Annotated in this window: 43 protein-coding genes, 1 tRNA gene and 1 pseudogene; 23 read left to right on the top strand and 22 right to left on the bottom strand. The window is 66.6% G+C overall.

The annotated features are described in order from the left end of the window. Positions 1-35 precede the first annotated feature (35 nt). A complete protein-coding gene (locus ACMZ91_RS10040) occupies positions 36-1,814 on the bottom strand; it encodes a monovalent cation:proton antiporter-2 (CPA2) family protein (protein ID WP_134951290.1) in 1,779 nt (592 codons plus the stop codon). 341 nt (positions 1,815-2,155) lie between these two features. Between ACMZ91_RS10040 and mgtE the strand changes: the two genes are divergently transcribed. The 8 genes from mgtE (at position 2,156) to ACMZ91_RS10080 (ending at position 10,501) form a co-directional block, all read left to right on the top strand. After that, positions 2,156-3,526 (top strand): magnesium transporter, encoded by a 1,371-nt coding sequence (gene mgtE, locus ACMZ91_RS10045; protein WP_059035874.1) that lies wholly within the window; start codon positions 2,156-2,158, stop codon positions 3,524-3,526. Positions 3,527-3,693: 167 nt separating this feature from the next. Next, positions 3,694-6,414 (top strand): bifunctional acetate--CoA ligase family protein/GNAT family N-acetyltransferase, encoded by a 2,721-nt coding sequence (locus ACMZ91_RS10050; protein WP_414577638.1) that lies wholly within the window; start codon positions 3,694-3,696, stop codon positions 6,412-6,414. A 706-nt stretch (positions 6,415-7,120) separates the two neighbouring features. Beyond that, positions 7,121-7,498, top strand: a complete 378-nt coding sequence (locus ACMZ91_RS10055; RefSeq protein WP_414577640.1) for a hypothetical protein — start codon at positions 7,121-7,123, stop codon at positions 7,496-7,498. Positions 7,499-7,877: 379 nt separating this feature from the next. Continuing rightward, positions 7,878-8,057: a transposase gene (locus tag ACMZ91_RS10060; protein ID WP_229301259.1), complete on the top strand. Its 180-nt coding sequence runs from the start codon at positions 7,878-7,880 to the stop codon at positions 8,055-8,057. A gap of 109 nt (positions 8,058-8,166) precedes the next feature. Further along, positions 8,167-8,343: a hypothetical protein gene (locus ACMZ91_RS10065; RefSeq protein ID WP_414577642.1), complete on the top strand. Its 177-nt coding sequence runs from the start codon at positions 8,167-8,169 to the stop codon at positions 8,341-8,343. A gap of 51 nt (positions 8,344-8,394) precedes the next feature. After that, positions 8,395-8,583 carry a Blp family class II bacteriocin gene (locus tag ACMZ91_RS10070; RefSeq protein WP_495497661.1) on the top strand — a complete coding sequence of 63 codons (189 nt, stop codon included), beginning with the start codon at positions 8,395-8,397 and terminating at the stop codon, positions 8,581-8,583. 399 nt (positions 8,584-8,982) lie between these two features. Further along, positions 8,983-9,666, top strand: coding sequence for a cysteine peptidase family C39 domain-containing protein (locus ACMZ91_RS10075; protein WP_414577646.1), 684 nt, complete (start codon positions 8,983-8,985; stop codon positions 9,664-9,666). 127 nt (positions 9,667-9,793) lie between these two features. Continuing rightward, positions 9,794-10,501: an alpha/beta fold hydrolase gene (locus ACMZ91_RS10080; RefSeq protein ID WP_414577648.1), complete on the top strand. Its 708-nt coding sequence runs from the start codon at positions 9,794-9,796 to the stop codon at positions 10,499-10,501. A 113-nt stretch (positions 10,502-10,614) separates the two neighbouring features. On the opposite strand, the gene dkgB is transcribed toward ACMZ91_RS10080, so the two are convergent. Continuing rightward, positions 10,615-11,424 (bottom strand): 2,5-didehydrogluconate reductase DkgB, encoded by an 810-nt coding sequence (dkgB, locus tag ACMZ91_RS10085; protein ID WP_032129158.1) that lies wholly within the window; start codon positions 11,422-11,424, stop codon positions 10,615-10,617. A gap of 88 nt (positions 11,425-11,512) precedes the next feature. Further along, complete coding sequence (locus ACMZ91_RS10090; protein ID WP_049424175.1) at positions 11,513-12,727, bottom strand: MFS transporter; 1,215 nt, start codon at positions 12,725-12,727, stop codon at positions 11,513-11,515. Between the two features lie 107 nt (positions 12,728-12,834). On the opposite strand from ACMZ91_RS10090, the gene ACMZ91_RS10095 reads away from it, so the two are divergent. Further along, positions 12,835-13,737 (top strand): LysR family transcriptional regulator, encoded by a 903-nt coding sequence (locus ACMZ91_RS10095; RefSeq protein WP_049462124.1) that lies wholly within the window; start codon positions 12,835-12,837, stop codon positions 13,735-13,737. A gap of 197 nt (positions 13,738-13,934) precedes the next feature. Here the strand turns inward: ACMZ91_RS10095 and ACMZ91_RS10100 are convergent, their stop codons facing one another. After that, a complete protein-coding gene (locus ACMZ91_RS10100; protein WP_049460615.1) occupies positions 13,935-16,055 on the bottom strand; it encodes a methyl-accepting chemotaxis protein in 2,121 nt (706 codons plus the stop codon). Positions 16,056-16,238: 183 nt separating this feature from the next. Between ACMZ91_RS10100 and ACMZ91_RS10105 the strand changes: the two genes are divergently transcribed. Both ACMZ91_RS10105 and ACMZ91_RS10110 read left to right on the top strand, forming a co-directional pair. After that, on the top strand, positions 16,239-16,694 hold the full coding sequence (locus ACMZ91_RS10105) for an Rrf2 family transcriptional regulator (RefSeq protein WP_033833804.1): 456 nt from the start codon (positions 16,239-16,241) through the stop codon (positions 16,692-16,694). Beyond that, entirely contained in the window at positions 16,684-17,589 is a 906-nt protein-coding gene (locus ACMZ91_RS10110; RefSeq protein WP_049398662.1) for an NAD(P)/FAD-dependent oxidoreductase, read from the top strand. The genes ACMZ91_RS10105 and ACMZ91_RS10110 overlap by 11 nt, the downstream gene beginning before the upstream one ends. A 164-nt stretch (positions 17,590-17,753) precedes the next feature. Here ACMZ91_RS10110 and ACMZ91_RS10115 read toward each other — a convergent pair whose 3' ends face one another. The 4 genes and pseudogenes from ACMZ91_RS10115 to ACMZ91_RS10130 all read right to left on the bottom strand — a co-directional run bounded on the left by ACMZ91_RS10115 (position 17,754) and on the right by ACMZ91_RS10130 (position 22,189). Next, positions 17,754-18,974, bottom strand: coding sequence for an RtcB family protein (locus tag ACMZ91_RS10115; protein ID WP_049460613.1), 1,221 nt, complete (start codon positions 18,972-18,974; stop codon positions 17,754-17,756). 56 nt (positions 18,975-19,030) lie between these two features. Next, positions 19,031-20,154: pseudogene (locus tag ACMZ91_RS10120) on the bottom strand (slipin family protein). 357 nt (positions 20,155-20,511) lie between these two features. Further along, positions 20,512-20,585, bottom strand: a tRNA-Thr gene (locus tag ACMZ91_RS10125). 647 nt (positions 20,586-21,232) lie between these two features. After that, complete coding sequence (locus tag ACMZ91_RS10130; protein WP_414576969.1) at positions 21,233-22,189, bottom strand: aldo/keto reductase; 957 nt, start codon at positions 22,187-22,189, stop codon at positions 21,233-21,235. A 169-nt stretch (positions 22,190-22,358) separates the two neighbouring features. Here ACMZ91_RS10130 and ACMZ91_RS10135 point away from each other — a divergent pair, with 169 nt between their 5' ends. The 4 genes from ACMZ91_RS10135 (at position 22,359) to ACMZ91_RS10150 (ending at position 24,654) form a co-directional block, all read left to right on the top strand. After that, positions 22,359-23,216, top strand: a complete 858-nt coding sequence (locus tag ACMZ91_RS10135; RefSeq protein ID WP_414576970.1) for a class I SAM-dependent methyltransferase — start codon at positions 22,359-22,361, stop codon at positions 23,214-23,216. Between the two features lie 118 nt (positions 23,217-23,334). Next, positions 23,335-23,598 (top strand): hypothetical protein, encoded by a 264-nt coding sequence (locus tag ACMZ91_RS10140; RefSeq protein ID WP_414576972.1) that lies wholly within the window; start codon positions 23,335-23,337, stop codon positions 23,596-23,598. A gap of 135 nt (positions 23,599-23,733) precedes the next feature. Then, positions 23,734-23,985 (top strand): hypothetical protein, encoded by a 252-nt coding sequence (locus ACMZ91_RS10145; RefSeq protein ID WP_223224685.1) that lies wholly within the window; start codon positions 23,734-23,736, stop codon positions 23,983-23,985. A 129-nt stretch (positions 23,986-24,114) separates the two neighbouring features. Beyond that, positions 24,115-24,654 carry a pseudouridine synthase gene (locus ACMZ91_RS10150; RefSeq protein ID WP_180847831.1) on the top strand — a complete coding sequence of 180 codons (540 nt, stop codon included), beginning with the start codon at positions 24,115-24,117 and terminating at the stop codon, positions 24,652-24,654. A gap of 94 nt (positions 24,655-24,748) precedes the next feature. Here ACMZ91_RS10150 and ACMZ91_RS10155 read toward each other — a convergent pair whose 3' ends face one another. Beyond that, positions 24,749-25,123: a hypothetical protein gene (locus ACMZ91_RS10155; RefSeq protein ID WP_019336760.1), complete on the bottom strand. Its 375-nt coding sequence runs from the start codon at positions 25,121-25,123 to the stop codon at positions 24,749-24,751. A gap of 135 nt (positions 25,124-25,258) precedes the next feature. Continuing rightward, positions 25,259-27,763, bottom strand: coding sequence for an ATP-dependent helicase HrpB (gene hrpB / locus ACMZ91_RS10160; RefSeq protein WP_414576974.1), 2,505 nt, complete (start codon positions 27,761-27,763; stop codon positions 25,259-25,261). Positions 27,764-27,830: 67 nt separating this feature from the next. On the opposite strand from hrpB, the gene ACMZ91_RS10165 reads away from it, so the two are divergent. Next, positions 27,831-28,628, top strand: coding sequence for a TatD family hydrolase (locus ACMZ91_RS10165; protein ID WP_277778846.1), 798 nt, complete (start codon positions 27,831-27,833; stop codon positions 28,626-28,628). 76 nt (positions 28,629-28,704) lie between these two features. On the opposite strand, the gene ACMZ91_RS10170 is transcribed toward ACMZ91_RS10165, so the two are convergent. The 5 genes from ACMZ91_RS10170 to ACMZ91_RS10190 form a co-directional block, all read right to left on the bottom strand. Beyond that, complete coding sequence (locus tag ACMZ91_RS10170; protein WP_277778847.1) at positions 28,705-29,535, bottom strand: Rossmann-fold NAD(P)-binding domain-containing protein; 831 nt, start codon at positions 29,533-29,535, stop codon at positions 28,705-28,707. Between the two features lie 50 nt (positions 29,536-29,585). After that, the gene (gene panE, locus ACMZ91_RS10175) at positions 29,586-30,524 is read right to left on the bottom strand and encodes a 2-dehydropantoate 2-reductase (protein WP_277778844.1); all 939 of its coding nucleotides are present in this window, start codon (positions 30,522-30,524) and stop codon (positions 29,586-29,588) included. A gap of 297 nt (positions 30,525-30,821) precedes the next feature. After that, on the bottom strand, positions 30,822-31,589 hold the full coding sequence (locus tag ACMZ91_RS10180; RefSeq protein ID WP_414576977.1) for a hypothetical protein: 768 nt from the start codon (positions 31,587-31,589) through the stop codon (positions 30,822-30,824). A gap of 335 nt (positions 31,590-31,924) precedes the next feature. Continuing rightward, entirely contained in the window at positions 31,925-32,716 is a 792-nt protein-coding gene (locus ACMZ91_RS10185) for an ABC transporter permease (protein WP_010482250.1), read from the bottom strand. Next, positions 32,713-33,681 (bottom strand): ABC transporter ATP-binding protein, encoded by a 969-nt coding sequence (locus ACMZ91_RS10190; RefSeq protein WP_049400895.1) that lies wholly within the window; start codon positions 33,679-33,681, stop codon positions 32,713-32,715. The genes ACMZ91_RS10185 and ACMZ91_RS10190 overlap by 4 nt, the downstream gene beginning before the upstream one ends. A gap of 84 nt (positions 33,682-33,765) precedes the next feature. Between ACMZ91_RS10190 and ACMZ91_RS10195 the strand changes: the two genes are divergently transcribed. After that, positions 33,766-34,515 carry a ferredoxin--NADP reductase gene (locus ACMZ91_RS10195; protein ID WP_080291795.1) on the top strand — a complete coding sequence of 250 codons (750 nt, stop codon included), beginning with the start codon at positions 33,766-33,768 and terminating at the stop codon, positions 34,513-34,515. A 75-nt stretch (positions 34,516-34,590) separates the two neighbouring features. Here the strand turns inward: ACMZ91_RS10195 and ACMZ91_RS10200 are convergent, their stop codons facing one another. From ACMZ91_RS10200 to ACMZ91_RS10210, 3 genes are all read right to left on the bottom strand, one after another. Then, positions 34,591-35,766 carry a lytic polysaccharide monooxygenase gene (locus tag ACMZ91_RS10200; protein ID WP_414576980.1) on the bottom strand — a complete coding sequence of 392 codons (1,176 nt, stop codon included), beginning with the start codon at positions 35,764-35,766 and terminating at the stop codon, positions 34,591-34,593. A gap of 178 nt (positions 35,767-35,944) precedes the next feature. Continuing rightward, positions 35,945-37,117 (bottom strand): lytic polysaccharide monooxygenase, encoded by a 1,173-nt coding sequence (locus ACMZ91_RS10205; protein ID WP_414576982.1) that lies wholly within the window; start codon positions 37,115-37,117, stop codon positions 35,945-35,947. 233 nt (positions 37,118-37,350) lie between these two features. Then, positions 37,351-37,836, bottom strand: coding sequence for a DUF1203 domain-containing protein (locus ACMZ91_RS10210; protein ID WP_414576984.1), 486 nt, complete (start codon positions 37,834-37,836; stop codon positions 37,351-37,353). A gap of 154 nt (positions 37,837-37,990) precedes the next feature. On the opposite strand from ACMZ91_RS10210, the gene ACMZ91_RS10215 reads away from it, so the two are divergent. The 4 genes from ACMZ91_RS10215 to ACMZ91_RS10230 all read left to right on the top strand — a co-directional run bounded on the left by ACMZ91_RS10215 (position 37,991) and on the right by ACMZ91_RS10230 (position 42,712). Next, positions 37,991-39,193: a GGDEF domain-containing protein gene (locus tag ACMZ91_RS10215; protein ID WP_049460590.1), complete on the top strand. Its 1,203-nt coding sequence runs from the start codon at positions 37,991-37,993 to the stop codon at positions 39,191-39,193. A gap of 68 nt (positions 39,194-39,261) precedes the next feature. Beyond that, positions 39,262-40,788 carry an alpha/beta hydrolase gene (locus tag ACMZ91_RS10220; RefSeq protein ID WP_277778715.1) on the top strand — a complete coding sequence of 509 codons (1,527 nt, stop codon included), beginning with the start codon at positions 39,262-39,264 and terminating at the stop codon, positions 40,786-40,788. Then, positions 40,785-41,531: an ABC transporter ATP-binding protein gene (locus ACMZ91_RS10225; RefSeq protein ID WP_012512433.1), complete on the top strand. Its 747-nt coding sequence runs from the start codon at positions 40,785-40,787 to the stop codon at positions 41,529-41,531. Before ACMZ91_RS10220 ends, ACMZ91_RS10225 begins: the two co-directional genes overlap by 4 nt. Continuing rightward, positions 41,528-42,712, top strand: coding sequence for an ABC transporter permease (locus ACMZ91_RS10230; RefSeq protein WP_414576987.1), 1,185 nt, complete (start codon positions 41,528-41,530; stop codon positions 42,710-42,712). The genes ACMZ91_RS10225 and ACMZ91_RS10230 overlap by 4 nt, the downstream gene beginning before the upstream one ends. 34 nt (positions 42,713-42,746) lie before the next feature. Here ACMZ91_RS10230 and ACMZ91_RS10235 read toward each other — a convergent pair whose 3' ends face one another. Both ACMZ91_RS10235 and ACMZ91_RS10240 read right to left on the bottom strand, forming a co-directional pair. Further along, a complete protein-coding gene (locus ACMZ91_RS10235; protein ID WP_414576989.1) occupies positions 42,747-43,445 on the bottom strand; it encodes an REP-associated tyrosine transposase in 699 nt (232 codons plus the stop codon). A 101-nt stretch (positions 43,446-43,546) separates the two neighbouring features. After that, positions 43,547-44,344 (bottom strand): AraC family transcriptional regulator, encoded by a 798-nt coding sequence (locus ACMZ91_RS10240; protein WP_414576991.1) that lies wholly within the window; start codon positions 44,342-44,344, stop codon positions 43,547-43,549. Positions 44,345-44,421: 77 nt separating this feature from the next. Here ACMZ91_RS10240 and ACMZ91_RS10245 point away from each other — a divergent pair, with 77 nt between their 5' ends. Beyond that, positions 44,422-44,676 carry a hypothetical protein gene (locus tag ACMZ91_RS10245; RefSeq protein ID WP_049462828.1) on the top strand — a complete coding sequence of 85 codons (255 nt, stop codon included), beginning with the start codon at positions 44,422-44,424 and terminating at the stop codon, positions 44,674-44,676. Between the two features lie 83 nt (positions 44,677-44,759). Here the strand turns inward: ACMZ91_RS10245 and ACMZ91_RS10250 are convergent, their stop codons facing one another. After that, positions 44,760-45,761, bottom strand: a complete 1,002-nt coding sequence (locus tag ACMZ91_RS10250; protein WP_049400878.1) for an energy transducer TonB — start codon at positions 45,759-45,761, stop codon at positions 44,760-44,762. 201 nt (positions 45,762-45,962) lie between these two features. After that, entirely contained in the window at positions 45,963-46,592 is a 630-nt protein-coding gene (locus ACMZ91_RS10255) for a TIGR00645 family protein (protein ID WP_032129129.1), read from the bottom strand. Between the two features lie 110 nt (positions 46,593-46,702). Here ACMZ91_RS10255 and ACMZ91_RS10260 point away from each other — a divergent pair, with 110 nt between their 5' ends. Continuing rightward, the gene (locus ACMZ91_RS10260; RefSeq protein ID WP_032129128.1) at positions 46,703-47,392 is read left to right on the top strand and encodes a glutathione binding-like protein; all 690 of its coding nucleotides are present in this window, start codon (positions 46,703-46,705) and stop codon (positions 47,390-47,392) included. Positions 47,393-47,426 lie beyond the last annotated feature (34 nt).

Here is a 47,426-nt window from a genome sequence, read left to right on the forward strand (position 1 = left end):
AATCTGTGGTGGGTGCCGACCGTTGGTCGGCACGCCTACTTGCCGTCGCTTTCCGCGTCGGCCTCGAACAGGTGCATCAGGTCGTTGCGTGCATCGCGCGAGGTCTGGATCACTGCCGCCTCGTCGTCGTACACCAGGTACTGGTCGCGCAGCAGCTGCTCGTCGTGCTCACGGAAGCGCTGCACGTGGCGTTCGGCCACTTCAGGTGCAACACCCAATGCAGTCAGCACGCGCCCGCTCATTTCCAGGCTGGTGCCGAACACTTCGCGGAACGGCTCGGCCGACATGTCCATCAGGCGCCACGCATGCTGGCGGTTGCGTGCACGCGCCAGCACCTTCGCGTCCGGGTACAGCCGGCGCACCATGCGCACTGCACGCAGGTTGGTCTCCGGGTCGTCCACGGTGATCACGAACACATCGATGTGCTCGCCGCCGGCCGCGCGCAGCATCTCCGGCCGGGTCGGGTCGCCGTAGTACAGCTGGTTGCCGAAGCGGCGCAGGTCGGCCACGGTATCGGGGTTCGCTTCCAGCGCCACGAACGGCACCTTCTGCGCGGTCAGCAGGCGTGCGATGACCTGGCCGAAGCGGCCCATGCCGGCAATCAGCACCTTCGGCCGGTTGTCCGGCGCCACCTTGTCGGCCTCGGCTGCCTCGCGCGGCGTTACCTTCTCCTGGCCGAGCAGCTTGAGCAGCGCGATCATCAGCAGTGGCGTGATCGCCATCGACAGGCCGACGATCGCCACCAGGCGGTCATGGTTGGCGTTGCCCAGCAGGTGCGCGCGCTGCGCTTCGTTGAACACCACGAAGGCGAACTCGCCGCCCAGCCACAGCACGCTGCCCAGTAGCAGCGAGTGCCGTGAACTGAGCTTTGCGATGCGCCCGATCACGTACAGCAGGCTGAATTTGACCACCAGCAGGATCGCCACGCCGGCGGCGATCAGCCACGGCTCGGCAACGATGCGGTCGAGGTCGATGCCCATGCCCACCGCAATGAAGAACAGGCCCAGCAGCAGCCCCTTGAACGGCTCGATCTGCGCTTCCAGTTCGTGCCGGAACTCCGAATCGGACAGCAGCACGCCGGCCAGGAACGCGCCCAGGCTGGGGCTGAGGCCGGCCTCCTGCATGAACCAGGCGGTGCCCAGCACCACCAGCAGTGCGGTCGCGGTGAATACTTCCGGGCTGCGGGTACGCGCGATGATGCCGAACACCTTGCGCAGCACCGGTCGCCCGCACAGGATCACCACCGCCAGCGCGCCGAGGGCCACGGCGGCGTCTTCCCAGCGCAGGGTCTCGTTCTTTACCCCGCCCAGCAGCGGGATGGCCGCCAGCAGCGGAATCGCGATCAGGTCCTGGAACAGCAGGATGGCGAACCCGAGCCGGCCATGGTCGCTGTTGATCGCCTTGTGTTCTGACAGCAGCTGCAGGCCGACCGCGGTGGACGACAGCGCCAGTGCCACGCCCACCACCAGTGCGCTCTTCCATTGGAAATGGTCGAGCAGCAACAGGCCGCCCAGCACCAGCCCGGACAGCGCCACCTGTGCCGCACCGGCACCAAACACCGAGCGCCGCATCACCTTCAGGCGGGCCGGTGACAGTTCCAGACCGATCACGAACAGCAGCATCACCACGCCGATCTCGGCGGCGCCGAGGATGCGGTCGGCGTCCTGCACGAAGCCCAGCCCGTCCGGGCCCAGCACCACGCCGGCCGCCAGGTAGCCCAGCACCGCGCCGAAGCCGAACTTCTTGAACACCGGCACGGCGATGACCGCCGCCAGCAGCAGCACCAGGGCCAGTTCCAGACCACCGCTATGCATGGGAATACCTGGTCATCGGGGAAGCCCGCAGTGCGTCCGTTCGGGTGGGGGAAGGGGAGGCGAGTGCCACCGCGTCATTATGCGCGCCGGCCTGTGTATGCACGAGAACAACTCGCCGGCCGTCGGCGCGGGGTGGCCGGGTTGACCTGCATGGCCCACGGGTCCAGACTGCCCGCCGCTGGCGGCGCGTCCGTCGGCATACGCATCCCGGAGTCCCCAACCCATGTCCAGCGACAGTAGAAGTCGACCTCGTTCGACGCCAGCGATGGCCACCGCCTGACATCGGGACGGTTTGCCTGCGTTGGCGTTGCGCGAGGTCGCACCCCCACAAGGCAAAACCGATGAACCAGAAGCAATTGCTGCGCCCGGTGGCCGATGCCGCCGCACTGGCCGCACCGCTGGCGAACTACAACACCGCCGACGCGGTGGAATTCCTCAATACGCTGGAACTGACCCGCGCCGCGGAAACGCTGGCTGCGCTGCCGTTGCCGCGTGCGGTGAAGATGCTCGAAGCACCGGAGCTGCACCGCAGTGGCGAACTGGTGGCCGCGCTGCCGCCGGCGCGGGCTGCGGCGCTGCTGGGGCTGATGGCCGACGACCGTGCCACCGACATCGTCCACGAGCTGGACGAAGAAGAACGCGCGCGGCTGATCCCGCTGCTGGGCACCGACGCCCGCCAGGCCATCCAGAAGCTGCTCAGCTACCCACCGAACACTGCCGGTGCGCTGATGACCACCGAGTACGTGGCGGTGCCTGCCAGCTGGACGGTGGCGCAGACCCTGCAGCACATCCGCCAGGTCGAGCGCACCCGCGAGACGGTGTACGCGATCTACGTGCTGGAGCCGGCCAGCCAGCAGCTGCAGCAGGTAGTGACCATGCGCCGGCTGATCACCGGCCTGCCCGAGGAATCGATCCTGGACGTGGCCCAGGTCAATCCGCCGGTGACGGTGGATGCGCTGATGGACCAGGAGGAAGTGGCGCGGCTGATCCGCCGCCACGATCTGCTGGCGATTCCGGTGGTCGACGCGCAGCAGCAGATGCTTGGCATCGTCACCGTCGACGACGTGCTCGATGCGCTGATCGAAGAGTCCACCGAAGATGCGCACAAGTTCGGCGGCATGGAGGCACTGGACAAGCCGTACATGCAGATCGGCTTCTTCGAGATGCTGCGCAAGCGCGCCGGCTGGTTGAGCGTGCTGTTCCTGGGTGAGATGCTGACCGCCAGCGCGATGCAGCACTACGAGGACGAACTGGCACGCGCGGTGGTACTGACCCTGTTCATCCCGCTGATCATGAGCTCGGGCGGCAACTCCGGCTCGCAGGCCACCTCGCTGCTGATCCGCAGCCTGGCACTGCGCGAACTGCGCCTGCGTGACTGGTGGAAGGTGGCCCTGCGCGAAGTGCCCACCGGCATGGTGCTGGGCGCGATTCTCGGCTGCCTGGCCATCGTGCGCATCGTGATCTGGCAGCTGGGCGGCCTGCACGACTACGGCGAGCACTGGATCCTGCTGGCGATCACCATCGGCGCCGCGCTGGTCGGCATCGTCACCTTCGGTTCGCTGTCCGGCTCGATGCTGCCCTTCATCCTGAAACGGCTCGGCTTCGACCCGGCCAGCGCTTCGGCGCCGTTCGTGGCCACCCTGGTGGACGTGACCGGACTGGTGATCTATTTCAGCATCGCCGCGATGATCCTGCACGGCACACTGTTGTAAACCGGGGTCGGTTAAGGGGTCGGATCCCTTCGCGCAGCGAAGGGCTCTGACCCCTGAAGCACCGTGCCCCGGTAGTTGCCGACCTTGGTCGGCACGCAAGGGTCAGATCCCTTTCCTGGGGAAAGGGACCTGACCCCATCGCCATGGAATTTGGTTACCGTAGGCGCATGAGTACCTACCACCTGCAGTCTGTGTTCCGTCCGCAGTCGGTCGCGGTGATCGGCGGCAGCCAGCGCGAGCGTTCGGCCGGTCGCGCGGTGATGCGCAACCTGCGTGGCACCGGCTTCCCCGGCAAGGTGGCCTGGATCAACCCGCGGCATGCCGAGATCGATGGCATCCGCACGGTCAAGCGGTTGAAGGACCTGGACTGGGTGCCGGACCTGGTGGTGATCACTGCACCGGCGGCGATCGTGCCGCAGGTGGTGCGCACCGCCGCCGAACGTGGCGTGCAGGCCGCGATCATCCTCACCGCACACCTGGGCGAAGGCCCGGGCTCGTTGTCGGAACAGGTGGAAACGGTGGCGCGCAAGCACGGCCTGCGCATCCTTGGCCCGCACTGCCTGGGCGTGATCGCACCGCATGCGCGGCTCAATGCCAGCATCGCCGCGCACTTCCCGCAGGCCGGTGACCTCGCGCTGATCTCCGAATCCTCGGCGATTGCGGCGGCGCTGGTGGAATGGGGTGTGGCGCGCTCGGTCGGCTTCTCCGCCGTGGTCTCGCTGGGCGACACGATGGACGTCGACTTCGGCGACCTGCTCGACTACTTCGCCACCGACTACCGCACCCGCGCCATCCTGCTCTACGTCGAGCAGATCAAGGATGCGCGCAAGTTCATGTCGGCCGCGCGTGCCGCCGCGCGTGCCAAGCCGGTGGTGGTGGTGAAGTCCGGCCGTGCCGAGCGCGTGCAGCCGGGCAGCCGCGATACCCATGTGCAGGCCCTGGCCCGCGCCGATGATGTGTACGGTGCTGCCTTCAACCGCGCCGGCCTGCTGCGCGTGGGGGCGCTGGACGAGCTGTTCACCGCCGCCGAGTCGCTGGGACGGCTGGGGACGTTCCCCGGTCGACGCCTGGCCATCCTCAGCAACGGTGGCGGCGTTGGCCGCCTTGCGGTGGACCAGCTGATCGCATTGCGTGGCACGCTGGCCAACCTGTCCGACAGCACGGTGGAGAAGCTTGACGCGGTGCTGCCGCAGGGCTGGTCGCGCAGCAATCCGGTCGACATCGTGGTCGACGCCGATGGTGAGCGCTATGCCGCGGCCATCGAAGCGCTGCTGGCCGACAACGAGAATGATGCGGTGATGGTCGTCAACGTACCGACCGCATTCACGTCATCGGCGGACGCGGCGCAGGCGCTCACCCGCACACTCGGCCTGCGCCCGCGCCATCACCGCGACAAGCCGGTATTCGCGGTGTGGCTGGGCAACGACGACCAGGCCACGGCCACGCTCAACGCGGCACGCGTCCCGACCTACCCGACCGAGGCCGAAGCCGTACGTGGCTTCCAGCATCTGGTGCGCTATCGCGAAGCGCAGAACGCGTTGATGGAAACGCCGCCCAGCCTGCCGCAGGATTTCAGTGTCGACACGGCCGCCGCGCGCGCACTGGTCGATGCCGCCCTGGCCAACGGCCAGCAGTGGCTGGACCCGCTGGCCACCCATGAACTGCTCAAGGCCTATGGCATTCCGTCCGCGCCGGTGATGCATGCGCGCGATGCGCACGAAGCGATGGACCTGGCGCAGCCGCTGCTGGAACGCGGTGCCACGGTCGCACTGAAGATCCTGTCGCCGGACATTCCGCACAAGTCGGAAGTGGATGGCGTGCGCCTGAACCTGTCCACGCTGCCGGCGGTGCAGAGCGCGGCCAACGCGATCCTGTCGCGCGCACGCCAGCTGCGGCCGGATGCACGCATCGATGGCCTGCTGGTGCAGCCGACCATCGTCCGCCCGAAGGCGCGCGAACTGATCGTCGGCATCGCCGATGACGCGACGTTCGGCCCGGTGATCGTGGTCGGTCGCGGCGGCACTGCCGTCGAAGTGATCAACGACAAGGCACTGGCGCTGCCGCCGCTGGACCTGCGCCTGGCCCATGAGTTGATCGGCCAGACCCGCGCCTCGCGCATCCTCAAGGCTTACGGTGACGTGCCGGCGGCTGACGAGCGCGCACTGGCACTGGCGCTGGTGAAGCTGGCACAACTGGCTGCCGATATCCCCGAAGTGCGCACGCTGGACATCAACCCGCTGCTGGTCGACGGCAAGGGCATCCTCGCCCTCGATGCCCGCGTAGCGGTGGCGCCGTCGCGCATCCTGCACAAGGGCCGCGGCCATCCGCGTTTCTCGGTGTTCCCGTACCCGAAGGAGTGGGAGCGCACCATCGAGCTGTCCGATGGCGGCCGTGCCTTCGTGCGCCCGGTGCGGCCGGAGGACGACGCACTGTTCCGTGCGTTCTTCGCCCGCGTCAGTGACGAGGACCTGCGCCTGCGTTTCTTCCAGTCGGTGAAGCACTTCAGCCACGAGTTCATCGCGCGCCTGACCCAGCTCGATTACGCACGCTCGATCGCGCTGGTGGCGATCGAACCGCGCAGCGGCGAAATGCTCGGCGCGGTACGCCTGCACGCCGATGCCGATTACCACCGTGGCGAGTACGGCATCCTGATCCGTTCGGACTTGAAGGGCCACGGCATCGGCTGGCGGTTGATGGCGATCATGATCGAGTACGCCAAGTGGCTGGGCCTGGACGTGGTCGAAGGCCAAGTGCTGCGCGAGAACAGCACCATGCTGGCGATGTGCCAGAGCCTGGGCTTCAAGACGAAGCTGGACCCGGATGACCCGACGGTGATGATGGTGACCCTGCCGGTGCAGCAGGTAGAGGTGCCGCAAACTCCGATGTAGAACCGAGGCTACGCTCGACTGTTCCAGAGGCAGCCGAGCATGGGCTTGTATGTTCCTTGTATGTTCCTCCCAGCGCCTACGCGGTATGTAGGAGCCGGGGTGGAGGGACTGACGAGCATGGATCTGCGGATATGGGCCGACAGACGAGCCGAGCGATCTCCATCCCGCATTCGCAGGGAGTTGCTCAGAACACCCCCAACATCAGGTATTCATTACGAGTCTTGGGGTGAAGTCGAATTCTCAGTTGGATAGAACAAAGACGATGGCTACATTGGTGTCGCAAATGCCTATTTGATCGCTGTGGAAAGTCACGCTACGGTTTAGTACGCGCTAGGGTGATACGCCTGCCAACAGCGCTCGGAGACGGGATGTCGGATTCGTTGCTTAGACACCCAGTCTTGGATGCAAAGCGAAGCAGCTGGTTGGGGGGGCATTATGCTCTCCCAATCCCAGGGGCTTTTGGCGTTCCCTCTGTTTGCCGCACTCTCGGTGCTGACTGTCGCTAATTGACCATTCTTGAAGTTGAGAGCGTCGACGGTGCAGCTGTGCCGGTCGTCGTTGGGATTGGAACTGCGTTTGGTAAAGGTTTTGTCGCTGGTGTGCTATTGCTGGTGCTGGTTATGCGGGCGATCAGCTCGATCGGATGGCTTGGTAAATAATTGGCCGGATCGCGGTGATTTCGCCCTGCGATCCCTTGAGGGTTGATGTGAAGATTACTGATGGATTTGATGGGCGACATGGCAAGTTCTATTTTATTTCCCTGGTAGCGATGGCGTCTGCCTCAGCGCTGATGCTGGTGGCAGCGCTGAGGGGTGCTGAGCCTTTGCAGGTTCCTCAGGTGGTCGGGGTTTTCGTTGCCGCTTTCTCGCTGCTGTGTTCGACGGCAAGTTACCTATCAATAAAGAAAGTTAAGTGCTCGTTCCTGCTGCTTGGGGTTTCGGCTGTTGTATTTTCTGCAGCTCTATGGTCGTTTGGTGCGCCTTTGTCTTTCGTGCTGCTTTTGGGGCTTCCAGCTCTGCTTTTGTCTTTCATTTCAGTTATTTTTAGGGATAAGGTCGATGTCCAGGTCGAGAGGGATGACTAGCGTTCTGTATTGCACTCTGGTGCTGGAAATCGAGCACTCAGCAACGATTGTTCAGGGCATCCCAAGCGATCGCCCGCCACGTGAAGAGGGAGAGCGATCGTCTGCGTGAATACGTACCGCGTACCGACGAGCAGCAACTGATGCACGATTTGCTGCACCAGCGGCGGGCGCTGGTGGAGGCACGCGCGCGCTCGTAGCAATCCTTCGGGGTAAGCGGAAGTGCCCCCTAGAGAGATGTCAGATCTGTCCCGCGCCCTGGCTGGGACGCTAGCCAGCTGGAAAGCACGCTGCGGCGCTTGAGTCGCGATGAAGAGCACTGCGCGTTCTACAGGCGCCTCCTGGTATCGGCTCCGCCGTCGTGGCTCACCTGATCTACTACATGACGCGCTGGCCGTTGGCTAACGCCGATGCATGGATCGGCCTGGATCCCCGGCCCAACGAGTCTGGCGGCAGAACTGGGCGGCGTCGGCTGTCCAAACAGGGCCCGTTGATGCTGCGCCAGATGCTCTACATGGCCGAATGGGCCTCAAGCGGTGTCGCTAGGGGCAACGCTCTATGATGAACTGTCAAAACGCGGTCACCCAGCACCACCATCTTCAACCTTCTGCATAGGAAGCTGGCCAGGATCCCATGCACACTGGACGTGTGCCAATTTCAGGAGATCGATTGTGCGTGAACTGACCATGGATGAAGTTGTCGAAGTCGAGGGTGAACGTGCGATGGGCGCCTTTCTCAACGGTGCCGGTGCAGGTGGTTTTGCCGGTGCACTCGTCGGCGGCCCGGCCGGGTCCGCTGCCGGTGCGCTCATCGGCGGTGGAATTGCCGTTGCGCTTTACCTGATGTAAGTACACCTTCTCTGAAACTCAAACAATCGTATTCAAATAGGGGGAATCATCATGCGTGAACTCAACAATGCCGAAGTTGCCAATGTCGATGGCGCGGGTGAAGGCGCTTCGAACGGCTTTGCCGGTGGTGCGGTCGCCGGTGCTGCAATCGGGTTCTTGGTGGGCGGCCCGGTGGGCGCGTTCGCCGGCGCCGTCAGTGGTGGCATTCACGGTGCGATCGTGGGTCACTACCTGATGTGATGGGTGTCGCGTAGGGGTGCTCGCGCGCCCCTGCGCGATCTGTTTGGAGCCATTGGTTTCGGAAAATGCTGGCACGAGGAGAGCAGATCATGAAGTTTCCGGGTATCGACGAAAAGACATTCGCCATCTGTGTGTGCTGCCTGGCCGTGGTCGCGGCATCTTCAGACCGCTGGATTTGGCCACTTCTGTGCGTTGGTGCGGTGGTGGTTGCCATCGCCAGATTCGCGGATGCAAGGCGCAAGCGGATTCAGAGAGAACACACATCGAATTGAACCCCTGTGCGGGGATGCATTCACGCCGCCCAGTTCATGCGGCGTGCTCAGTAAAGGCTATCGGCACCGATGATCGTGCCAAGGACTTCTGTTTCAAATTGACTGGGAGCTTGGGCTTGTCATCGGAATGAAAGCGATACTTCAGTCGGAGGCAACGGAGTGTGGGCTGGCGTCGATCGCGATGATCGCCGATTTCCACGGAAAGAGGATCGGCTTGAGCGAGATCCGCCGACGCTATCCGTTGTCGCTCAAGGGTGTCAAGTTGGGCCAGCTCATCCACATTGGCCAGCAACTGGGGTTGTCTTCGCGGCCCTTGCGGCTTGAGATGGAGCATCTTTCCCAGCTCAAACTGCCTTGTATCCTGCATTGGGATCTGAACCACTACGTGGTGCTGGCAAAGGTTGATGAACAGCGCATTGAGGAAGCTGCTCGAATGGCCGCGGTGCATGATGACATCGCGGGGATGGCGATGGGTTACCACGGTCTTATCGGCGACATGGGCAACTCGCTCTCAGGCGGTCAGAAGCAGCGAGTGATTCTGGCCCGCGCCCTCTACCGCCGGCCACGGATTCTGTTTCTAGATGAGGTCACCAGCCATCTTGATGTCATGCGCGAGCGCTTGGTCAACGAAGCCGTGCAGCGTATGGAGCTGACCAAGGTGATCGTGGCCCATAGGCCGGAAACCATAAACAGCGCCGACCGCGTGCTCGTGATGGAGCAGGGGCGGATCGTCCAAGAGGTGCGGCCCCAGCGTGGGGCGTCGACGGCGCCTGCTTCCGACGCCGAGGAATGCGCCACGGCATCGGTCTGACTGGCGTCCCACAGGGTATCCAGAAGCGGGCGCGGGTCCGGCGCGCCTGTTTCATCCGGGGCATGTCGCCGCGCTTGGCGCGGTCGCTGGCATGGCGCCGCCACCGCACCGGCGCGACAATACCCCCATGACCGACCGTATCCCCCTGCTGCTGCTGCCTGGCCTGCTCAACGACGCTGAGCTGTGGCGCTCACAGTTGGCTGATCTTGCCGACATCGCCGATTGCACGGTAGGCGACCAGACCCGCGGCGAAACCCTGCAGGGCGTGGCCGAGGACGTGCTGGCGCAGGCGCCGGAGCGCTTTGCGCTGGCAGGTTTCTCGCTCGGCGGCTTCGTCGCTCAGCAGATCCTGCGCATCGCGCCCGAGCGCGTGCTGAAGCTGGCGTTGATCGATACCTCGATCCATGCCGATTCACCGGAACGTGCCGAGCAGCGTCGCAGCCAACGTGCCAGCGTGCGCTTGCCGGGAAAATTCCACGGCTTCGGTGACGCGTTGATGCGCAGCTACATCGATGCCTCGCGGCTGGACGACTACGTGCTGGTGCAGCGTGTGCGCGACATGACCGCGCGGTTGGGCGCCGAAGTGTTCCTGCGCCAGAGCGCGCTGGAGCGCCGCGACGGCCATGACGTGCTGGCCGGCTACCGCGATCCGCTGCTGATCGTCTGCGGTGTGAACGACCGCATCACGCCGCTGGCGGTGAGCGAGGAGATGCACGCCCTGGTGCCGCACTCGCAGCTGGTGGTGGTGCCCGATTGCGGGCACCTGGCACCGATCGAAAAGCCGGACGAGGTCAGTGCGGCGATGCGTGGGTGGTTGCTGCAAGGCGAGGGATAGCTCTGCCTTTGGTAGGTGCCGACCTTGGTCGGCACGATGTGTCATCGACCGACCAGAGGCCAGTGCCGACCAAGGTCGGCACCTACGATTCCGATACGTAGCCCCAGTTGGGATCAATCCCAGGCCGGGGCAATCCCTTCCGGATTCGCGAGGCGATGGCCGCGATCCAGCTTGGCGATCTGCGCCATGTCTTCGTCGGTCAGGCGTACGGCCGCTGCTTCGAGGTTGGCTGCCAGGTTTTCGCGCTTGGTCGACGACGGAATGACCGAGAAGCCCTGCTGCAGCGCCCACGCCAGCGCAACCTGCGCCGGCGTAGCCTGGTGACGGCCGGCAATGGCCTGGATCACCGGGTCCTTCAGCACTTCGCCATAGGCCAGGCTCATGTAGGCGGTGATGTGGATGCCGTTGTCCTGCAGGAACTTCACCAGCAGGCGGTTCTGCAGGTACGGGTGGATCTCGATCTGGTTGGTGGCGATGGCTTCGGCGCCGAGGATCTCGATCGCCTTGCGGGTCTGCGCGATGGTGAAGTTGGAGATGCCGATCTCGCGGGTCAGCCCCTGCGCCTTGGCTTCGGCCAGTGCCGGCAGGTATTCCTCCATCGGCACATCGACCTTGTCATTCGGTGACGGCCAGTGGATCAGCGCCAGGTCGACGCGGTCGGTGCGCAGCTTCTCGAGGCTGGTACGCAGGCTGGCCAGCAGCGCATCGCGCTTGAACTCGGTGATCCACACCTTGGTGGTCAGGTACAGATCATCACGCGGCACGCCCGACTCGGCGATGGCCTGGCCGACTTCGGCTTCATTGCCGTAGATCTGCGCGGTATCGATGGCGCGGTAGCCGACCTCCAGTGCGTTGCGCACCGAGTCGATCACGGTCTGGTCTTTGAGGCGGAAGGTGCCGAGACCGAAAGCGGGGACAGTCATGGGAAGCTCCAACGGGGGGAAGGGAGTAGCAGAGGGAAGAGGTTAGGACAGGCACCGTATGCATGCCGGCAACGGTGCATTGCATGGATCAATGCGCGGTGGCGGCAATGCCGTCGGCGCGGTGGTCGACGCCATCGCGGCGGTCGAGGCGGCCACTGAGCACGGTCAGCGCGTAGGCCAGTACGACCACCAGCGCGCCCAGCCAGGGCGTATGCATCAGGCCGATGTGCTCCACCACCAGACCGCCCAGCGAGGCGCCCATGGCGATGCCGACGTTGAACGCGGCAATGTTCAGGCCCGATGCCACGTCGGTGGCCTGCGGTGCATAGCGCTGCGCCTGCTTGACCACGTAGACCTGCAGGCCGGGCACGTTGCCGAATGCCACCGCACCCAGCGCCAGCACCGTCAGCAGCATCAACCAGGTGTTGTAGGCAGTGAACGTGAGCACGAACAGCACCAATGCCAGCAGTCCGAAGATGCGCTTCAGCGCGGGCACCGGGCCCAAGCGGTCGGCCATGCGCCCGCCCCACAGGTTGCCGATCGCCACCGACACGCCGTACACCAGCAGCACCAGGCTCACGGCGTTGGCCGGAAGGCCGGTGACGTCCTGCAGGATCGGCGCCAGGTAGGTGAAGGCCAGGAAGGTGCCACCGTAGCCCAGCGCGGTCATCGCATAGACCAGCAGCAGGCGTGGCTGGCCGAGCACTGCCAGCTGCTGGCGGAGGCTGGCCGGCGCACTCTGCGGCAGGTTGCGCGGTACGAACAGCAGCGCGCCGATCAGGGCGACCACGCCGAGGCCGGCCACCGCCAGGAAGGTCGCGCGCCAGCCCAGATGCTGGCCGATGAAGGTGCCCAGCGGCACGCCGGTCACCAGCGCCACGGTCAGGCCGGTGAACATGATGGCGATCGCGCTGGCCGCCTTCTCCTTCGGCACCACGGCGGTGGCGATGATCGCGCCGATCGAGAAGAACACGCCGTGCGCCAGGCCGGTGAGGATGCGGGCGATGATCAGCGAGGTATAGCCGGGTGCCATCCAGGCGACGACATTGCCGAGCGTGAACAACACCATCAGCGCCACCAGCAGTTGCTTGCGCGGTACGCGTCCGGTCAGCGCAGTCAGCACCGGCGCACCGATGGCCACACCCAGCGCGTACAGCGAGACCAGCAGGCCGGCCGAGGGCAGGCTGACCTGCAGGTCGCCGGCGATGGTCGGGATCAGGCCGACGATGACGAATTCGGTGGTGCCGATGGCAAAGGCACCGAGGGTCAACGCCAGCAGGGCGAGGGGAATGCCACGGATCATGACAGGGTCCAGCAGGAGGAAGAGGCTGCGCAGTCTGCGCCGCCGACCTTTGCTGAAAAACCGGTCTTCACGCCAATCACTATTGCCGTGCAGTCAATAATAAGGGCATGAAGACCACTCTCGATGAAATGCAGGCGTTCCTTTCGGTGATCGACAGCGGTTCGATCAGTGCTGCCGCCGAGCAGCTGGGGCAGACGCCCTCGGGTGTGAGCCGCGCGCTGGGGCGGCTGGAGGACAAGCTGGGGATCACCCTGCTGACCCGCACCACCCGCCGCCTGCACCTGACTGCCGAGGGTGAGGCGTTCCTGCGCCATGCGCGCGCGATCATCGATGCGGTGGAATCGGCCGAGGAACAGATGGCGGCGCGCCGCGAGCGCCCGGCGGGGCGCCTGCGCGTGGATGCGGCGATGCCGTTCGTGCTGCACGTGATTGCGCCGCTGGTGGCCGGCTATCGCGCGCGTTACCCGGAAGTACAGCTGGAGTTGAACAGTTCCGACCGCTACATCGACCTGCTCGAACGGCGCACCGATCTGGCGATCCGGATCGGCCCGCTGGCCGACTCCACCCTGCATGCGCGGCTGCTGGGCCGCTGCCAGCTGCGGCTGGTGGCCAGCCCGGACTACCTGGCCAGGCACGGCGAACCGGCCAGCGTCGCCGCGCTGGGCCAGCACACGCTGGTCAGCTTCAACGAGCCGGAATCACTCAACCGTTGGCCGCTGCCCGGAGAGTCGGATGGGCTGCTGCTGGTGCGCCCGGATATTGCCGTATCCAGTGGCGAGACGCTGCGCCGGCTGGCGGTGGAAGGTGTGGGCATCACCTGCCTGTCTGACTTCGTCACCGATCGCGACCGCAGCGCCGGCACCCTGGTGCAGGTGCTGGCGGCGCAGACGCTGGATGTGTACCAGCCGATCCATGCGGTGTACTACCGCAACACCGCCGTGTCGTCGCGGATCAGCTCGTTCGTGGATTACCTGGCCGACGCGATGGCGCAGAGCGACTACGTGCGCTGAGGTTGCCGGCCAGCGGCCGGCACTACCGCATGCGCGGGTGGGCGCGGCCGCTCTGGTGGGTGCGGACCGTTGGTCCGCACTGATCCTGCCGTCGCCCGACCAATGGTCGGGCGCTACCCAAGTGGCGGTGGACGCTGCCGGCCTGCGGCCGGCACATCGCACGGGTAGTGCCGGCCGCTGGCCGGCAACCGGATCACTCAGGCCGCACGCGCCAACGCGTCCTTCGCCGCTGTTGTGGTCGACAGATCGAACACATCCACCGCGTCGATCAACCGGTTCGCCTGTTGTTCGAGGCTGCGTGCGGCGGCACTGGCTTCCTCCACCAGCGCCGCGTTCTGCTGGGTGGTGCCGTCCATCTGGATCACGGTCTGGCTGACCTGTTCGATGCCCGCGCTCTGCTCCTGCGAGGCCGCTGAAATCTCGGCCATGATGTCGGTCACGCGCTGCACCGATGCCACGATCTCGGCCATGGTGTCACCGGCCTCGCGCACGCGCTGCGCGCCGTGGCCGACCTGCTCAACCGAGGCTTCGATCAACGCCTTGATCTCCTTCGCGGCCGCCGCCGAGCGCTGCGCCAGCGTGCGTACTTCACTGGCGACCACCGCGAAGCCGCGGCCCTGCTCGCCGGCACGCGCGGCTTCCACTGCCGCGTTCAGCGCCAGGATGTTGGTCTGGAACGCGATGCCATCGATCACGCTGATGATCTCGGCGATCTGCCGTGACGAGGTCTCGATCGCACCCATCGTCGCCACCACTTGGCCGACCACGCTGCCGCCCTGCGAGGCGACCGTGTGCGCGCCGATCGCCAGCTGGTTGGCCTGGCGTGCATGCTCGGCGTTCTGGCGCACGGTGGAGGTCAGTTCTTCCATCGACGCGGCGGTTTCTTCCAGATTGGCCGCCTGCTGCTCGGTACGGCGCGACAGATCATTGTTGCCGGCGGCGATCTCTGCAGCCGCAGTGTGGATGTTGCCGGAGGCGTGCTTGATGTCGGTGACGATGGTCGCCAGCTGCGCGGCGGTGGTGTTGGCATCGCCGGCGATGCGCGCGAACACGCCCTGGAAATCGCCATGCATGCGCGCGCCGAGGCGGCCATCGGCAATCGCGCGCAGCATGCTGGAGACCTCGCCGAGGTTCAGTTCGGTCGTCTGCATCAATCGGTTCAAGCCGTCGACCATCGCGCGGAAGTCATGCTCGAAGCGCGCGCTGTCGCCACGCTGGCCGAAGTCACCCATGGCAGCGGCTTCGGCCAGGCGGCGGATCTCGCCATTGATCATGCCGAGATTGACCTTGGCGGTATCCAGTGCGTCGGTGATCACTGCCTTCTCGCCGGGCAGGCGTTCCATGTCCTGGCTGAGGTCACCGATGGCGTAACGGCCCATGATCGCAATCGCGCGCAGCTTCACCTGGATGTGCGCATCGACCAGCGCGTTGCTATCGGCCACCATCGTGCCGAATGCGCCGGGGAAGGCACTGGCATCCATGCGGTGGCTGATGGTGCCGGCTTCATGCGCCTGTGCCATCGTGGCCTGCGCATCGAGCACGCCGCGCAGTGTGGACTGCACCGCCTGCATGGCCTGCGCGAGCCGACCGATCTCATCGCGGCTGCGCACCTGCACCACATGCTGCAGATCACCGGCGGCCACTGCACGCGCAGCGGCTTCCACCGCCAGCACCGGCTGCACCACCGCACGCCGCAGCCACCAGCCCAGGCCCATCAGCAGCAGCACGGCGGCCAGCACGGTCAGCGCCGCGCACAGCAGCAGCGTCTGCCGCGCCTGCTGCGAACGGGCCGCTACCGCCGCTTCGGCCACCTGCGTGGCGTGCGTACTCAACGCATCCAGCGCGGTTGCCACCGGGCGGTCCTTGCCGCGCACGAGGTTGTCGCCGGCGGCGGGATCGTAGCTGGCCTCGGCGAACGCCTGCAGCGCCGCGTGATAGTCCTGCTGCAGCTGCGCATGCAGGCCGATGAAGGCCTGCGCCAGTTCGCGCGTGCGTGCATCCGGGCTGCTGACCAGGCCCTTGGCCAGCTGCTCGACCAGACGACCCTCGCTGTCGAAGGCGTCCAGGTGGCGTTGGCGCAACGCGTCGTCGTGGCCGCGCAGCAGCACGTTCTTCCATTCCTGCACCTGGCCGCGGAACTCGCGCTGCAGGCGTTCGGCATCGCGGCTGTGCGCGACTTCGGGTGGAACCTCGGTGGACAACTTCAACCAGGCGGAGGCCAGGCCGGCCAGAGCGCACAGCAGGACCACAGCCAGACCAACAGAAACCGCGCCGAGCAGCTTGGACTGCAGGCGCGGAGCACGGACAGACGCATTCATGGGGAAGAACTCTCGGGAAGGGGCACTGCGGTATCGACCCGCTGCGCACGCCCTGAAGTGGGATGTTGATCACATTCGCGTTTCGTTTAGTGATGTGAAGGAGATGTTTCATAGGACAGATGTGTCCATATGGAACGAAAGCAGACCCTCGACAGAGGAATTAAATGTAACTAATGTTGTTACATGAAATCCGCGAACCCCCTCTCCGACGCCCTGCACGTGATGGCGCATCTGGTCGGCCATGCCGCCCCGCGCACGTCCGAACAGCTGGCGTCCTGCCTGCCGACCCATCCTGTGGTGATCCGTCGTCTGCTGGCACAGCTGCACAAGGCCGGCCTGGTGCGCAGCACCCGTGGTCACGGCGGCGGCAGCCTGCTGGCACGCGATGCCGCGGCGATCACCCTGCATGACATCTATCTGGCGGTGGGAGCACCGCCGCTGGTCCAGGTCGGCGCTCGCGATTCCGGCGGTGGCTGCCCGATCCAGCAGCTGGTCAACAGCGCCCTGCTCGAAGGCGCGCGCGAGGCGCAGCGGCTGCTTGAGCAGCGCCTGCAGGCGACCACGCTGGACCAGCTCGGCGCCGACTTCGCCCGCCATCTTGCCCATCACCGTTCCCTGGAAGGTCACCATGAATCCTGATGTGCTCATCGTCGGCGGCAGCTACGCCGGCATTGCCGCCGGCCTGATCCTGGCCCGTGCCCGTCGCCCGGTCACCGTCATCGATGCCGGTTCACCGCGCAATCGCTTCGCCAGTCATTCGCACGGGGTGCTGGGGCTGGATGGCATCAGTGGCGCCGAGCTGCTGAAGACCGCGCGTCAGCAGCTGCTGGACTACCCCACGGTGCGTTGGGTGCATGCCGAAGTGGAGCACGCCCGCACCACCGCCGAAGGTGTGGAAGTGCGTACCGCCGATGGCCAGGTGCTGGCCGCGCGCAAGCTGCTGCTGGCCAGCGGCATCGCCGACCAGCTGCCGGAACTGCCCGGACTGGCCGAGCGCTGGGGCAGCACCGTGCTGCACTGCCCCTACTGCCACGGCTATGAAGTCGGTGGTGGTGCCATCGGCCTGCTCGGCGGCCATCCGATGTCCGCCAGCAAGGCGCCGCTGTTCGCCGATTGGGGCAATGTCACGTTCTTCAGCATGGGTCTGGAGATCACCGATGAGGAACGCGCCGCCATGCAGCAGCGTGGCGTGCACATCGAGACGTCACCCGTGCTGGGTGTGCAGGGCGACCAGCCTACCTGGCTGGAAGTGGAGCTGGCCGATGGCCGCCGTATCGCACAGCGTGCGTTGTTCGTGCCGGCTACCCAGGCGATGGCCACGCCGCTGGTGCAGCAGCTGGGGTGCACATTGGTCGAGAGCCCGCTGGGGGTGCTGATCGAGGTCGACATGATGAAGCAGACCTCGGTGCCGAACGTGTATGCCGCAGGCGATGCGACCACGGTCGGCAACATCACCCTGGCCACCGCCGAGGGCGTGCGTGCGGGGATCGGCGTGCATCATGCGCTGGTGGCCGAGGACAGCGTGCCGCGCTGACCCCCGACGCGACGTGCTGCTCTGGTAGATGCCGACCTTGGTCGGCGCCGTTTCATCCACGCATGGCGTGGAAGAGCAGTCGAGCAAGCTCGACGCTACGGATCCCGGGCATCCAGTCGCCCGTGCCCGTCGAGCAGGTGCCGGCCGAGGCCGGCACCGTTCCATCATCCCTTCACGCACAGCACCTGCCGCAGCGTGTGCACCACGTCGACCAGGTCGAGCTGCGCGGCCATCACATCGTCGATCGACTTGTACGCGGCCGGCGACTCATCCAGCACGCCGCTGTCCTTGCGGCATTCCACATGCGCGGTGGCCTCGCGGTGCTGGGCCAGCGTGATCTGCTGCCGCGCAGCGCCACGGCTCATTACCCGGCCGGCACCGTGGCTACAGCTGTGGAAGCTGTCCGCGTTGCCCTTGCCACGCACGATGTAGCTGCGCGTGCCCATGCTGCCGGGAATGATGCCCAGCTCGCCCTCGCGCGCGCTGACCGCGCCCTTGCGCGTCACCAGCAGTTCCTGGCCGTGGTGCGTCTCCTTCTGCACGTAGTTGTGATGGCAGTTCACCGCCATCGTTGCCAGCTGGAACTTCGGCAGCCGGTGGCGCATCTCGGCCAGCACCCGCGACATCATTGCCTCGCGGTTCTGCCGGGCATAGTCCTGCGCCCACGACACCGCCTCGACGTAGTCATCGAACAGCGGCTCGCCCTCCATGAAGAACGCCAGGTCCTTGTCCGGCAGATGGAAGCCGAGCACGCGCCGGGCCAGTTCCTCGCGCGCCTTCTCGATGAAGTAGGTGCCGATCAGGTTGCCGGTGCCGCGCGATCCGCTGTGCAGCATCACCCACACCGTGTCCGTCTCGTCCAGGCACAGTTCGATGAAGTGGTTGCCGCCGCCCAGCGTACCCAGCTGGCGGTCCAGCTTGTCGGTGCGGATTCTGCGGTGCTTGTCCTTGATGTTCTCCAGGCCGGCGGCCAGCCCGGACTGCACCAGCCGCGTGTGGATGCTGTCGGGCATGCGGTGGTGCTCGCCGCCGCGTCCGTTGCCGACCGGGATGCTGCGCTCGATGCTGTTGCGCAGCTGCCGCAGGTCATCGGGCAGGTCGTTGGCACGCAGCGTGGTGCGCACGGCGGCCATGCCGCAGCCGATGTCGACGCCGACCGCCGCCGGGATGATCGCACCGCGGGTCGGGATCACCGAGCCCACGGTCGCGCCCTTGCCCAGGTGCACGTCCGGCATCACGGCCACCCACGGCCCGACGAACGGGATCGCGGCGATGTTGCGCAGCTGCTCATGCGCCTGCGCTTCCAGCGGCACACCGTTGACCCAGCCCTTGATCGGCGTGGTGCCCTCGGCGTGCAGCCATTGATAGTTGTGTTGAGTGTCCATGTCTTCGTGTTTGTCCTTGATGGGCCGGCGGCGCGTCCCTGCGCCGCCGCGACCCCCTACCTGATCGTCACCAGCTGCTTCAGCACGCCATCCAGGCCGCCGAACACGGTGAGCTTGTCGATCTTCTCGGTGACCTTCTCCAGTGCCTCCAGCTCCTTCAAGCGCATCAGCACCGGGTTGTCCTCGATCAGCTTTGCGGTGTTGAGCTGCGAACGCGTGGCGTTGGCCTCTTCGCGACGGCGGATCACGCTGGCCTGGGCCTGCTTCTCGGCCAGCACCACACCGTTGAGGATCTCCTTCATCTCACCCGGCAGGATCACGTCCTTGATGCCCACGCCGAGCAAGCGCACGCCGTGGCCCTCGATCGCCGCCTGCACATGCGCGGCGATCTCGCCGTCCAGTGCCGCCTTGTCGCCCAGCAGCTCGTCCAGGCTGCGCGCGGCAATCGCCTGGCGCAGGCCGAACTGCAGCTGCCGGTAGACGAACTCGTCGGCATTGCTGAGCGTACGGTGTGCACGCACCGGGTCGACCACCTGCACGGTCGCGGCCAGGTTCACCCGCAGGGTCACCTTGTCGCGGCTGAGCAGTTCCTGGCCGGACACGTCCAGCGAACGTGCACGCAGCTCCACACGCTCCACCGATACGTTGCCATTGAAGTTCCAGAACGCGTGCAGGCCGGCGTCCAGCGTCTGTCGCAGCGTGCCATCGATGAACAGCAGGCCGACCGACTCGCTCGCACGGTGCTGATCACTGCCACACGCGGCAGCACGCCCAACTGGCCCAGGCGCTGCTGCACGTCCGCCGGAATGCGCGGCTCGTCACCCAGCGCCATCACGCGCACCTGGGTGTCGACCGAACCCCGCCAGTACAGACGGCGGCTGCCCGGCGGCAGCACTTCATCGATGCGGCCGTTGCGCAGCAACAGACCGACCTCGCTGGCACCGACGTTGGCCAGCACGAAGTGCGTGTCCAGCGTTGCGCCCAGTGCTTCGATCAGGCTGTCCTGGTCGCTGCCGGTATAGGCCGCGCCCTTCGATGCGGTGTGGATGTCCACGTGCGGGCGGCCGCCGAACGGCGACAGGCGGTGCACGCCCGGCAGCAGGATCTGCTGGAAACGACGGTTGCGATACACCAGGCCGCGCTCGCCGTCGCCGATCACGACCTTGATGGTCCAGAACATGGGAGTCTCTCCTTGTATGGCTCTGGTGGTTCGACCCGTTGCGGATGAATCGCCATGACCCGGGCCGATCAGGTCGTGGCGAGGCCGCCTGCACACCACGTGCAGGCAGCGGAAGAGGGCGGCCATCGGCGGACGGTCCGCGCGCGGAGCCTTCGGTGCACCGGCACTGCTGCCGTCGTCGTTCCCGGCAGGCAGCACCGGTGCGGAACGTGGCTGGCAGTGGCGGCGGGCCGGGGCCCGGCGTGCGGTCCGTTGCCTTCCACGTTCCTGCCCGAAGGCGTTGTCTGTGGACGGCGACGATGGCCGCTGGGGCTTGCGCCCCGGGTGTTGCTTCAAGTCATGACGTGACAGGTCATGTGGTTTGGAGTGGGAATCGAACCCACGACAGACGGATTACGGATCCGTTGCTCTGACCAAGCTGAGCTATCCAGTTGGGGACCGCGCGGAATCGAACCGCGTACCGGCGAACCGATGCCTGCTTCCAGCAGGCGATCCAGGCGATGGCATGTCCGCGACCTCCGGCATACGCCACGGCAACGCCGCGCGCACCAGCCCGTGGTGGAAACGGGACCGTTGGAGAATCGAGGGTGCAGGCCATCGACATTATCGCGAGCGATAATGTTCTGATGCGATGCAGATAATGTCCAGGCGTCGCCACTCGCGCGAAGTAAATCCTTCGGCGGGGCGGAAAAAACCTGTGTCAGTGAGCGGCGGGTTGCCGCGCGGGGTGCAGTTCTGGCATCGCGGGTCCTTGTGCCGACGCAAACGAAAACGCCCCCGGGACTTGCGTTCCGAGGGCGTCGTCAAGCCTCGGAGATCGGGGTGGCCGATCTCCGCAGGGCGGGTATCAGGCCGTTGTCAGCTGGTCTTCCTTGCCGAACGCGCGCGCCAGCACGTCCATGCGCAGGCATGGCAGCAGTTTGGCGATGGCGACGGAATGCGCGTTCAAGGGAAGTTTCCAGTGGTTGTTGAAACGAGGTGCGCACGATAAACCACGATTTATTCGTGCGCAACCATTTTGTTCAATTATTTTCTTCTTTACCGCGCAATGCCGGCCAGCGGCCGGCACTACCGGGTCTCAAGCTTCCGTGCTGGCGGCATCCAGCTGCGCGACATCCTGCACGCTCAGCGACACGTTGGCTGCGGCCAGCAGATCGTGCAGCTGCTCGACGCTGGTGGCGCTGACGATCGGCGCGGTGATTGACGGCCGTGCGATCTGCCATGCCAGTGCGATCTGCGCGGCACTGGCGTTGTGCTTGCTGGCCACGTCATCCAGTGCCTGCAGGATGCGCAGGCCACGCGGATTCAGATAGCGCTTCACCACGTTCTCGCCACGCGCCGGGCTCTTGGCCGCATCGGCCGGCGTGCGGTACTTGCCGCTGAGGAAGCCACTGGCCAGCGCGTAGTAGCCGATCACGCCGATCTGTTCGCGCTGCACCAGCGGTTCCAGTTCCTTTTCGTAGCCGGCGCGGTCATACAGGTTGTACTCCGGCTGCAGGGTTTCGTAGCGTGGCAGTTTGTAGTCGGTGGATACCTTCAGCGCATCGGCCAGGCGCGTGGCGCTGTAGTTGGAGGCACCGATCGCGCGCACCTTGCCGGCTTCGATCAGCCGGCCGAATGCGGCCAGGGTCGCTTCCAGCGGCGTTGACTCGTCATCCTCGTGGGCCTGGTACAGATCGATCACGTCGGTCTGCAGGCGGCGCAGCGAATCTTCCACCGCGGCGTTGATGTTGTCCGGGGCCAGGCCGGGGCGCTCGGCCCACTTGGCCACCTTGGTCGCCAGCACCACCTTGTCGCGCTTGCCGCTGCGGGAAAACCACTTGCCGATCAGCGTTTCCGATTCGCCGCCGGCATTGCCCGGCACCCACGCCGAATACACATCGGCGGTGTCGACCAGGTTGAAGCCGGCATCGACGAAGGCATCGAGCAGGGCGAAGCTGGCCTTCTCATCGGCGCTCCAGCCGAACACGTTGCCACCGAAGGCGAGCGGACGTACATGCAGGCCGGAACGGCCCAGTTCGCGGGTTGCCGTCATGGGCACGGACTCCTTGGGGGAAGTGCTCCAGAATAAAACGCGTTGTGTGACCGTGCTGCGGCGGTGACCACAAAACAGTGTTCCGCGATGCGCACGCAGCTAACGTTTTGTGAACACCTGGGACGCCGCGGCTGCTAGTCTCGCCGCATCTTCCGCTGGAGTCGCTCCGATGATGCCTGCTTCGTCCCTGCGTGGTTGCCGCCTGCTGCTTGCTTCAGCCCTGCTTGCCGCTGTTCCCGCGTTCGCCGCACCGGCCACGGTGGCACCGGCGAAGATCCAGGTGTCACCGGCCATCGATGCGGCGGTGAAGGCGTCGACCCGTGATGCCAACAACGTCAAGCGCGATGGCTTCCGTCATCCGGCGCAGACGCTGTCGTTCTTCAAGGTGACGCCGGAAAAGACCGTCATCGAGATCACCCCCGGCAACGGCTGGTACTCGGAAATCCTGGCGCCGCTGCTGCAGGACAAGGGCCACTATGTTGCCGCCGTGGTCGACCCGATGGCGGTGCCCGAGGGCCGCGGCCGTGACTACCAGCAGCGCAGCCGCGACAGCCTGGAAAAGAAGTACGCCGGTGCGCCGGCACAGTTCGGCAAGACCGTCGTGGTCGCCTACGATCCGGCCAAGCCGGTGTTCGGCCCGGCCAGTTCAGCCGACGTGGTGCTGACCTTCCGCAACGTGCACAACTGGCGCAAGGCCGGCCAGGCGCAGGGCATGTTCCAGGGCTTCTTCAACGTGCTCAAGCCGGGCGGCGTGCTCGGCGTGGTCGAGCATCGCGCCAAGGCCGACGTGGTCGACGACGATGACACCGGCTATGTCGGCCAGCAGCAGGTGATCGCGATGGCCGAGGCCGCCGGCTTCAAGCTGGACGCGCGCAGCGAGGTCAACGCCAACCCGCGCGACACCAAGGACCACCCGAACGGCGTGTGGACGCTGCCGCCGACCAACCAGCACGACAAGGCCGATGATGCGAAGTACCAGGCGATCGGCGAAAGCGACCGCATGACCCTGCGCTTCATCAAGCCGTAAGAGGGGTGCCGGTCAGGACGGCCGACATCGTTCCTGCTCGGCTCATCGCGCGTAGCGCGGCGCATGGCTGGTCCCAACCGGCCATGCGCCGGAATTCGATCGTATGCAAGGACATGAATTGTTGAAGAAGGTCTTTTACATCGCTGTCGCGGTGCTGGTGCTGGGGCGGTTGATCGATTTTGTGTTCTACGGTGGTCATGCCCACGATCTGATGGCGACGGTAGGGTTTGCCGTGCTGTTCGCGGGTGCCCTTCTGGAGGAACGTTCGCGCAAGGCCGACCCGCCGGCCGCAGGCCTGCGGCGCCGGGCCAATGTCATCGCCGCGTGCGGCATCGCACTGGTGCTGGGCTCGTTCCTGCTGGAATGGAAGGTTTTCGGCTGAGCCGGCCGAGATTGGGGCGGCAGGAAAGCGCAGCCGCAACCACGCTCACCGCGCGCAGCGCAACGTATGGCTGGCCCCAGGTCCGGCCATACGCCGGAGTCCAATCGAATTCAAGGACATGGACCGTTGAAGAAGGTGCTGTATATCGTCATCGCGGTGCTGGTGCTGCCGCGGCTGTATGACTTTGTGTACCACGGTGGGCATGCTTACGACCTGCTGGGAGCGACGGGTTTTGCGGTGCTGTTCTTTGGCGGGGTGCTGGACGAACGCGCCCGCATGACCTGTCCGCCACCCGCGGCGCTGCGTCGCCGGGCCAATGTCGTCACGGCATGCGGTTTCGTGTTGGTGCTGGGGTCGTTCCTGCTGCAGTGGAAGGTATTCGGCTGAGCCCTTCGTGTTCGTGCTCGCAGGAAAGCGCAGCCGGGCATGGGCTATGCCGGCCGACTTGACCGGCACCTTTCGAGCCGCCGCACGCGGCATGGGACAATGCCCCACCCGCCGCCTGCCGTGCCCGCAATGCTGATTGCCTTCAACAAGCCCTTCAACGTGCTCTGCCAGTTCACCGACCGCAGCGTGCCGCCGCGGCCGACCCTGGCCGGGTTCGGCCTGCCGCCGCGCGTGTATGCCGCCGGTCGCCTGGACCATGACAGCGAAGGCCTGCTGCTGCTGACCGACAACGGCACGCTGGCGCACAAGCTGACCGACCCGAAGCACAAGGCTGACAAGACCTATTGGGTGCAGGTGGAAGGCATGCCCAGCGACGAACAGCTGCAACAGCTGCGCGACGGCGTGGTGCTCAATGACGGGCCGACACTGCCGGCGAAGATCGAGCGCCTCGATCCGGCGCCGTCGCTGTGGACACGCGATCCGCCGGTGCGCTTCCGCAAGACCGTGCCCGACGCCTGGCTGGCGATCACGATCCGGGAAGGCCGCAACCGGCAGGTGCGGCGGATGACCGCGGCGGTGAACCTGCCGACGCTGCGGCTGGTCCGCGTGTCGATGGGGCCTTACCGGCTGGACGACCTGCAGCCGGGGCAGTGGCGGCAGATCGGTTGATGCAGAAAGGGCCGGATACCTTCCGGTGTCCGGCCCTCATGTAGTGCCTTGGGGTCAGAGTCCTTCCTGTGGAAAGGATCCGACCCCGGCAGGCTCAGGCGTCGCTGCCGATATCGCTGTGCTCGTCCACCACGGTGTCGTTGCGGCGGTCACGTGCGTTGATGCGCTGCGCCTGCCCATTCACCACGTGGCCATTGGCGGCCTTCTTCTTCTGCTGCTTGCGGTACAGCGCGTAGCCGAGCAGGCCTACACCGACCGCAGCGGCGGCCACGGCCACTGCCGGATTGCGGCGCACGAACTTGGTTGCGGCCTTGCCGCCGGTCTTCACCGCGCCGATGGCGGCGCCGGTCTTGATCCAGTCCGCATTGCGCAGGCTGCCACCGGCGCTCTTCAGGCCATCGCCGGCGGTGTGGGCCAGCTCCAGGGCGCGCTCCAGAGCGCGGTCGGTGATTACGGTCAGCTTGCTCATGCGGGGGTCCTTTGCCTCGGGTCGAAGTCCAGTGTCGCGTGTTGCCCGTAAACGGTATGTCAGTCGAGGTCACACGTGGCGTGACTTTACCGCAGCCATTCAGGATCAGGCAGGGTCCGCAGCCGGCCCCACCGGTCAGGTCCCGCGCGGCTTGGCCCGATGGGTGGCCGTCGCCGTCCACGGGTCATCCGGCCACGGATGGCGCGGGTAGCGGCCCTTCATTTCCTTTTTCACTTCCGCGTAGGTGTTTTCCCAGAAATTGCGCAGGTCCTGGGTGACCTGCAGCGGGCGGCCACCGGGCGAGAGCAGGTGCAGGGTCAGTGGGACGCGGCCATCGGCGATGCGCGGCGTGTCGGCCAGGCCGAACAGTTCCTGAAGTTTCACCGCCAGCACCGGCGGCAGCGGTTCGCCGCTCTCGCTGTCCAGCGCGTAGGTGATCGGCCGCTCCAGCCCGGAGGGTACGGTGATGCGGGTCGGTGCATGACGCTCGACCAGCTGACGCTGTGACCATTCCAGGGGCGACTTCAGCGCTTCGCCGAAGCTGGACTCGTCCAGCGCATCCAGGCGGCTCTTGCCGGCGAACGCAGGCTGCAGCCATTGCGCACGCGTGGCCAGCAGGGCGTCGTCGCTGCAGTCGGGCAGGCCGAGTTCGGGCATCCAGCGCCGCAGCGACTCCACGCGTGCCTGCCATTGGCGCAGGCCTTCGGTCCACGGCAGCGCCTGCAGGCCGAGTTCGGCCACCGCGTCGGTCAGCGCCTGTGCGGCGTGCTGCGGATCGACCCGGCCTGCCGAGCGGCTGTCCAGCACGATGCGGTCGAAACGGGTCTCGCGCAGTGCCACCAGGGCGCGACGCTCGCTGTCCCAGCGCACTACGTCCTCGGTCACGAAGCGCTCCGGCCAGGCCTTGCGCAGCTGGCCTTCGTCCACCGGTGCGGCACGCAGCAGCAGCGCGTCGCGTGCCTCGAAGCGCAGTTCACTGGCTACCAGCCACGGCTCGCCACGCAGGTCGCTCAGATCGTGCAGGCGTGCGCTGCGACCGTTGGCCAGCAGGTAGCGCAGTGGGTCGCTGGGGTGCTGGACACCGATGCGGTCCGGGAACGCGTGCGCGAGCAGGTCGCCCATTTCGTGCGCCTCGATGCTGGCCGGTGGTGCGGCCTCGCAGCGCAGGCGGCGACGCCACTGCTTGGCGGCGGCATCGATCGCGGCCAGGCCGCTGCGGTTGGCGTCGCCCGGTGCGCGGCCATTGCGGAACGCCGCCAGCGCACGCCAACGCGCGGCCAGCGCATCACCGCCCTGGCGCAACGGATCGCGCGCCTCCAGCAGGGCGGCCAGATCGGCGGCCAGCGCCTGTGCGCGGGCATCGGGCGCGGCCAGCAGCATCGCCGCCATCCGCGGATGCGTGCCCAGCGCCAGCACACGGCGGCCAAGTGCGGTGATCGCACCGCTGCTGGACAGCGCGCCGAGCCGCTGCAGCAGTTCGCGGGCGGCACCCATCGGGCCGGCCGGTGGCGGATCGAGGAAGCGCAGGTCGCTGCTGCCCCAGGCGGCCAGTTCCAGCGCCAGTCCGGCCAGCTCGACCTGATCGATTTCGGCGCGGCGCTGCGGCTCCAGCCGCTGCGACTGCGGCCACAGCCGCCACGCCACGCCTTCGGCCACGCGACCGGCGCGACCGGCGCGCTGGTCGGCCGATGCCTGCGCGATGGCCACCACGTCCAGCCGGGTGAAGCCGCTGTTGGGGTCGTAGCGCGGCTCGCGTGCCTGGCCGCTGTCGATCACCACGCGCACGCCCGGCAGCGTCACCGAGGACTCGGCCACGTTGGTGGCCAGCACCACGCGGCGGCGGCCATCACTGGACGCCTGCAATACCCGCGCCTGCTGTTCCACTGGCAGCTCACCGTGCAGAGCCAGCACTTCCACGCCGGCATCCAGCGATTCCTGCAGCCCGGCCTGCACCCGCGCGATCTCGCGTTGGCCGGGCAGAAACACCAGCAGGTCACCGGGATGTTCAGCCAGGGCCTGCTGCACCGCGCGGCGCACCTGCAGTTCCAGCGCCTCATCGCGGCGCGCCGGGAAATGGCTGATCGCCACCGGGTAGCTGCGGCCTTCGCTGCTCAGCCGCGGTGCATCGAGGAAACGGGCCAGGCGCTCACCATCCAGCGTCGCCGACATCACCACCAGGCGCAGGTCATCGCGCAGCTGTGCCTGCACGTCCAACGCCAGCGCCAGGCCCAGATCGCCACTGAGGTGGCGTTCGTGGAATTCGTCGAACAGGATCGCACCGACCTCTTCCAGCATCGGGTCGTCCTGCAGCATGCGGGTCAGGATGCCTTCGGTAACCACCTCGATGCGGGTGCGCGACGAGACCTTGTTCTCGAAGCGGATGCGGTAGCCGACGGTGCCGCCCACCTCTTCGCCCAGCTGCCGCGCCATGAACAGCGCGGCGCTGCGTGCGGCGACCCGGCGCGGTTCCAGCAGGATGATCTTCCGCCCCTGCAGCCACGGTGCATCGAGCAGCGCCAGCGGCACCTGGGTGGTCTTGCCGGCGCCGGGCGGTGCCTCCAGCACCAGTCGTGGCTGCGCGGCGAGGTGCTGCTGGATCTGCGGCAGCAGCGGGGAAATCGGGAAGAGCGGGGCGTTCATGTGCAAAGGATAAAGGGCCATGGCAGCCGCAGGTACAATGCGCGGGCACTTTTCCCCCGCGATGACCATGCACCTGATCGATATCGGCGCCAACCTGACCCACGACTCCTTCGACCGCGACCGCGATGCCGTGCTGGACCGCGCGCGCCAGGCCGGCGTGGTGCAGATGGTCATTACCGGCGCCAGCCGCGAGCACTCGCCGCTGGCCGTGCAGCTGGCGCAGCAGCATCCTGGTTTCCTGTATGCGACCGCCGGCGTGCACCCGCACCATGCGGTGGAATACACCGAGGAATGCGACGCCGAGATGCGCGCGCTGCATGCCCACCCGGAAGTGGTGGCGGTGGGCGAGTGCGGGCTGGACTACTTCCGTGACTTCTCGCCGCGCCCGGCCCAGCACCGCGCGTTCGAGCGCCAGCTGCAGCTGGCCGCAGACAATGGCAAGCCGCTGTTCCTGCACCAGCGCGACGCGCATGCCGATTTCATGGCACAGATGAAGAACTTCGAGGGCCGCATCGGCCCGGCAGTGGTGCATTGCTTCACCGGTGAGCGCGACGAGCTGTTCGACTACCTGGACCAGGACTGGTACATCGGCATCACCGGCTGGCTGTGCGACGAACGCCGTGGCGCGCACCTGCGCGAGCTGGTGAAGAACATTCCGGCCAACCGCCTGATGATCGAGACCGACGCACCGTACCTGCTGCCGCGCACGCTGAAGCCGATGCCGAAGGACCGCCGCAACGAACCGATGTTCCTCTCGCATATCGTGGAAGAGCTGGCGTGCGACCGTGGCGAAGACGTGGTGGTGACCGCCGCGAATGCAACTGCCGCGACGCGTGCGTTCTTCCGCCTGCCGGACGCGGGTTGATCAGGTAGTGCCGGCCGCTGGCCGGCAGCAGCATGAACGCCGCAAACATCGCGCGGTTGCCGGCCAGCGGCCGGCACTACCGGAGCAGGTCGCGCAGGCCCTCACGGTAGCTGGGGAAGCGCGGCTCCCAGCCCAGCGCCTCGCGCGTACCGGTGCTGTCGATGCGCTTGTTGCTCTCGTAGAAGCGCCGCAGTGTTGGGCTCAGCGCGGGATCGTCCCAGGGCATGGCAGGTGGCATCGAAAACCCGCCCAGCTGCGCGGCGAAGGCCAGTACCTGCTGCGGCGGTGCCGGCTCGTCGTCGGCCGGCAGATACAGCCCATCCACACACGGCCGCTGCATCGATGCGGTAACGACCGTTGCCAGGTCATCCACGTGCAGTCGGTTGAACACCAGCCCAGGACGCACTACGTGGCGTGCGCGGCCCTGTGACAGCTGCAGCAGCGCATTGCGTCCCGGCCCGTACAGGCCGGGCAGGCGGAACACCGCCGAGGCGATAGCGCGCTGCTCCGCCAGCGCACGCCACTGGTCCTCGGCGCGTCTGCGTTGCATGCCGGTCGTTTCAGTGGCATCGGCCACGCTGGTTTCGTTGATCCAGCCGCCGGCCCGATCGGCATAGACCGACGTGGATGACAGATAGCCCACCCAGCGAAGTGCCGGACTTTCCTGCAGTTCCGGCAGCAGCAGACTCAGCGCCGGGTCACCCTCGGCGTCGGGCGGCACGCTGCACAGCACGGCCTCGGCCTGCGCGATCTCATCGAGCAGGGCGGGGGAAGGTGGCGTGTCAGCTCGCAGCTGATGGCGCGGTAGGCCATCGTGCGGTGCCGACGCCGGGTCGCGCACCGTGCCGGCCACGTGTATGCCCAACGCCCGCAGATGCGTAGCCAGCACGCACCCGCTCCAGCCCATGCCGAGGATCAACACCCGCGCCGGCACCGCGTTGGTCTGCAACGCGGCGCTCACGCGCTGCGCAGCGCCTGGTAGGCCTGCAGGCTGCTGTAGGCGACCTGCAGCAGCAGAGCTTCCTGGTCGGCCTTGCGCGCGCGCGCAAGCATGTCGCCGACGATCTGTTCTGCCTCCACCTGCTGGCCGGCTTCCAGATCGCGCAGCATCGAAGCCTTCAACGCAGAGCCGGCCTGGGTGAGGGTGCCGCGTGCGGTGTCCTGCGCAGCATCGGGAATCGGCTCACCGGCAGCTTCGGCCACGGCCAGGCATTCGTCGTACAGGCCACGCACGATCGCCTCGCCATCATCGGTGGCGACGATGCTGCCGATATCCGCGCGCAGCAGGCAGGTCGCGGCGGCCAGCGCGGTCAGGAAGGTGTACTTGATCCACTGTTCCTGGCCGATGTGCTCGCTGGCCAGGTGATCGAGGTTGGCCTGCGCGCAGGCGGCGGCGAAGGCACGCACGCGTTCGGAGATGGCACCGCCGTCGCGCTCGCCGAAGGTGAGCTTGGCCGGCTTGCCCAGGTGCAGCACGGCGCCGTCGGGGGCCTTGGTGGCGCTGATGAAGCATAGGCCACCGAGCACAGCGTCGCGGCCGAAGCGCAGGTCCAGCGCGTTGTAGTGATGCAGGCCGTTGAGGATCGGCAGCACGGTGGTGTTCGCGCCCACGGCCGGAGCGATGGCATCGATCGAGCTGTCCAGGTCGTAGGCCTTGCAGCTGAGGATGACCAGGTCGAACGGCTTCTGTGCGGCAAGCGCGGGCAGGGCGTCGGCGGTGACGTGCTGCACCGGGAAGCTGGCATCGCCGAGCGGACTGCGGATGACCAGGCCGTCGCGGTCCAGCTGGGCGGCGCGTGCGGGGCGCACCAGGAAGGTCACGTCCACGCCAGCCTGAGCCAGGCGACCACCGAAGTAACCGCCGGTACCGCCGGCGCCGAGGATCAGGATGCGCATTGCACGTTCACCGTTTTCTGGGGAATCAGGAGTGCGATTGTGCCGGAGATTGCGGCCAACGGCGGAGCCCCTCGTGGTGGTTCGCGCAGTTGGTTTCATGAGCTGGGCCGTGTGCGCTGGGTTCGCGGGGGACGCCGTGAACCCGTCCATGGGGGCTTAGCCGCGCCATCCATGGCGCGGATACCCCCGCGAATCCAGCGCACACGACCCCTGACAGTTTCCGGGCGCGGCCACCACGGAAAGCAGATCAAGAGCGGAAGCGGGTCGCTCGCTGCGCGAGCTCGTGTAGAGCGGTGCTCAGGGTAGTTGTTCGCTGAAGTCTTCGGTGTAGCCCAATAGCAGTGTGGTGCGGGTGGCCAGCGTTGCAGCCAGTTGTGCCCAGGTGTCGTGCGTTCCGGCCGCGTAGATGCGCTGCAGGTCCGCGGCCAACGCGCTCGCCTCTGCAGGCGACGGTGCGCTGTCGCGCTGGAAGCCGAGCCACGATGCGCCGAGTCCGAACAGACGGTAGTCGTAGCGCTCCTGCAGATGCCGGATCAGGGCGTGGTTCTGGAAGATGTCCCAGTCCGCGCTGAAGTAGCCGTTGGGCAGGGCGGCGATCAGCAGGTCGTCACTGGCTACGGGCACCTGCTGCACGCAGACCGCGTCATCGATGATGAGATCAGGTGTCGCATTGGCAGCGACCAGCGCCTCGATGTCCTCGTCGCTGCACATCAACGTACCCGCCAACGCGGTCCACTGCAGCCGATGCGTGGAATGCTCAAGCTGCGCGACGACGTGCGCCAGCAACCGCTCGCGTGCCGCCAACGCATCTTCCGGCGTCGCCGGGTCTTCGTCCTCGTACAGCGCGATGCGCTCGTCGTCGGACGCGTGCATGCTGGTGTAGCGGCACTGGCCGACTTCGTCGAGCGTGCACAGATAACGATGAAGGGGATCAGCCACGTGCAGCGAGGCCAGGCAATCCAGCACCTCATCCAGCATGGGCGAATCGCTCAGCAACGCTCGGCTGAACGCATCGATGGGACCGTCCGACACGGCCTTGTCCAACGCAATGGAAGTGATCTTCATCGCTACAGCCTAGCCGTAATCCGAAACGAAAAGAGCCAAGCATCGGTCTTACCGTGAACGCTCCATCCACGCATGGCGTGGATCCATCGTGTCGACCAAGGTCGACACCTACCAACAGCGACCGGAAACTGTCAGGGGTGGGGCGCTGTGGGGGTGCAGGACCGTTGGCGCCATGGATGGCGCCATCGAGCCCCCACGGACGGGTTTACGGCGTGTCCTGCACCCCCACACCGCCCCGCCCAACTCGTGATGCTTCCGCCTCGGCTGTTGCTGTTGCCGGCCAGCGGCCGGCACTACCACTGCAGGTGCAGGGCCGCAGGCCCTGCAGGCACCCCTCAGCTGCGCATGCCCACGCCACGGCGCAGCAGCCACAGCGCCAGCGCCGTCAGCACCACCACGAATCCGATCATCAACCCGTAGGCCACCGGCAGCGGCACATCGCTGCTGCCCAGCAGGCCATAGCGGAATGCATTGACCATGTAGAAGATCGGGTTCGCGTGCGTGGCGGCCTCGGCCCAGCCCGGCAGCAGCTTCACCGAATAGAACACGCCACCCAGGTAGGTCAGCGGGGTCAGGATGAAGGTCGGCACGATCGCCACGTCATCGAACTTCTTCGCATACACCGCGTTGATGAAACCGGCCAGCGAGAAGATCGTCGCACCCAGGATCACCGTGGTCAGCATCACCAGCGGGTGCGGAATGCGCACCGGGGTGAAGAACATCGCGATGATCAGCACGATCACGCCCACCATCAGGCCGCGCAGCACCGCACCGGCCACGTAGCCCCACAGGATCACCCAGTTCGGCATCGGGCTGACCAGCAGCTCTTCCACGTGGCGGCCGAACTTGGCGCCGAAGAACGAGGAGCTGATGTTGCCGTAGCTGTTCTGGATCACGCTCATCATCACCAGGCCCGGCACGATGAACTGCATGTAGGTGTAGCCGCCCATGTCCCCCACGCGCGACCCGATCAGGTTGCCGAAGATCAGGAAGTACAGGGTCATGGTGATCGCCGGCGGCACCAGGGTCTGGCCCCAGATGCGCATGATGCGGGCGACTTCGCGGCGCACGATGGTCATCAGTGCGACGCGGTTGCGCTGGCCGTCGGTCAGCTCGGTGGTGCTCATGCAGGCTTCTCCAGGTTGCCGGTGAGGCGCACGAACAGCTCCTCCAGGCGGTTGCTCTTGGTACGCATCGAACGTACGCGGATACCGGACTCGTTGAGCGTGGCGAACACGCGGTTGAGGTCCATTGCGCGCGGCATGTCGATGTCCAGCGTGTGCGGGTCCGGCGCGGTCAGCGTCGCGCCCTCGATCACCGGCAGCTGCGCCGGCAGGTCACCGTCGATGTCCAGCAGGAAGCCTTCCACGTCCAGCTTGGCCAGCAGGGTGCGCATCGGCCCCTGCTCGACGATCTGGCCATGGTTGATGATCGCCAGGTGGCGGCACAGGTACTCGGCTTCTTCCAGGTAGTGCGTGGTGAGGATGATCGTGGTGCCGGCGGCGTTGATCTCCTTCAGCACGCGCCACATGTCGCGGCGGATCTCGATGTCCACGCCGGCGGTCGGCTCGTCCAGGATCAGCAGGCGCGGGCGGGTCATCATCGCGCGGGCGATCATCAGCCGGCGCTTCATGCCACCGGACAGCGTACGGCTCATCACCTGTGCCTTTTCCCACAGGTGCGCCCGCTTCAGTTCCTCTTCGGCACGCTGCTCGGCTTCCTCGCGCGGCACGCCATAGAAACCGGCGTAGTTCACCAGGATGTCGAAGGGCTTTTCGAACAGGTTGAAGTTGATTTCCTGCGGCACCAGCCCGATCAGGCGCATGGTGGCGCTGCGGTTGCGCACCAGGTCGCTGCCGAACACTTCTACCTGGCCCTCGCTGAGGTTGACCAGGGAGCTGATGATGCCGATCAGGGTGGACTTGCCGGCACCGTTGGGGCCGAGCAGGGCGAAGAAGTCGCCCGGGGCCACTTCCAGGGAAACCCCCTTCAGGGCCTGGGTGCCGTTGTCATAGGTCTTGCGCAGGTCGCGCACGCGCAGGGCGGGCGCCGTATCGTTCTGGGATGCCAAGCTCGAAGCCTTCGCGCCCATGGGCTGGCGCTGGAGAGGGGCGGGGAGGGGCTATTATAGAAGACCCCGAGGGCTTGCCCCGGCTACACACTGTCCCGAAAAGTCGTGCCTGTTCAATTCCCCCTCAAGCTGGTCGGCTGCCGCATGCTGGCCCCGACCGTCGGCCACTACCAGTTCGTGCGTGACGATGGGCAGCCGCTGGATTTCCAGCCCGGCCAGTTCATCCAGGTCCATTTCAGCTACGCCGACGGCACCGAAACCAAGCGCAGCTACTCGCTGGCGACCATCCACGACCACGCGCTGGGCCCGGGCGAGGCGGTGGATATCGCGGTCAGTTTCGTTCCCGGTGGCGCCGCCACGGCCCTGTTCGAGGCGCTGGAGCAGGGCGGCCAGATCAGTGCGTCCGGCCCCTATGGCCGGTTCTGCCTGAATCCCGGTGACCACAACGCACGCTACCTGCTGATCGCCACCGGTACTGGCGTTACCCCGTACCGCTCGATGCTGCCGCTGCTGGAAACGGCCATGGCCGAGCGCGGCGTGCAGATCGTGCTGCTGCAGGGCGCGCGCAGCCCGGGTGAGCTGCTGTACAGCGAAGATTTCTACAGCTTCGCCGAAAAACACCCGAACTTCCGCTATGTTCCATGCCTGTCGCGCGAACTGCCGGCTGATCCGCACCCGGACGTGCAGCACGGCTACGTCCAGCAGGCGCTGGCCGGCTTCACCCCGGACCCGGCCACCGACATCGCCTACCTGTGCGGCAACCCGGACATGGTCGATGCCTGTGCCGAACTGCTGAAGGCCGCTGGCCTGGGCAACCCGCAGATCCGCCGCGAGAAGTACGTCAGCAGCAAGTAAGTCAGGGTAGTGCCGGCCGCTGGCCGGCAACCCCATGAAACGGAGGCGGCATCACGCCGCCCCCGGTGCCCTGCCTCAGTACGCGATCCAGGCATCGCGCCAGGCAAAGCCGGTACCCGGGCGGTAGGCATCGGCGTTGATGTTGCACCATGCACCTTCCGGGAACGGGCGGCAGGCATACAGCTTGCCGTCAGTGCCCTTCACCACGGTCTCGCCCGGCTTGTAGCTGCCGAGGCTGGCCGGATACACGAAGTCGAAGTCGCCGCCCGGCGGATCGACCGGATCGATCGGGCCCGGCCCCGGCACCTGGGTTTCCAGCTGGAAGCGGTTGCCCGGCTTCAGGTACACGCGGTTGTCGGTGGCCGAGGCGACCGGCGTGATCACGCCGTTCTTCATCACGCCCACGCGCGCATGCTGTGCACTGGCATTGACCTTGCGGGCCAGGGCCAGCGGCCACTGAGTCGGGCTGGTCTGGCCAGCGGCCAGCTTGGTTTCCACGCGCTCCAGATCGTTGCCGTTGGCATTGAACACACGCAGGGTCACGGTGCTGTCCACGTCCAGTGCGCCATTGGCGGTCACCGCGCCGGCATCCTGCCACTGCGGCGGCGGAACCACGCCACCGCCACCTTCGAAGCGCACGTCCATGCAGGTGTAGAAGGCTTCCTGCGAATCCGAGCGCTGCCAGGTGTTGTAGATGATGTGCTGGCCAGTGCGCTTGGGCAGCGGGCAGTCCAGCTTGTAGACACCGCCTTCGGACAGCGGCACGTTGCCCAGGGTGCAGAATTCCTGCAGGTCGGCCCAGCGCAGCGGGCTGCCCGGCTGCCAACCGTCACGGGTGACGTAGAACTTCCACTCGCGGGTGGCGTGCGGCGCCGGCGCCAGGAATTCGAAGGTGTAGCGGCCACGCGAATCGGCGCGCACCGGCGTGGTCGGCCAGTCGCTGCGATTCAGATCGAGGCCGCGGTACTTGGGGATGCTGGCGCTGCACAGCTCGCCATCGCGCACCAGGTCGCGGTGGTTGCCATTGGCGTTGCCGTGGGCGATCGCGCTCCAGTCATAGAACGGCTGCGCGCCGCCGATGGCCTTGGCCGCGGCACAGGCCGGGTTGGTCGGGTTTTCCGGATTGCCTTCGTGGCACTGCTTCACGCGGCTGAGCGGCTTGGACATGGTGCCGTGGGCGAGGGCGCTGCCGGACAGGGCCAGGCCGGCAACGATGGACAGAGCGAGGACTGCCCGGTGGGACAGATGCATGCAGGAACTCCTTTGCGAAGTGTGGGAAACCTCGCGCAGTCTTCACATGCAGGGCCGTCGGCAACATCGGACAAGTTTGAAATCGATGGCGGCTGTGTTCGATCTGCAACACGGTGCTCACTGTGCCGCCATCCGGGCGAAAGGCGGTGCACTGTGCACCGCCTCCCGCATCACTGCCTCAGTACGCGATCCACGCATCGCGCCATGCTGCACCCACGCCCGGCCGGTAGGCTTCGGCGTTGACGTTGCACCATGCACCTTCCGGGAACGGGCGGCAGGCATAAAGCTTGCCGTCGCCGCCCTTCACCACGGTCTGGCCCGGCACGTAGCTGCCGATACCGGCGGGATACACGTGGTCGAAATCACCGCCCGGTGATGGCGTGCCGGGGTCGGGCACCTGGGTATCGAGCTGGAAGCGGTTGCCATCCTTCAGGTACACGCGGTTGGCGGTGGCCGAGGCCGTCGGTGTGATCACGCCATTGCTGAGCACGCCCACGCGTGCGTGCTGGGCGCTGGTATTGACCTTGCGGGCCAGCGCCAACGGCCACTGCGCGGCCGCAGTCTGGCCACTGGCCAGGGTCGCTTCCACGCGTTCGACATCATTGCCGTTGGCGTTGAACACGCGCAACGCCAGGGTGGTGCCGACCGGCAGCTCGCCGCGCGCGGTGACCGGGCCGGCATCCTGCCACTGCGCTGCGGGCGGGGTGCTGCCACCGCCTCCTTCAAAGCGCACGTCCATGCAGGTGTAGAACGCTTCGGTCGAATCCGAGCGCTGCCAGGTGTTGTAGATCACATGCTGGCCGCTGCGCTGTGGCAGCGTGCACTGCAGCTTGTAGGTGCCATCGGCCGACAGCGGCGTGTTGCCCAGCGTGCAGAACTCCTGCAGATCGGCCCAACGCAGCGGGCTGCCCGGTTGCCAGCCGTCGCGGGTGACGAAGAAGCGCCAGTCACGCGTGGCGTGCGGCGCGGTCGCCTTGAACACGAAGGTGAACTTGCCGCTGGCGTCTGGCTGGATCGGTGTGGTCTGCCAGTCGCTGCGGTTCACATCCAGCCCGCGGAAGGTCGGGTTGTTGCCGCTGCACAGCTTGCCATCGGGCACTACGGCCTGGTGGTTGCCGTTGGCGTTGGCCTGATTGATGCCATTCCAGTCGTAGAACGCCTGCGAACCACCGACGGCCTTGGCGGCAGCGCAGGCCGGGTTGGTCGGGTTCTCCGGATTGCCCTGGAAACAGGCATAGACGCGGCTGACCGGCGTGGTCATGGTGCCGTGGGCGAATGCGTTGCCGGCCAGGCACAGGCCCGCAGCGGCGAACGAGGTGGCCAGCAACAGCGGTGTGGATCGGAATGACATGGCGCTTCCTTGTGGTCGTCGAAAGAGAACGGTGACCGCAGGAGCTGCGCTGCACGGCGGACTTTCGGCGGCACCACGGCGAGTATCGAGTCGCGATGCAGGGTGCGGAACCACCGAAGCGCCGATCCGTGACTGGGGGTGTGAAGCCCTTCCCGCAGGCTTCACGCGGGACTGAACGGATGCGTTGACCATCACGTGTTCGGCGTGGCATCGATCACGTCGTGGAGATCCTGCTACGTCGCCGGCATACCCACCCGATCTGCCTGGCACGAGAAGCAGCCGTGGGCCGCGTTGTGCAGTTGCACGAAGGCCACGGCAGGGGCGGCAAACAGCGCGTCCAGCCGGGCGGCAACATCACTGCCCGCGCTGATCTCTGCGGCCAGCATCAATGCAGCCTGGTCATAGGCGCGCAACGAGATCGTACGGCGCTGTACATAGGCGGGTACCTCACCCGGCGGCAGCACGCAGCGCGTTACGCCACGCTGCACGAAGATCGGGCCCGAGGCGTGATAGGGCGAGTGCAGCGGCAGGTGCACATGGGACAACAGCAGCAGCTCGCTGCCGCTGGGCGGATCGCTCAGGCCGATCCGGCAGGGGTGTCCTCCTGTTTCGCCGGCCCAGCGACGCTGGATGCCCAGCGCAGCCAGCGCGGTGTCACTCTTCTCGAACAGGTGCTGGAAGGGGCGGTGGTCGAGGCCACCGAGATACCACGCATGCATGGGCGTCTCCTTGGTTTTCCCCGGATTCTGCGCATGCACCGGCCGTCATGCTCGCCGTTTTCAGACCCGGCATCGCCATCGGGCCAGGCAGTGCCACGGGGATCGCACCGCAAGGCGCTAAGATGCGCGCGCCGCCCCGGCCGATGAGCGCCGCATGTCCCTGGATTTCCCCACCATCACCGTGCTTGGCTTCCTGCTCTGCATCGGCATCGCCGTGGGGTTCTCATTGCTGCTGGTGGTGCTGCGCGGGCAACCGGTGCTGCGCCTGTGGACCGCCAGCCTGTGGCTGCTGACCCTGGGCGTGACCCTGCTGGCGCTGCGCCCCTACCTGCCGTTGGCGCTGGCCATACTGGCCGGGAATGCGGCGATGGCCGGTTGCGCGGTGCTGATGCTGCGCGGCGTGGCGCTGCATCTGGAACAGCCGCTGCCGCTGTGGCGGCCGTTGTTGATGGCAGCCGCGTTCATGGCCTGCATCTTCGCCTTCCTGGTGCTCTGGCCGGACCTGGGCGTGCGCCTGCAGGTGTTCAGTGTGTTCACGCTGCTGGTCGATGGCTGGATCGCCTGGCTGCTGCTGCGGCATGCCCCCGTACAGCAGCGCACCAGCTGCCGTCTGGCGGCGGCGGTGTTCCTGGCCGAGGCGGCACTGTACGCGGTGCGCCTGTTCCTGCCGGTGGCGCCCGATGCCGGTGAGGACATCATGCGCACCGGCACGCCGATGTTCGTCACCTACATTGCCGGGGTGATGCTGGAGCTGGCGCGATGTTTCGCGATGGTACTGCTGCTGGTCGAGCGCATGCTGGTCGATCTGCGGCGTGCGGCACGCACCGATGGCCTGACCGGGCTGCTCAACCGCAGCGCGGTGCTGGCCGATGGCCAGGCGCAGTTGCAGCGGCTGCGTCGGCAGGGCCGGCCGCTGGCCCTGCTGCTGGTCGACGTCGATCACTTCAAGCAGATCAACGACCGCTGGGGCCACCTGGCCGGTGACCAGGTACTGCGTCACTTCGCTGCGCTGCTGCAGCATGGTTTGCAGGGCCACGACACGCTGCTGGGCCGCTACGGTGGCGAGGAGTTCGTGCTGGTGCTGGCCGGCAGCACACAGGGTGAAGCGATGGCGCGGGCCGCGGCGATCCGTACCGCTCTGCAGCAGAAGCCGGCGCGGCTGGGTACCGGGCCGGTGATGGTCACCGCCAGCATTGGCCTGGCCATGGACGACGGCCACGGCGACCTGTCCACGCTGTTGGCAGCGGCGGATGCGGCGCTGTACCGGGCCAAGGCCGCAGGCCGCGACCGCCTGGCCTGCGCCACGCCGGCGGAGATTTCGCGTCTGCCCATCGCCGACGACGCCGTGCCCGTGTAAGTTGAGTCACATCTTCCGCGGCAGCCCGTCGTGGTTGCCAGGAACGTCCTCCAGGGGAAACGAGCACGATGCAAAGACACCACCTCGCGTTGGCCGCAGCGTTGGCCAGCCTGATGCTTGCCGGTTGCAGCCAGTCACCGTCACCCGGCGCCGAAAGCGCCAGCGATGCACCCAGCCGCCGTTTCGGCACGATCGACTTCCAGCCCTGCACGTTGTCCACCGAAGGCGCCAGCGCCAACGTGGAAGCGCAGTGCGCCACCCTGCAGGTGCCGGAGGACCGGGCCCAGCCCGATGGCCGACGCATTGGCCTGCGCATCGCCTGGCTGGAATCGGGCAGCAGCGGCTCCAGCCAGCCCGACCCGGTGTTCTTCCTGGCCGGTGGTCCCGGCCAGGCGGCCAGCGAAGTGGCGGTCATCGTCGATACCGCGCTGCGCCAGGTGCGCAAGCAGCGCGACATCTTCCTTGTCGACCAGCGGGGTACCGGTGGCTCCAACCCGCTCAGCTGCCTCGGCGCGGACGGCAAGGACCTGCAGATGGACGAGGACGCCGCTCCCACCGAGGCGTCGCTGCGCGACTACGCGCAGCGCTGCGCGGCCTCGCTGCAGGGGCGTGCCGATGCCCGCTTCTACACGACCACCGAAGCCATCGCCGACCTGGATGCGGTACGCCAGGCCTTGGGCGTGGACCGGATCAACCTGGTCGGCGGCTCCTACGGTACCCGCGTGGCCCAGCGCTATGCCGGTGCCTATCCGCAGCACACCCGCAGCATCGTCATCGATGGCGTAGTGCCCAATGAACTGGTGGTGGGCGGCGACTTCGCCACGACGTTCGAGGATGCGATCGCCCTGCAGTCGGCGCAGTGCCGCAAGGATGCCGCCTGCAGCAAACGCTTCCCGACCGACACCCGCGCGCAGCTGCGCAGCGTGGTCGAGACCCTGCGCCGTGCGCCGGTCTCGGTGGAGTATCGCGACCCCGGCACCAACCAGACCCGGCAGGATGTGCTGAGTCCGGACAGCGTGATCGGCCTGGCGTTCGCCTTCTCCTATGTGCCGCAGTATTCCTCGCTGCTGCCGCTGGTGCTCGATGAAGCCGCGCACGGCCGCTATGCACCGCTGGCGTCGCTGGCACGCGGTGCGAACCGCAGCATGGATTTCCAGATCAACCGAGGCATGCAGTGGTCGGTGATCTGCAGCGAGGATGCGCCGCGCTACAAGGCGCCGGCCGAGGACCCGGAGCGACTGTTCGGCAACGACGTGGCCAGCGCCTTCTTCGCGGCCTGCCCGGTATGGCCGTACCAGCCGGCGCCAGCGGCCAATGCCGTGCCGCTGCGCAGCGACGTACCGGCGCTGCTGCTGTCCGGTGAACTCGACCCGGTGACGCCACCACGCTATGCCGAACAGGTCCTCAAGGGCCTGCCGAATGGCCGCGCGCTGGTCGCCCGCGGCCAGGGCCACGGCACGCTGAGTGCCGGCTGCATGCCGCGCCTGCTCGGCCAGTTCATCGACAAGACCGATGCCAAGGCGCTGGATGCCGGCTGCCTGGACACGCTGAGCTACGTGCCGGCGTTCACCTCGTTCAACGGATGGGAACCATGATCGTCGCCGACAACCTGCACAAGGCTTTCGACACCCGCACCGGCCGCATCCAGGCGGTCTCCAACGTCGGCTTCCGCGCCGAGGACGGCCGCATCACCGGCCTGCTGGGCCCCAATGGTGCCGGCAAGACCACCACCATGCGCATGCTGTACACGCTGATGACCCCGGACCAGGGCAGCATCAGCGTCGATGGTGTCGATGCCGCACGCAATCCTGTGGAAGTACGCCGCCACCTTGGCGTGCTGCCCGATGCGCGTGGCGTCTACAAGCGCCTGACCGCGCGCGAGAACATCGCCTACTTCGGCGAACTGCATGGCCTGTCGGCCGAGCGCATCCGCGAACGCATCGAAGTGCTGTCGCATGCCCTGGACATGGGTGACATCCTCGACCGCCAGACCGATGGCTTCTCGCAGGGCCAGCGCACCAAGACCGCGATCGCCCGCGCGCTGGTGCACGACCCGCGCAACGTCATTCTGGATGAGCCGACCAACGGCCTGGACGTGATGACCACGCGCGCACTGCGCCGCTTCCTGCTGGGCCTGCGCGAAGAGGGCCGCTGCGTGATCCTGTCCAGCCACATCATGCAGGAGGTGGCCGCGCTGTGCGATCACATCGTGATCATCGCCAAGGGCACGGTGATGGCGGCCGGCAGCGCCGATGAACTGCGTGCGCAAGCCGGCGAATCCAACCTGGAAGACGCGTTCGTGAAACTGATCGGCAGCGAAGAGGGCCTGCACGCATGAGCATGATGTCGACCCTGATGACGGTGATGCGCAAGGAACTGCGCGACCTTTCCCGTGATCGCCGCACGCTGCTGCTGACCCTGCTGTTCGGGCCGCTGCTGTACCCGGTGCTGCTGCTGGGCATGGGCAAGCTGGCCGAGAGCCGGGTACGCACCCAGATCGAGCAGCCGCTGCAGATTCCGACCATCGGTGCGGACAACGCCCCCAACCTGGTGCGTTTCCTCGCCGCGCAGGGGCTGAACACCGCACCTGCACCGAAGGACCTGGCCGAGGCCATCCGCAGCCAGGAGATCGACGTGGCGCTGCGCATCAGCGATGACTTCGGCAAGGACTGGGCCGATGGCAAGCCGGCGCTGGTGGAGGTGATCAAGGACAGTACCCGTCGTGCCGCCGAAGTGCCCAGCGCACGTCTGGAGGCGGCACTGGCCACCTACAACGGCCAGGTGGGGGCACTGCGATTGATGGCGCGCGGCATCGACGCACAGGTGGCGCGGCCGCTGGATGTGGCGCGCCAGGACCTGGCCAGTGCCGAGGCCAAGCGCGGCATGATCCTGTCGATGCTGCTGCCGGTGCTGCTCACGCTGACCTCGTTCATCGGCGGCGCCTACCTGGTGATGGACGCCACCGCCGGCGAGCGCGAGCGGCAGTCACTGGAACCGCTGCTGGCCACGCCCGGCTCGCGCAGCGCGATCGTCAGCGGCAAGATCGCGGCTGCCTGCGTGGTCGGGTTCGTATCGCTGCTGCTGACCCTGGTGGCGTTCAAGGTGAGCGCACAGATCGCGCCCGGCAACATCGGCCGCCAGTTCAACATGAACGTCACCTCGATGCTGCAGATGCTGCTGGTGATGTTGCCGATGCTGATGATCGGCACCTCGCTGCTGACCTTCCTGTCGGCGGCGGCCAAGAGCATGAAGGAAGCGCAGAGCCACATGACCTGGCTGATGCTGCTGCCGATGATGCCCGGCTACGCGCTGGTGGCCTATCCGCTGAAGAGCGAGCTGTGGCAGTACGCCGTGCCGTTCCTGTCGCAGAACCAGATGCTGTTGAAGGTGATCCGCCACGAGACCATCACGCCGTCGGTCTGGGCCATCTATCTCGGTGCCAGCCTCGGCCTGGCCGCACTGCTGTGGTTCGCCGCCGTGCGCCGTTACCACAACGAGCGTCTGGCGATCTCGGGCTGACTGCAAAAAGGGGACGGAGGGGATTAAGTCGTTTTTAACCCTCCGCCCCCTTCTTCTGAGGGCGCCCCCGCTTGCGCAGCACCACGGGGCGGCCCAGTGTCTGTTCCACCATCCGCAGGTAAGCTGCATTTCCCAACGGATGCTGCCCGGCACTGTGCGCGCGTATTGCCGGCAGGTCGGCGGACGCGTTCACGTCCCGCAGGAACTGCGCATAGAGCGTCGTCCGCTGTCGCTTGGTCGAGGCCAGTGCCTGAAAGGCGGGGTGTTCTGTCAGCATCGGATCATCGCGGCGCTGCAGGTTTCCATGCACGCTCGACCATGGGTGATCTTCCGGGGCGCCTGTCATGCCTGCACGAACCGGATTGAGTTCGATGTAGCGATAGACGCTGAGCAGATAGGCGTCGCTGTCCACCATCGAAGAATGGAAGCGGCCCTGCCAGAGTGGTCCGCTGCGCTCATGCCGCTGATTGAACGCCTGGACATAGTTGTTGCCCTGCATCCGCATCGCGTTGGCCAAGCCGGCCTGAGTGGAGGGTGTGGCCAATAGATGGACGTGATTGCCCATCAATACATAGGCATGCAGCGCGACCTGATGTTTCAGGAAGGCACTGTGCAAAAGGTGCAGAAACAGCTGGCGGTCGATATCGTCAACGAAGATCGCCCTCTTGTTCACACCGCGCTGGGTTACGTGATACGGCTGTTCGGCCAACATCAGGCGTGCTTGTCGAGGCATGGCAGTTCAGGGGTTTCAAGGAATCATCAGCCTGCCGCCTCCGTGACCGCGAAGGGCATCAGGCGATGCCGCGAGTTGATGTGGGGGAGGGCAGAAGCGACTTAATCCCCTCCGTCCCCTTTTCCATACCGCGCAGGCGTCACCCCCATCTCGCGCTTGAACACGGCGATGAAGGCACTGGGTGTGTCGTAGCCCATCGACAGCGCGACGCTGATCACCGGCTCTCCCGCCAGCAGGCGTGGCAGTGCCAGCAGCACCCGCAGGCGTTGCCGCCACTGGCTTGGCGACAGGCCGGTCTCGGCCAGCCAATGGCGGGCGAGGCTGCGGCTGGACAGACCGCTGCTGGCGGCCCAGTCCTCGATGCTGCGGTTGTCGTGCGGTGCGCGCGCCAGTGCGGCGGCAAGTTTCTGCAGTCGCCGGTCACGCGGTTGCGGCAGGGCCAGCGGCAATGGCGAGCTGGCGGCAATCTCATCGGCGATCACACCGGCCAGTCGTGCCTGTGTGGCATCCAGTGGAACATGCGGCCACTGCAGCGCCCGAATCACCGCGGCCTGCAGCAGCGGCCCCGGCTGGAAGATGCGAGGGGCTGCAGGCAGGTCGGTGCAGGCCTGCGCGCTGAAGTACAGGCTCCAGCCGTCGAACGCACTGGTACTGGCCAGTGTGTGGGGCAGCGAAGGTGGTATCCAGGCGACATGACCCGCCGGCAGCAGCCAGTGCAGGTCGCCCACCTCGATCCGCAGCAGGCCCTGATGTGCACCCAGCAGCTGCCCGCGGGCGTGCTGGTGGCGTGCCGTGCGGCGCGGAGCCGGCAGGCGCAGCTGCGCCCCCAGCAATGCAGGCCCGTCGGCGGCATTGGCCAGCGCCGGGTCAATCAATGCGGTGGTTGTCTGATCTGCCATATCAATTGGCAGTTATACGGCAGAAACGTCGCGTCCGGGCTCAGACACTGGAGCCCACTTCAACGGAGCGCTTCCCCATGCAGCCACAGGACATTCTTCCGGACCATCAGAACGAGGTGCAGGTAAATGGCCTCACCGTGCGCAAGGGCAGCGTCGGTGCCTTCCTGGCCAGCGTCCGTGCCTGGCAGGATCCCACCAGCGATGATGCCACCCGCGCCACTGCCGAAGCCGACCTGCGTGCGTTGCTGCCCGGCCTGCATGCGCTGGGCCTGTTCCAGGTGCTGGCTGCGCGCGATCCGGCGTTGCAGCGCCTGATTGATGGCGCTGCCTGAAACGGACAAGGCCCGGACATGCCGGGCCTTGGCGTCATCAAGGGGCAGAAACGACTTAATCCCCTCCGTCCCCTTTTTTGCGGTCAGCCGCCCGGTGCGAACACCAGGGTGCGGCGGGTGGTGACCGGCGCGTTGACCGGCTCGAAGCGCCAGCGCTTGACCGCGTTCAGGGCTTCGCGGTCGAAGGTCCGTCCCGACGTCGCGCGCAGCACGCGGGCGCTGACCACTGAGCCGTCGGTACCGACGGTGATCTCCACCAGCACTTCGCCCGACGTTCCCGAACGCAGTGCCTCGGCCGGATAGCGCGGCGCCGGCGTGCTGACCGGGCGGAGGGTGGGAGCTGCCGCGGCGGCTGCCTGGCGTGCGGCGCTGGCCTGTTGGGCGGCGGCCTGCTGCTGTTTCTGTTCGGCATCGCGACGGGCCGCGGCCTGGCGCTCCGCCTCCTGGCGCTCGTTGTCGCGGCGTGCGGCATCCTGCTGCGCGGCAATCTGCTTGGCCGCATCGGCTTCCTTGGCGCGCTGCTCGGTCAGGCGCTGCTGTTCGGCCTGCTGCTTGGTCCGGTCTTCGGCGTCCTTCCTGGCCTTCTCGGCTTCGGTCTCGGTGCGCTTGGCCGCATTTTCCACGCCCTTGGCCAGGCCTTCCTTCAGGCGCGGCAGGGCGGGAGCGGAGGCATCCACCTTCTCGATCAGTGCCACCAGGCGCTGCGCCTCGGTGTAGTCCTCGCGGCCCAGGTGCTGCTCGGCGGCGATCAGGGTGTAGGGCAGCAGGTCGGTCAGCGCGCTCTTCACCGACGCGTCGTCCGGTGTCTTGTCGCGCAGGGCGAGGTAGTACTCGATGGCGTTGTCGCCGGCCGGCGCGTACATGCGGTTCTCGCGCAGTGCCTGGCTGGCCGATTCACGCAGCTGTTCGGTGCCCATGGACTGCACCTTGGCGGCGACCACCGGTGCGGCCGGTGCAGCGGTGGCGGGTGCGGCGGCCGGGGCCGGTGCTGCAGATTCTTCCTTTCCCGAGCAGGCGGCCAGCGCCAGTGCCAAAGCAACCGGCAGCCACCGGCGCGCGGCGGTGATCGTTGAGACGTGCGACATCCTGCTCCCCTCTAGAAGACGACGTGACGTAAATCATTGATACGCATGGCCGGGACCTGTGGTCCGGGCGCGGAACGATGACGTTTCCCGACGCCACCGCCGGCAACGGCGAGGGTGCAATCTAGCATCCCGGCCGCCGCCGCGTACAAGGGGCAGGGGCCGGGATGGGGCAGCGGCGAAGGACCGCTGCCGGTTGCCGCATCAGTGGTCGTGCGACTTGCTGTGGCTGTTGGACATCAGCTTGTCGGTCCAGGCAATACCGATCGCCGACAGGATGAACACGCAGTGGATGATGGTCTGCCACAGCACGCCTTCCTGGGTCATGGTCGTGCAGGTATCGACACCAGCGTTGTAGAAGCTGGTCGAAGCCGACGACACTGCTGCTGCCCATTGTTCCGGCTTGCACAGCGGCAGTCCCTTCAGCGCGCTGGTGGCGATGAAGGTCTTCAGCAGGTGGATCGAGGAGATGCCGATGATCGCCATTGCCAGCTTCACCTTCAGCACGCTGGCGTTGACGTGGCTCAGCCATTCCGGCTGGTCCGGGTGGCCTTCCAGGCGCAGGCGCGAGACGAAGGTCTCGTAGCCACCGACGATCACCATCACCAGCAGGTTGGAGATCATCACCACGTCGATCAGGCCCAGCACGATCAGCATGATCTGCTGTTCGCCCATCGAGACCGAGTGGGACAGCAGGTGCCACAGTTCCTTGCCGAACAGGAACACGTAGACGCACTGGGCAAGGATCAGGCCCAGGTACAGCGGCAGCTGCAGCCAGCGCGAGGCGAAGATCAGCGAGGACAACGGGGACAGGGGGCGAGGACTGTGGCTCATGCAGGACAGTGCGTTTCGGGGGAGCCGCGAGGTTACCGGCCCGTCGTGACGGTGCCAACCCAACTCTCGCACTAGACTTCAGGTTCCTTTCCGCACCCCGAGCCGCCGCCATGATCGACCTGTATTACTGGCCCACCCCGAACGGCCACAAAGTGACCCTGCTGCTGGAAGAAGCCGGCCTGGAGTACCGCATCCATCCGGTCAACATCGGCTCGGGCGACCAGTTCAAGCCGGAATTCCTTGCGATCTCGCCCAACAACAAGATGCCTGCGATTGTCGACCACGCCCCGGCCGATGGCGGCGCCCCGCAGAGCGTGTTCGAGTCCGGCGCCATCCTGCTGTACCTGGCCGAGAAGACCGGCCAGTTCCTGCCCAGCGACCCGCGCGGCCGCGTCACCACCCTGGAGTGGCTGTTCTGGCAGATGGCCGGCCTGGGCCCGATGAGCGGCCAGATGGGCCACTTCAACGTGTATGCGCCGGAGAAGATCCCGTATGCGATCGAGCGCTATGACAACGAAGTGCGCCGCCTGCACGGGGTGATGGACAAGCGCCTGGCCCAGCACGCCTTCCTGGCTGGCGACGCGTACACCATTGCCGACATGGCCAGCTACCCGTGGATCGGCGCCTACGACAAGCTGCCGGTGGATTTCGCCGCGTTCCCGAACCTCAAGCGCTGGCACGAAGCGATTGCTGCACGCCCGGCCACCCAGCGCGCCTATGCCCTGCGCCAGCAGGTGAACCCCAACGCCGGCAAGCCGCTCAGCGACGAAGAGCGCAAGCACCTGTTCGGCCAGCGTTGACCCGGAACGGTGGGTGCCGACCGTTGGTCGGCAC

Origin of the sequence: Stenotrophomonas sp. FR024, from assembly GCF_047500745.2 — a bacterium.
In the GTDB taxonomy this organism is placed as follows: Bacteria; Pseudomonadota; Gammaproteobacteria; order Xanthomonadales; family Xanthomonadaceae; genus Stenotrophomonas; species Stenotrophomonas maltophilia_A.

Coding starts and splice junctions, on each gene's coding strand:
- ACMZ91_RS10075 (WP_414577646.1), top strand. CDS start 8,983: ATGAAAGCGATACTTCAGTCGGAGGCAACGGAGTGTGGGCTGGCGTCG.
- ACMZ91_RS10200 (WP_414576980.1), bottom strand. CDS start 35,766: ATGCATCTGTCCCACCGGGCAGTCCTCGCTCTGTCCATCGTTGCCGGC.
- ACMZ91_RS10095 (WP_049462124.1), top strand. CDS start 12,835: ATGAAGACCACTCTCGATGAAATGCAGGCGTTCCTTTCGGTGATCGAC.
- ACMZ91_RS10040 (WP_134951290.1), bottom strand. CDS start 1,814: ATGCATAGCGGTGGTCTGGAACTGGCCCTGGTGCTGCTGCTGGCGGCG.
- dkgB (WP_032129158.1), bottom strand. CDS start 11,424: ATGACTGTCCCCGCTTTCGGTCTCGGCACCTTCCGCCTCAAAGACCAG.
- ACMZ91_RS10260 (WP_032129128.1), top strand. CDS start 46,703: ATGATCGACCTGTATTACTGGCCCACCCCGAACGGCCACAAAGTGACC.
- ACMZ91_RS10205 (WP_414576982.1), bottom strand. CDS start 37,117: ATGTCATTCCGATCCACACCGCTGTTGCTGGCCACCTCGTTCGCCGCT.
- ACMZ91_RS10225 (WP_012512433.1), top strand. CDS start 40,785: ATGATCGTCGCCGACAACCTGCACAAGGCTTTCGACACCCGCACCGGC.
- ACMZ91_RS10050 (WP_414577638.1), top strand. CDS start 3,694: ATGAGTACCTACCACCTGCAGTCTGTGTTCCGTCCGCAGTCGGTCGCG.
- ACMZ91_RS10170 (WP_277778847.1), bottom strand. CDS start 29,535: ATGGGCTGGAGCGGGTGCGTGCTGGCTACGCATCTGCGGGCGTTGGGC.
- ACMZ91_RS10215 (WP_049460590.1), top strand. CDS start 37,991: ATGTCCCTGGATTTCCCCACCATCACCGTGCTTGGCTTCCTGCTCTGC.
- ACMZ91_RS10180 (WP_414576977.1), bottom strand. CDS start 31,589: ATGAAGATCACTTCCATTGCGTTGGACAAGGCCGTGTCGGACGGTCCC.
- ACMZ91_RS10060 (WP_229301259.1), top strand. CDS start 7,878: ATGACGCGCTGGCCGTTGGCTAACGCCGATGCATGGATCGGCCTGGAT.
- ACMZ91_RS10105 (WP_033833804.1), top strand. CDS start 16,239: ATGAAATCCGCGAACCCCCTCTCCGACGCCCTGCACGTGATGGCGCAT.
- ACMZ91_RS10255 (WP_032129129.1), bottom strand. CDS start 46,592: ATGAGCCACAGTCCTCGCCCCCTGTCCCCGTTGTCCTCGCTGATCTTC.
- ACMZ91_RS10110 (WP_049398662.1), top strand. CDS start 16,684: ATGAATCCTGATGTGCTCATCGTCGGCGGCAGCTACGCCGGCATTGCC.
- ACMZ91_RS10090 (WP_049424175.1), bottom strand. CDS start 12,727: ATGATCCGTGGCATTCCCCTCGCCCTGCTGGCGTTGACCCTCGGTGCC.
- ACMZ91_RS10190 (WP_049400895.1), bottom strand. CDS start 33,681: ATGGGCGCGAAGGCTTCGAGCTTGGCATCCCAGAACGATACGGCGCCC.
- panE (WP_277778844.1), bottom strand. CDS start 30,524: ATGCGCATCCTGATCCTCGGCGCCGGCGGTACCGGCGGTTACTTCGGT.
- ACMZ91_RS10220 (WP_277778715.1), top strand. CDS start 39,262: ATGCAAAGACACCACCTCGCGTTGGCCGCAGCGTTGGCCAGCCTGATG.
- hrpB (WP_414576974.1), bottom strand. CDS start 27,763: ATGAACGCCCCGCTCTTCCCGATTTCCCCGCTGCTGCCGCAGATCCAG.
- ACMZ91_RS10130 (WP_414576969.1), bottom strand. CDS start 22,189: ATGACGGCAACCCGCGAACTGGGCCGTTCCGGCCTGCATGTACGTCCG.
- ACMZ91_RS10210 (WP_414576984.1), bottom strand. CDS start 37,836: ATGCATGCGTGGTATCTCGGTGGCCTCGACCACCGCCCCTTCCAGCAC.
- ACMZ91_RS10250 (WP_049400878.1), bottom strand. CDS start 45,761: ATGTCGCACGTCTCAACGATCACCGCCGCGCGCCGGTGGCTGCCGGTT.
- ACMZ91_RS10165 (WP_277778846.1), top strand. CDS start 27,831: ATGCACCTGATCGATATCGGCGCCAACCTGACCCACGACTCCTTCGAC.
- ACMZ91_RS10185 (WP_010482250.1), bottom strand. CDS start 32,716: ATGAGCACCACCGAGCTGACCGACGGCCAGCGCAACCGCGTCGCACTG.
- ACMZ91_RS10135 (WP_414576970.1), top strand. CDS start 22,359: ATGATGCCTGCTTCGTCCCTGCGTGGTTGCCGCCTGCTGCTTGCTTCA.
- ACMZ91_RS10240 (WP_414576991.1), bottom strand. CDS start 44,344: ATGGCAGATCAGACAACCACCGCATTGATTGACCCGGCGCTGGCCAAT.
- ACMZ91_RS10230 (WP_414576987.1), top strand. CDS start 41,528: ATGAGCATGATGTCGACCCTGATGACGGTGATGCGCAAGGAACTGCGC.
- ACMZ91_RS10115 (WP_049460613.1), bottom strand. CDS start 18,974: ATGGACACTCAACACAACTATCAATGGCTGCACGCCGAGGGCACCACG.
- ACMZ91_RS10245 (WP_049462828.1), top strand. CDS start 44,422: ATGCAGCCACAGGACATTCTTCCGGACCATCAGAACGAGGTGCAGGTA.
- ACMZ91_RS10150 (WP_180847831.1), top strand. CDS start 24,115: ATGCTGATTGCCTTCAACAAGCCCTTCAACGTGCTCTGCCAGTTCACC.
- mgtE (WP_059035874.1), top strand. CDS start 2,156: ATGAACCAGAAGCAATTGCTGCGCCCGGTGGCCGATGCCGCCGCACTG.
- ACMZ91_RS10100 (WP_049460615.1), bottom strand. CDS start 16,055: ATGAATGCGTCTGTCCGTGCTCCGCGCCTGCAGTCCAAGCTGCTCGGC.
- ACMZ91_RS10080 (WP_414577648.1), top strand. CDS start 9,794: ATGACCGACCGTATCCCCCTGCTGCTGCTGCCTGGCCTGCTCAACGAC.
- ACMZ91_RS10155 (WP_019336760.1), bottom strand. CDS start 25,123: ATGAGCAAGCTGACCGTAATCACCGACCGCGCTCTGGAGCGCGCCCTG.
- ACMZ91_RS10235 (WP_414576989.1), bottom strand. CDS start 43,445: ATGCCTCGACAAGCACGCCTGATGTTGGCCGAACAGCCGTATCACGTA.
- ACMZ91_RS10070 (WP_495497661.1), top strand. CDS start 8,395: ATGCGTGAACTCAACAATGCCGAAGTTGCCAATGTCGATGGCGCGGGT.